We start from the raw sequence: 55,295 nt of genomic DNA, 5'->3' as shown, positions 1-55,295 counted from the left end.
CAGCCCACCCAGTGCGTTGCGGATGGACCGCGGCAGCTCACCGGCATGGGCTTGCGCCAGCGCATCGAGCGACTGGCTGGGCTGCAGGGCCAGCACCTCGACCGGGCGGTAGGGCAGCACGCCCGCGATTTCGCGGGGCAGCTGGTGCAGGGTGCGGGTCACGCGCTGGGCCTGTTCCACATCGGCCTGCAGGGTGTCGTGGAACACGCTGGCCATGGCATGGCCCGCAATGCCGCCCATGGTCGGGGCGTGCTGCGCCGGCCCGCCGGTGCCGGCGAACCCGGATCGCTGGGGCTGGCCCACCCCCACCACCAGGACCTTGTGCGCGCCCAGGTGCATGGCCGGCGACAGCGGCGACACCTGGCGCATCGAGCCATCGCCAAAGTACTCGCGCCGCCCGTCCACCCACAGCGGCGTCGCGGGAAACAGGAAGGGGATGGCGCTGGAGGCCATCAGGTGCTCGATGGTCAGGGGCTGGAATTCGGCGCGCCGGCCGGGCCGGTCCCAGGGCTGGGCGCGGGCATCGCCCGAGGTGTGGCAGAAGGTCCAGTGCACGCCGCTGCTGTAGCTGGAGGCCGTGACCGCCACCGCATCCAGCGCCTTGCTGCGCAGCGCCTCCTCGATCCCGGGCAGCGACACGGCATGGTGCAGTGTGTCCACCAGCGGCATGGTGTTGAGGATGGCGCCCATGCCGCGCATGTTGCGCCACAGGTTGAGCGCCGCGAGGAACTTGCTCGCGCGAACCCAGGGCGACACCTGCAGCGAATACACGTCGGCCGAGCGCAGGCGGCCCCAGAACTGGGACAACTGGTCAAAGGCCGCGAGGCCCGAGGTGGCGGTGCCTGCCAGGTAGGCGGCATTGAGCGCGCCGGCCGAGGTGCCCACCAGCACCTGGAACGGGAAGGTCTGGTTCACCGTCGGCTTGAGCCGCAGCATGGCGGCCAGGGCCTGCAGCACGCCCACCTGGTAGGCCGTGCGGGCGCCACCGCCCATCAGCACCAGCGCGTGGGAGGGCCGATCCGGGCGGACCAGGCCTGCGTGAACGATGGTGGCAAGGCTCATGGGGGTGGCGAACTGTACCAAGGCCCCTGACCCGGCCGCAACTGCCGGCGTGTCTTTTTGACCCCGCGCCGCGCTGCGGCAATCGTCGGCCCGTCGCAAGGGCGCGGGAAAACCTGAGCCTTTTCAATCACTTGCGCAAGTGCGTCACGGGCCGTTGCGATTGGAAGCGTGATGGGCCGGAAATCCCGTTGCTTTTCGGGGGCATCGGGCGCATAGTGGATTGACCTTCCATGAATCCAAGTCCGCAGGCCGTTCGACCGTCAGGACGGCCCGTATCAACCCAGAGCGCACAGGAGGCTACTCATGAATTTGACGATCAGCGGTCATCATCTCGAAATCACCCCTGCATTGAACAGTTACGTCAAGACCAAGCTCGATCGGATTACCCGGCACTTTGACCAGGTTGTGGACATCAAGGTGCTGCTGACAGTGGAGAAACAGAAGGAAAAAGAACGACGACAACGCGCCGAATGCAACATACACGTCAAGGGCAGCGACCTGTTCGCCGAAAGCTCGCATGCCGACCTGTATGCCGCCGTCGATGAACTCGTCGACAAGCTCGACCGGCAGGTCGTGCGCCACAAGGACCGGTTGCAGGACCACCACCACAGCGCCGCCAAGCGTTTGATGTAGGCGCCACACTCAACCCTTTCTTCCAGGCCGCCGGTCGCCGGCGGCTTTTTCATGTCCATGGCTCGCCGGTCCCCGCTGTTACACAATTTGTTGCACTGCACCCCCGGGGGTGCATAATCGTGACCCGACCATGAACCGTCTCGCGTCCATCCTGCCTGCCGCTCAAGTTTTGGTGAGCGTTGATGCCACCAGCAAAAAGCGTGCTTTCGAAGAAGCCGGCCTGCTGTTTGAAAACCTGTATGGGCTGAGCCGCGCGTTGATCACCGACAGCCTGTTTGCCCGCGAGCGCCTCGGTTCCACCGGTCTGGGCCACGGCGTGGCCATTCCCCATGGCCGCATCAAGGGCCTGAAGGCGCCCATGGCCGCGGTGTTCCGGCTGGCGCAGCCGATTGGTTTTGATGCGCCCGACGAGCAGCCCGTGGGCCTGCTGATCTTCCTGCTGGTTCCTGAAGCCGCCACGCAAAAGCACCTGGAAATCCTCTCGGAAATCGCAGAGTTGCTCAGCGACGCGCCGCTGCGCGAAAAGATCAAGGCGACGACGGATGCGGCCCTGCTGCACAACACCATCGCCACATGGCAGTCAGCGCAGCCCGCCTGAGCCGCGCCTGCGCGGGGCGACCGCGCCGCTTCCCTGATGCCCGCCGCCGGCCCCGCATGGGCTGGGGCCCCGCCGCATGAAACCCACCGTTGTCAGTGCTGATGTCCTGTTCGAGGACCACCGCGCCCAGTTGCGCTGGGAGTGGATCGCCGGTCTGGGCGCCTCGGAACGCCGTTTTGACGAGGTGGCCATCCGCGCCGCGCGATCGGGCGCCGACCTGGTGGGCTACCTCAACTACATCCACCCCTACCGGGTGCAGATCCTTGGCGAGCGCGAGGTGGCCTACCTGACCAATGCCACGCCGGACGACTGTGCCCGGCGCATTGCGCGCATCGTCACGCTGGAGCCGCCCGTGCTGATCCTGGCCGACAGCCAGGCCGCGCCTGATGCGCTGATGTCGATGTGCGAGCGGGCGCAAATCCCGATGTTCGCCACGCACGAATCGTCGGCCTTCGTGATCGACGTGCTGCGCGCCTACCTGTCCAAGCATTTCGCCGACCGCACGTCGATGCATGGCGTGTTCATGGACATCCTGGGCCTGGGCGTGATGATCACCGGCGAGTCGGGGCTGGGCAAGAGCGAGCTGGGCCTGGAGCTGATCTCCCGCGGCAACGGCCTCGTGGCCGACGATGCGGTGGACCTGTACCGCATCAACCAGACCACCATCGAGGGCCGTTGCCCCGAACTGCTGCAGAACCTGCTCGAGGTGCGCGGCATCGGCCTGCTGGACATCCGCGCCATCTTTGGCGAGACGGCGGTGCGCCGCAAGATGCGCCTGAAGCTGATCGTGCACCTGGTGCGCCGCGAAACGCTGGAGCGCGAGTACGAGCGGCTGCCCTACGAGCCGCTGACGCAGGACGTGCTGGGCATTCCGGTGCGCAAGGCGGTGATCCAGGTGGTGGCGGGCCGCAACATCGCCGTGCTGGTGGAGGCGGCGGTGCGCAACACCATCCTGCAGCTGCGCGGCGTGGACACCTACCAGGATTTCGTGGAGCGCCACCGCAAGGCGATGGAGCAGAACCCCGACGGCCTCTGAGGCGCCAGGCTGGGAGGCCGGGCTACTTGGCCGGCGCGCAGTTGCCGCACAGGCCGTACAGCGACATCGCGTGGTCCTGCAGGATCCAGCCCTTGGCCTTGGCGACCACCTGCTGCCGCTTCTCGATCTCGGCGTCGTAGAACTCCTCGACCCGGCCGCACGAGGTGCAGACCAGATGGTCATGGTGCTGGCCCTCGTTGAGCTCGTAGACGGCCTTGCCGCTTTCAAAATGGCTGCGGCTGAGGATGCCGGCCTGCTCGAACTGCGTGAGCACGCGGTAGACCGTGGCCAGGCCCACATCGGAGCGCTCCTCGAGCAGCACGCGGAACACGTCCTCGGCGGTCATGTGGCGCTGGCCGCCCTTCTGGAACACGTCCAGGATCTTCAGGCGCGGCAGCGTGGCCTTGAGCCCGGTGCTCTTGAGTTCATCGATGTTCGACATGCGGGTCTTTCCTGCGGAGGGGCGGGGCTGCCGGCCGGAACCAAGCCGCTACAATGGTTCGATCATATCGCTACACCCTGACCCATGTCCGCATCTCCCCTCCGCCGTGCCTGCCTGGGCGTGACCGTGGCCGCCTGCGCGGCGCTGGCGGCCTGCGGCAGCTTTGACAGCGCCACGCGCGGTTTTGCCGGTCGCCTGACCCCTTACAAGGTCGAGGTGGTGCAGGGTAATTTTGTCTCCAGCGAACAGGTCGAGGCGCTCAAGCCCGGCATGACGCGGCTGCAGGTGCGCGACATCCTGGGCACCCCGCTGCTGACCAGCCTGTTCCACGCCGACCGCTGGGACTACGTGTTCACCTTGCGGCGCCAGGGCGTCGACAGGCAGGAGCGCAAGCTGGCGCTGTTCTTCAAGGGGGACGTGCTGGAGCGCTTCGAGGGCGACACCATGCCCAGCGAGGCCGAGTTCGTGGCCACGCTGGACCGCCGCAAGGCCGGCAACAAGGTGCCGGTGCTGGAAGCGTCCGAGGAAAGCCTGAAGGCGTTCGCGGCCAAGTCCCCCGCGCCGGCGGCCGGCACCGACGCCTTCGCCAACGCGCCGCTGCCCGCCAGCTACCCGCCGCTCGAATCTCCCGCCCGCTGAGGCCCGGCCATGGACAAGCACAGAGTGGCAGTTGCCGGCGCATCGGGGCGCATGGGCCAGATGCTGATCGAGGCCATCCGCGCCTCGGATGACTGCGAACTCGCGGGGGCGCTCGATTTGCCCACCAGCCCCGCCATCGGCAAGGATGCCTGCGCCTTTCTCGGCCAGACCAGCGGCGTGGCCATCACGGCCGACCTGAAGGCAGGGCTGCAGGAGGCCCAGGTCCTGATCGACTTCACCCGTCCCGAAGGCACGCTGGCGCACCTGGCCCTGTGCCGCGAGCTGGGGGTCAATCTCGTGATTGGCACCACGGGGTTCAGCGACGACCAGAAGGCCAGGATTTCCGACGCGGCCCGGGACATCGCGGTGATGTTCGCGCCCAACATGAGCGTGGGCGTCAACGTCACGCTCAAGCTGCTCGAGATGGCCGCCAGGGCCCTGTCCACGGGCTACGACATTGAAATTATCGAGGCCCATCACCGCCACAAGGTCGATGCGCCCTCGGGCACGGCGATCAAGATGGGCGAGGTCATCGCCGGCGCCCTGGGCCGCGACCTGAAGGACTGCGCGGTCTATGCGCGCGAGGGCGTGACGGGCGAGCGCGACCCCTCGTCCATCGGCTTTGCCGCCATCCGTGGCGGCGACATCGTGGGCGACCACACCGTTCTGTTCGCCGGCACCGGTGAGCGCATTGAAATCTCCCACAAGTCGTCAAGCCGCAGCAACTATGCCCAGGGCAGCCTGCGCGCGGTGCGCTTCCTTTCGGGGCGCCGCACCGGCCTGTTCGACATGTTCGACGTTTTGAACCTGCGTTGAGCCTGGCTCCATGAACGCGCTGGACCTGCTGACGCAAGGCGACGCCATCACCCGGGCCGTGGCGTTTCTGCTGCTGGCCATGTCGGTGTCAAGCTGGGTCGTCATTCTCTGGAAAGCCTGGCTGCTGCGCCGGGCTGGTCAGGACGTGGCCCGTTCGACCGCGGCGTTCTGGCAGTCGCCCGCGCTCGATCAGGCCCGCCAGAATGTGCTGGCCTTCGACCGCGAGGCGCTGGTGCTGCCCCTGATCGACGCCACGCGCGTGGACACCGGCGGCACCCTGGCCGGCGCGGGTGACCGGCCGCAGCAACTCACGCGGCTGCTGCGCGATGCGCTGCACCGCGTGCTGGACAAGCTGCAATTCGGCCAGGTGCTGCTGGCCACCGTGGGCTCCACGGCGCCCTTTGTGGGCTTGCTGGGCACGGTCTGGGGTATCTACCACGCGCTCACCGGCATCGCGAGCGCCGGCCTGATCACCATCGACAAGGTGTCGGGGCCGGTTGGCGAGGCGCTGATCATGACCGCCGCGGGCCTCGCGGTGGCCATCCCGGCGGTGCTGGCCTACAACGTCTATGGCCGGCTGATCGGCCGCATCGAGGCCGACCTCGAGGGCTTCGCGCGCGACCTGCGGGAGCTGCTGGCCCCCCCGGGGGGGCGCCACCCGCTGCCCGGCGAAGCCGGTTCCACAATGGTTGCTGGCGAAGCCGGAAACTGAGATGGCTTTCGGGCGGCTTGAGCGGACCCCCGGGCACCAGCCCATGAGCGAGATCAACGTCACGCCGCTGGTCGACGTGATGCTGGTGCTGGTGGTGATCTTCATCATCACGGCGCCGCTGCTGGCCAGCTCGATCCGGCTGGACCTGCCGCGCAGCGACGCGGCCACGGCCAGCGAGGCGCCGCGTTTCGTGACCCTTGTGGTGGACAAGTCGGGCCGGGCGTTCCTGAATGACCAGCCCGCCACCCTGGCCGAGCTGGCCCGCCGCCTGGGCGAGGTGGCCGCCCGCAACCCCGACACCGAGGTCCAGCTGCGCGCCGACGAGGGCGTGCCTTACGGCAAGGTGGTTGAAGTCATGGGCGTGGCGCAAAAGGCCGGCCTGAACCGCATCGGTTTTGTGGCCGAGCCGGGCGCCGCGGGCGGCCCGGCGCGCTGAACCGGACCAGCGCCTAAAATCCGTGCAGCGCGGCCCCCGGGGCCGCCAACCCTTTGCGACAAGCCCTATCCATGCAAGAGAAGTACAACCACACCGAGGTGGAGCGCGCCGCGCACGCCGACTGGAACGCGCGCGATGTCTATCGCGTGACCGAGCACGCGCTGGATGCCGCCGGCCAGCCGAAGAAGAAGTTCTACGCCTGCTCCATGCTGCCCTACCCCAGCGGCAAGCTGCACATGGGCCATGTGCGCAACTACACCATCAACGACATGCTCACGCGCTACCTGCGCATGAGCGGCTACAACGTGCTCATGCCCATGGGCTGGGACGCCTTTGGCCTGCCGGCCGAGAACGCCGCCATCAAGAACGGGGTGCCGCCCGCGAAGTGGACCTACGACAACATCGCCTACATGAAAAAGCAGATGCAGGCGATGGGGCTGGCCATCGACTGGTCGCGCGAGGTGGCCACCTGTGACCCGGGCTACTACAAGTGGAACCAGTGGCTGTTCCTCAAGATGCTGGAAAAGGGCATCGCCTACCGCAAGACCCAGCTGGTCAACTGGGACCCGGTGGACCAGACCGTGCTGGCCAATGAACAGGTGATCGACGGCAAGGGCTGGCGCACCGGCGCCGAGGTCGAGAAGCGCGAAATTCCCGGCTACTACCTCAAGATCACCGACTACGCCGGGGAACTGCTCGACAGCGTCAGCAACAAGCTGCCCGGCTGGCCCGAGCGCGTCAAGCTGATGCAGGAAAACTGGATCGGCAAGAGCGAGGGCGTGCGCTTCGCGTTCACCCACGGCATCAAGGATGCATCGGGCGCGCTGATTGGCGACGGGCGGATGTACGTCTTCACCACGCGGGCCGACACCATCATGGGCGTGACCTTCTGCGCCGTGGCGCCCGAGCATCCGCTGGCCACGCATGCCGCGGCCGGCAACCCGCAGCTTGCGGCCTTCATCGAGGACTGCAGGAAGGGCGGCACTACCGAGGCCGAGCTGGCGTTGCGCGAAAAAGAGGGCATGCCCACCGGCCTGCAGGTCACGCACCCGCTCACCGGCGAGCCCGTGGACCTGTGGGTCGGCAACTACGTGCTCATGAGCTATGGCGACGGTGCCGTCATGGGCGTGCCCGCGCACGACGAGCGCGACTTTGCCTTTGCCAAAAAATACGACCTGTCCATCATGCAGGTGGTGCATGTGGACGGCGAGCATTACGACTACGACCGCTGGCAGGACTGGTATGGCGACAAGCAGCGCGGCGTCACCATCAACTCCGACATCTACAGCGGCTTTGGCTACCAGGAAGCGGTGAACGCCGTGGCCCATGCCCTGCAGCAAAAGGGCCTGGGCGAGAAGAAGACCACCTGGCGCCTGCGCGACTGGGGCGTGAGCCGCCAGCGCTACTGGGGCACGCCCATTCCCATCATCCATTGCGACGAACATGGCGCGGTGCCGGTGCCCGAGAAGGACCTGCCCGTGGTGCTGCCGCAGGACTGCGTGCCCGACGGCTCGGGCAACCCGCTGAACAAGCGCGAGGATTTCCTGGCCTGCCAGTGCCCGGTGTGCGGCAAGCCCGCGCGGCGCGAGACGGACACCATGGACACCTTTGTCGATTCGTCCTGGTACTTCATGCGCTATTGCGATCCGGCCAATGACCAGGCCATGGTCGCCGGTGGCGCCGATTACTGGATGCCGATGGACCAGTACATCGGCGGCATCGAGCACGCCATCCTGCACCTGCTGTACGCGCGCTTCTGGACCAAGGTGATGCGCGACCTGGGGCTGGTCAAGGTCGACGAGCCGTTCACCAGGTTGCTCACCCAGGGCATGGTGCTCAATGAGGCCTTTGTGCGCATGGGCGAGAAGGCCGGCAAGCAGTATTACTGGGCCCACGACCTTGACATCGTGCGCGACGAGCACGCCAAGGTGATTTCCGCCACGGCCCGCGCCGACGGCCAGCCGGTGCACTACGAAGGCTGGACCACCATGTCCAAGTCCAAGAACAACGGGGTCGATCCGCAGGAGCTGATCGAGAAATACGGCGCCGACACCGCGCGGCTGTACACCATGTTCACGGCGCCGCCCGAGGCCACGCTGGAGTGGAACGACGCGGCGCTCGAAGGCAGCTACCGCTTCCTGCGCCGGGTCTGGAATTTCGGCGTCCGCGTTGCTACGGAAAACATAGCTGAAAGTAGCCGCCAGGCAAGGACTCCAGCCTCATTTGGCAAGGAAGCGCAGGCTTTGCGCTTTGAAATCCACACGCTGCTGCGCCAGGTGGACTATGACTACCAGCGCATGCAGTACAACACCGTGGTGTCGGGCGCGATGAAGCTGCTCAATGCGCTGGAGGCGTTCAAGGGCGGCACGGCGGCGGGCGACGCGGCGGCCGTGCACGAGGGCTTTGGCATCCTGCTGCGCGTGCTCTACCCGGCCACGCCGCACCTTGCGCACGAGCTGTGGCGCACCCTGGGCTATGCGGCGCAGCACGGCGACCTGCTCGACGCGCCCTGGCCGAAGGTCGATGAGGCCGCGCTGGTGCAGGACGAGGTCGAGCTGATGCTGCAGGTCAATGGCAAGCTGCGCGGGTCCATCCTGGTCCCGGCCCAGGCCGACAAGGCCCGGATCGAGCAGATTGCGCTGGCCAGCGAGGCCTTCCTCAAGCAGGCCGATGGCGCGCGCGCCAAGAAGGTGATCGTGGTGCCCGGTCGTCTCGTCAACGTGGTGGTCTAGGCATGCGGCGGCGCCTGCTCCTGACCCTGGTGGCCCCCGCGGCGCTGGCGGCCTGCGGCTTCCAGCTGCGCCAGGCGCCGGACTTTGCTTTCGACTCGATCTACATCGGCGCGGCCGAGAGCTCGACGCTGGGCAACGAGCTGCGGCGCAGCATGGCCTCGGGCGGCAAGGTGAAGGTGGTCCCCGCGGCGCAGCTCCACAGCGCCGAGGTGCTGCTGGACGTGCTGCAGGAACAGCGCGAGAAGGTGGTGGTGGGCCTCAACGCCTCGGGGGAAGTGCGTGAATTCCAGCTGCGGCTGCGCTTTCGCTTCAAGCTGCGCGGGCGCGACGGCAAGGAACTGATCGCACCGACCGAGATCCTGCAACAACGCGACATCAGCTTCAGCGAATCCGCCGTGCTGGCCAAGGAGGCCGAGGAAGCGCTGCTGTACCGCGACATGCAGACCGACATCGTGCAGCAGCTCATGCGGCGCCTGGCCGCCGTGCGCAGCGTTTAGGTCGGGCGGGCCCGCATCAGCGTGGTCTTGCCGAACAGGGTCTCGACCAGGTCCACGGCCAGCTCGGCTGTCTTGTTGCGCACGTCAAAGGCGGGGTTGAGCTCCACGATGTCCAGCGACGCCATGCGGCCCGTGTCGGCAATCATTTCCATGCACAGCTGCGCTTCCCGGTAGGTGGGTCCGCCGGCCACCGTGGTGCCGACCCCCGGTGCGATCTCGGGGTCCAGAAAATCCACATCCAGGCTCACATGCAGGTGGGTGTTGGCGTCAACCAGCGCCAGCGCCAGTTCCATGGCGTGGCGCATGCCCATCTCGTCGATGTAGCGCATGTCGAACACATCGATGCCCATCTCGTGCACGAGGCGCTTTTCGCCCGCGTCCACGCTGCGGATGCCGACGTGGCGCAACTGGCGGGCCTGCAGCGCGGGGCTGTGGCCGGCCAGCGAGGTGAGCGCCGGCGGCCCGTGGCCGCACAGGCAGGCCACGGGCATGCCGTGCAGGTTGCCGCTGGGCGTGAGCGTGGCGGTGTTGAAGTCGGCATGGGCATCGAGCCAGATCACCCGCAGCTTTTTGCCTTGTGCCCGGCAATGGCGCGCCACGGCGCTGATGGAGCCCACGGCCAGGCAATGGTCGCCGCCCAGCAGCACCGGCAGCCGCCCGTCCTGCAGTGCCTGGTGCACGGCGTCGTGGACCAGCGCGTTCCAGGCGACCACTTCCGGCAGGTGGCGAAAGCCGCCCTGCGGGCTTTGCCAGGGATTGGCCGGCCCCGCCAGGTTGCCCAGGTCTTCGACGGACGGGCCGTACCGTGCAATGGCCTGTGCAATGCCCGCCACGCGCAGCGCCTCTGGGCCCATGCTGGCGCCGCGGGTGCCGGCCCCGATGTCGGTAGGCGCGCCGATCAGGCGCACGGTGGGAGTGGAGGCTGAAGTGTTCATGAGGCTGCCGCCTGCAAAACGCTCATGGTACGTGGCCGGCGCACCAGCCGGTACAGGTCCTTGGGGTCGTCGAGCAAGGGGATCAGGGGCAGCGCGGTGCCCAGGCCCAGCGCCCGGGCCGCTTTGTGCAGGTAGCGCAGCGCGGAGAAGTCCTCGAGCGCAAAGCCCACGGAATCGAACATCGTGATCTGCCCTGCGTGGTCGCGCCCGGCCGCTTGCCCGGTCAGCACGCGCCAGAACTCGGTCACCGCAAAGTCGGCAGGCATCTGCTGCAGGTCGCCCTCCACGCGGGTCTGCGGTTCAAACTCCACAAACACCTTGGCGACGCGCAGCACATCGGGATGGATCTCGGTCTTGCCCGGGCAGTCGCCGCCGATGGCGTTCAGGTGCATGCCGGGCGCCAGCAGGTCGGGGGTGATGATCGCCGCGTGGGCCTTGTCGGCCGTGGCGGTGGTCACGATGTCGGCGCCGCGCACGGCCTCGGCGGCACTGCGGCACACCGTGATGAGCAGCCCGGCGGCGTCCGCCTGGCCGCGCAGGTTGCGCAGCAGCCTGGCGCTGGCCTGCGCGTCCACGTCAAAAACGCGGATCTCGGTGATGCCCAGCAGGTGGTGAAACGCCAGCGCCTGGAACTCGCTTTGCGCGCCGTTGCCAATCAGGGCCATCACGCGGCTGTCCGGGCGCGCGAGATGGCGCGCGACCATGGCGGACGTGGCGGCGGTGCGCATCGCCGTGGTCAGTGTCAGCTCGCTGACCAGCAGCGGCAGCCCCGTGGCCACCTCGGCCAGCACGCCAAACGCCATCACGGTGGACAGGCCCCGCGCCGTGTTGCGGGGGTGCCCGTTGACGTACTTGAAGGTGTAGGTGGTGGCGTCGGCGATGGGCATGAGTTCGATCACGCCGTGCTCGGAGTGGCAAGCCAGGCGGGCCGATTTGTCAAAGTCGGGCCAGCGCAGGAAGTCCTGCTCGATCAGCCGCGCCATCCCTTCAAGGCAGCCCGCGATGCCGCGGGCCGCCACGATGTCGGCCACGGCCGCAGGGTCCAGAAACACAGGGGCACGGGCGGGTTCGCGGCGGGCGGCGACCGAGAAGGTCGCCGAGGGGGTGGCCAAGGGGCTGGCGGCGAGGACGCTGAGGTGCTTGTTCATGAGATGGGCCGGTTGAGTGGGTTCTCATCAAGTCTGGTGGCCTGGGCGCACAATTCATAGTCACAGTTTTGTTCAAAATAAGCCAGAAAATTATCATTTCGCCACTCTAAAATGGCGAAATGGATGAGACGGACCATCAGTTGCTGTCCTTGTTGCGCCGCGACGCGCGCCTGAGCGTGGCGGCGCTGGCGGGCAAGCTGGGGGTGTCGCGCGGCACCGTGACCAACCGCATTCACCGCCTGGAGAACGCCGGCGTGATCGTGGGCTACACAGTGCGCTTGCGCCCCGATGCCCAGCCCCAAGAGATCAAGGCCTGGATGTCGGTGGCCGTGGAGGGCAACCAGAGCCGGGCCGTCATTGCCAGCCTGCTGGGCGAGCCCGGCGTGGCCACGCTGCATGACACCAATGGCCGCTGGGACCTGCTGGCCGAGCTGCGCGCCGAGAACCTGCAGGCCCTGTCCAAGGTCATGGAGCGTGTCCGGCTGATCAAGGGCATCAGCAGCACCGAAACCTCGATTCACCTGGAGACCTACCGGGTTTCGTAAACTCGCCCCATGCAGCTTGCCGCCGCCCAACTCAGCCAGCACCTGCAAAGGGGCCTCAAGTCCCTGTACACCCTGCATGGCGACGAGCCCCTGCTGATCCAGGAGGCGGCCGATGCGATCCGCGCCGAGGCGCGCGTGCAGGGCTTCACGGAGCGCACCGTCCATACCGTGGCGGGCGCGCATTTTGACTGGAGCGAGGTGCTCGCGGCCGGAGGCTCGCTGAGCCTGTTCGCCGACAAGCAGATCGTCGAAATCCGCATTCCTTCAGGCAAGCCGGGCAAGGAGGGCAGCCCCGCGCTGCAGCAACTGGCCCAGGCGGCGCAGGGCAATGACAGCACGCTCACGCTGGTGATCCTGCCGCGCCTGGACAAGATGACCAAGGGCGGCGCCTGGTTTGGCGCGCTCGACAGCTTTGGCGTGACGCTGCAGGTGGAGCCGGTGGAGCGCAACGCCCTGCCGCAGTGGATTGCCCAGCGCCTGTCCCGGCAGGACCAGCGCGTGGCCGCGGGCGACGAGGGTCAGCGCACCCTGCAGTTCTTTGCCGACCGGGTCGAGGGCAACCTGCTGGCCGCGCACCAGGAGATCCAGAAACTCGCGCTGCTCTACCCCGCGGGCGAACTGAGCTGGGCCCAGGTGGAGAGCGCCGTGCTCAATGTGGCGCGCTATGACGTGTTCAAGCTGTCCGAGGCCGTGCTGGGCGGGCAGGCGGCGCGGGTGCTGCGCATGCTCGATGGCCTGCAGGCCGAGGGCGAGGCCGAGGTGCTGGTCCACTACACGCTGGCCGAGGACATCCGGGCGCTCAAGCGCGTCAAGGACAGCCTGGCCGCGGGCCGGCCCCTGCCCATGGCGCTGCGCGAGCAGCGCATCTGGGGCATCCGCGAGCGGCTGTTCGAGCGCGTGCTGCCGCGCCTCACGCCCGTGGCCATCGACAACCTGCTGCATTCCGCGCACCTGGTGGACGGCATCGTCAAGGGCCTGAAGGCACCGGACTGGCCCACCGAAGGCTGGCAGGCGCTGCAGCGGCTGGCCATGCAGCTGTGCCGTGAATGCACGGTGCAGCAGGGGCCGTCGCCGCGCCGCTCATGACGGGTTTTCGCAGCTGAAGCTGGCCGCCTCATCCGTGCTCCCCGCGCCCTTGTATTTGGCGACCTTGGGGTAGGGGCACAGCGGGCGGGTGCGCACCGCCTTGCCGGCTTCCAGCCGGGTGGCCACGATGTCATTGGGCGCAACGCCTTTTTCCGACCAGGTCATGAGTGCGCGGAATGCATCGGTCCTGGGTTCCATGGGTACAGCGCCGCTGGCACCCTGTCCGAAGTCGGTCACGCCGGTACCCCCGCCGCAATGACCCATGCCCGGCACCATGTACAGGCGCGAGAATGCGTCGGCGTCGGGCACGGTCTGGCGCACCCGGTTGTAGTAGTTCACCGTCCCCTGCGGCATGATCAGGTTGTCAGACCAGCCGTGGTACATGATGAGCTTGCCGCCGCGGGCCTTGAAGGCCGAGAGGTCGGGGTTGTCGGTGGCCATGACCGGGCCGACTTTCTGGATGTTGTCGTTGAAGAAGGTCTCGTAGTTGAGGTAGTTCAGCGTTGTCCAGTCCCAGGCGGGGTCAAAGTAGACCCAGTAGCGCGCCTGCTCGATCGGGATCGGGAACGGCTGGGCACCGGCAAAAGCGCCCATGTCCGCGCCGCGCTCGATGCCTGGCCATAGCTGCACGCCACTGGCATTGCGCGCGCCGCCCCAGATCTTCTTCACGCCGGCGGCTTCGCCCGGTGTCAGGCAGGTGTTGTCGGTGCCGGTGCAACTGGCGCGGGTCAACAACACGTCATTGGCGGGGTCGTAGTCGCATTTTCGGGGGTCGTCGATCACGCCGTCCTTCACGCCGTCCTGCGCATCGCAGGCCACGATGGCATGCTGCGTCACCAGGGCCTGCTTGGCGGCTGACATCGGGCCGCCGGCCTCCTGGCGCATCGCAACCTGGGGCCAGATCTGGTACGCCTGGAAGCGGTCCCAGTGAATGGCCGGTGCGCCGGCAAGGATGGCATCGAAGTCTTCCGGATAGCGCTGGGCCATCATCAGCCCCTGGCGCCCGCCGGTCGAACAGCCGTACCAGTAGGAGCGCACCGGGTCCTGGCTGTAGAAGGCCTTGGTCAGCTGCTTACCGACCACGGCCATGAGGTGCATGGAGCGGTGGGCGAAGTCGTTCTGCAACTGGGTGTTGGCAACGCCCGGTGAGAGCATGCCAAAAGCACCGGAGAGGAAGTCGGGCAGCGGACTGCCCGCCGGGCCGGTGTGTCCGGTGTCGGTCTTGGTGCCGACAAAGCCCTGCTTGACCGAGTCCGTTGCCACGCCGAGCTGGCTGGGGCCCGCATACACGCCGTTGCCCTCGGCGCGGAAGCGGCCGTTCCAGTTGCTGCTGGGCAGCGTGACCCAGATGTTGACCTGCGGGTCCACCTTGACTTTGACCAGGCAGTACGCGCGGTCCGTGCTCGCGTCGCCGGTTTTGCCGCTGGAGACATCCAGGATCGTCACTGCGGCGTCCGCCGTCAGCCGCGCCGCGCCGATGCCCTGCATCGTGCAGGCCGCCGTGGGGTTGAAGGACAGAGCGTCAAAGTTCGGGGTTTCGGGAGCGGCGGTGCCACCGCCTCCGCCGCAGGCAGCAAGCAGGGTGGTGGCGAGGGCGCTGATCGCGGTGGCGCGGGAGCGCAGGGGGTGTGGGCGGGCGGGCAAGATGGTCTCCTTCATCATGTTTGTGATCAAGTGCAGGATTCCAGCGCCTGGGCGCGTTCGAGTCTTTCAACATCGGTTCAGGATTTCATCAACGCGCCATTTCGCGAGGGTTACTCCCGACGGCGGCCGCCACTATCAGCTATAGCAACTTGGCATGGCGCCGGGAGCCATCGGGTGGGACACTCGGGCTTGTGTTCCGGTAACCTTTGCGGCCCCTGATTTGGAGAACATAGGATGGTCAAGGCGCGGGATCGGCATGACGCGGTCAACCCCCTGGAGGAGCGCAGCCTGCTTGATGGTGAATCGATGGCGAAGTGGGTGGGCCTTCCCATAGGCTGGGTCGAGGCGGTGCCCGAGTTGACGGGCAGTTGTGGGGTGGGAGGCCACGCTTTGCTCGCGATGCTGGATTGCGGCCAGGCCCAGGCCGAGTTTCACTACGGGGCGCGGTCCTACACCTACGCGCTGGGCGCGGGCGCCATGGGCCTGTTTGCGCCGGGGGGTCATGCCGACACTTCGCGCTGGCGTTGCGACGGTGTGCGCCGCATCATGCTGGAGTTCGATCCCGGGTGGCACAACGACCCCGTGCTGGCCGAACAAATGGTCCGGATGCCCTTGCGCTCCGAGATCGAATTCCATGATGAAGATCTGGCCGCGGTGTTGCGCATCATGGTTCGCGAGGTGGCCGACGGTTGCGTGAACGGCCCGCTGTTCGCCGAGTCCCTGTCACTGGGCGTGGCCATGCGCCTGCAGCGGCGCGCGGGGGGCCGCTATGGAACCCGGCGCGAGCGGGGCAAGCTGTCCATGGCGCAGGCCAGGCATGTCGAGGACCTGGTGCGCAGCCGGCTCGCACAGAACCTGTCGATCGCCGAGCTGGCCCAGGCGGCCGGATTCAGCCCGACCCAGTTCGTGCGCCTGTTCAAGAATACTTTTGCCTGCACGCCGTACCGCTACATCCTGGATGCCCGGCTCCGGCGGGCGAGGACTCTCGTGCTGGACGGGGCCCAGCCTCTGGCGGCGATTGCCGAGGAGGCCGGCTTTTCGAGCCAGAGTCATCTCACGACGGCGTTCGTGCGGGCCTTCCACATCACGCCCGGTGACCTGCGGCGCACGGGGTTGCGCTGAGGGTACTGTGCCGAGCGGGCGCTTGCATGCGAAAATCCCGTCATGAACGCGCTGAACATCGCCGAATACACGCAGACCCTGGGGGTGCAGGCCAAACAGGCCTCAGCCCGCATGGCGTCAGCGTCAGCCGCTACAAAAAATGCAGCACTGCGGGCGCTGGCCGGGCTGTTGCGCGCCAATGTGCAGGCCCTGCAGGCCGACAACGCGCGCGACCTGGAACGCGCCACATCCGCTGGCCTGCCGGCCCCCATGGTCGACCGGCTGCGGCTCACGCCCAAGGTGATCGAGACCGTGGCCCAGGGCTGCGAGCAGCTGGCCGCCATGCCCGACATCATTGGCGAGATCATGGGCATGAAGCAGCAGCCCAGCGGCATCCGCGTGGGCCAGATGCGCGTGCCCATTGGCGTGTTCGGCATGATCTTCGAGAGCCGCCCGAACGTGACGATCGAGGCCGCCAGCCTGAGCATCAAGAGCGGCAATGCCTGCATCCTGCGCGGCGGCTCCGAGGCCATCGACTCCAACAAGGCACTGGCGAAGCTGGTGCAGCAGGCGCTGACCGACAGTGGCCTGCCCGCCGAGGCAGTGCAGCTGGTGCAGACCACCGACCGCGAGGCCGTGGGCCAGCTCATCGCCATGCCGCAATACGTGGACGTCATCATCCCGCGCGGCGGCAAGGGCCTGATCGAGCGCATCAGCCGCGAGGCCAAGGTGCCGGTCATCAAGCACCTGGACGGCAATTGCCATGTTTACGTGGACGACCCCTGCGACATCGCCATGGCGGTCAAGGTGGCCGACAACGCCAAGACCCAGAAATACAGCCCTTGCAATGCCAGCGAGGGCCTGCTGGTGGCCCGTGGTGTGGCGGCCGGATTTCTGCCGCTGATCGGCGCCATCTACGCCGCCAAGGGGGTGGAGATGCGCTGCGACGCTGAAGCGAAGGCCATCCTGCAAGAAGCCTTCGACAAGCTCAGGCTGAGCGGTCAAACACCCGTTCGGGCTGGGCCCTTCGACGGGGCTCAGGACAGGCCTGCCGAAGCTCTGCTGCAAGACGCCACCGAGCAGGACTGGTCCGAGGAATACCTCGCGCCCATCATCAGCATCAAGGTGGTGGCCGGCGTGGACGAGGCCATCGCCCACATCAACCACTACAGCAGCCACCACACCGACGCCATCCTGACCACCGACCACGTGCATGCCCAGCGGTTTTTGCGCGAGGTCGATTCGGCCAGCGTCATGGTCAATGCGAGTACCCGCTTCGCTGATGGTTTCGAGTTCGGCCTGGGCGCTGAAATCGGCATCAGCACCGACAAGTTCCACGCCCGCGGGCCGGTGGGGCTGGAAGGGCTCACTTCGCTCAAGTATGTGGTGCTGGGTCAGGGCGAAGTCCGCACCTGAGGCCGGGCGGGCCCGCGCGGGACGGCCTTGCAAGTTGGGCAAGCGCCCCTAAATCCCTACAATCCCAGTCAAATATTCCCCACCGCCACGAAGAAGGCCGCATGGTTCCGCACCTCATCACCGCCCTGACCGGCCCGATCAACGAGCTCGAGCAACGCGTGCTCGACTCCATGCCCGCGATCGAGCGCTGGTTCCGCCTCGAATGGATGGAACACACCCCGCCGTTCTACAGCTCGGTCGACATACGTAACGCGGGCTTCAAGCTCGCGCCCGTGGACACCAACCTGTACCCGGGTGGCTGGAACCACCTCACGCCCGAGATGCTGCCGCTGGCCGTGCAGTCGGCCATGGCCGCCATCGAGAAGATCTGCCCCGAGGCCAAGAACCTGCTGGTGATTCCGGAGAACCACCACACCCGCAACACCTTCTACCTGAGCAACCTGGCCCAGCTCAAGCGCATCTTCCACATGGCCGGGCTCAATGTGCGGATCGGCTCGATCAATCCCGACATCAAGGTGCCCACCGTGGTGGACCTGCCCACGGGCGAGCAGATCACGCTGGAGCCGGTGATCCGCAGCAAGCGGCGGCTGGGGCTCAAGGACTTCGACCCCTGCACCATCCTGCTGAACAACGACCTCACGGCCGGCGCGCCCGGCATTCTGGAAGAGCTGCACGAGCAGTACCTGCTGCCGCCGCTGCACGCGGGCTGGAGCGTGCGGCGCAAGAGCAACCACTTCCAGAGCTATGAAGAAGTGTCCAAGCGCTTTGGCAAGCTGCTGGGCATCGACCCCTGGCTGATCAACCCGATGTTCAACAAGTGCGGCGAGGTCAACTTTGACCAGGGCACGGGCATGGACTGCCTGACCAGCAATGTCGACGCCCTGCTGACCCGCGTGCGCAAGAAGTACAAGGAATACGGCATCAACGAGAAGCCGTTTGTGGTGGTCAAGGCCGACAACGGCAGCGACGGCATGGGCATCATGACGGTGCGCGAGGTCAAGGACCTCGAGGCGCTGAGCCTCAAGGCCAGGGGCAAGGTGCCCGCCGGCAAGGCGGGTTCGGGCACGCACGACGTCATCATCCAGGAAGGCGTGCTGACCAACGAGCGCATGAACGACGCCGTGGCCGAGCCCGTGGTCTACATGATGGACCGCTACGTTGTGGGCGGCTTCTACCGCATCCATGCCGAGCGCGGCGTGGACGAGAACCTCAACGCACCCGGGGCCAGCTTCGTGCCGCTGGCCTTTGCCGACAGCACCCACCTGCCGCAGCCCGGCGTCAAGCCCGGCGCCAGCGCGCCCAACCGCTTCTACATGTATGGCGTGATCGCCCGGCTGGCCATGCTGGCGGCGAGCTACGAGATGGAAGCCACCGATCCGGACGCCGAGATCTACGACTGAGGTCGCATTTCAGTTGCTGCGCTGCAACAAAACGCCATGATTGGCCTGTTTTAGACCTTTTACCCGGGTTTACAGGGGCATCCGGGGGCGCAAAATAGCAGTCCCCCAGCTCAGGAACCCCGCCAGCCCACGGACTGGCCAAAAAGGGGTGGTTTTGTGTCAGCATCCAAATCGTCACTCGCGGCGCTCACATTGGGCGCCATCGGTGTTGTCTACGGCGACATCGGCACCAGTGTCCTGTACGCCGTCAAGGAAGTCTTTGGCTCCGGCCATGTTCCCTTCACCCACGGCAACGTCTACGGCATCCTCTCCATCTTCTTCTGGACGCTGACGGTCATCGTCTCGCTCAAGTACGTGGTGCTGGTGCTGCGGGCCGACAACAACGGCGAGGGCGGGCTGATCGCCATGCTGGCGCTGGCCTCGCAGGCGGTGCTGGACAAGCCCCGGCTGCGCCAGTGGCTGCTGGCGGTGGGCATCTTCGGCACCTCGCTGTTCTACGGTGACGGCGTCATCACCCCGGCCATCTCGGTGCTGTCGGCGGTGGAGGGCCTGGAGGTGGTCTCGCCCGCGTTCACGCGCTACGTGATCCCGCTCACGCTGGTGGTGCTGTTCTGCCTGTTCGCGCTGCAAAAGCGCGGCACCGGCGGCATTGGCAAATTCTTCGGCCCGATCACCTTGCTCTGGTTCTTCACGCTGGCGGTGCTCGGTGTCTCGAACATCAGGCTGCACCCCGAAATCCTGGGCGCGCTGAGCCCGCACCATGCGGTGGGCTTCATCTTCCGCCACCCGGGCATCACCTTCATCATCCTGGGCGCCGTGGTGCTGTGCGTCACCGGTGCCGAGGCGCTGTACGCTGACCTGGGCCATTTCGGCAAGAAGCCGATCCGGCTGGCCTGGTTCAGCGTGGTCATGCCCGCGCTCACGCTCAACTACTTCGGCCAGGGGGCGTTGCTGCTGGAGAACCCCGACGCCATCAAGAACCCGTTCTTCCTGATGGCGCCCGAATGGGCGCTGCTGCCGCTGGTGGGCCTGGCCACCATGGCCACGGTGATCGCGTCGCAGGCCCTGATCACGGGCGCCTTCAGCGTGACCAAGCAGGTCATCCAGCTCGGTTACCTGCCCCGCCTGAACATCCAGCACACCAGCGTGCGCGAAACCGGGCAGATCTACATCCCCTTCGTGAACTGGGGCCTGTTCGTGGCCATCGTGCTGGCGGTGGTGCTGTTCCGCTCGTCAAGCAACCTGGCCTCGGCCTACGGCATCGCGGTCACGCTGGACATGCTGATCACCACGGTGCTGACCTTCTTTGTGATCCGCTTCGGCTGGAAGTACCCGCTGGCGCTGTGCGTGGCGGCCACGGGCTGGTTCTTCATCGTGGACCTGACCTTCTTTGCCTCGAACATGCTCAAGCTGTTCGCGGGCGGCTGGTTCCCGTTGATGATCGGCGGCGGCGTCTTCACGCTGATGATGACCTGGAAGCAGGGCCGCCACCTGCTCAACGACAAGCTGCGCGCCGATGCGATCGACCTGCGCAGCTTCCTCGAGGCCGTGTTCGTGAGCCCGCCCGCGCGCGTGGAGGGCTCGGCCGTGTTCCTCACCGCCGAACCCGGCACCGTGCCCAATGCGCTGCTGCACAACCTCAAGCACAACAAGGTGCTGCATGAGCACAACCTGTTCGTCACGGTGCGCAGCCACGAGGTGCCGTGGATCGGGCTGGACAAGCGCGTGGAGATCGAGTCGCTGGGCCACCACTGCTGGCAGGTCATCGTCAACTACGGTTTCAAGAACGACCCCGACCTGCCGCGCGCCCTCGAGCAGATCCGCGGGCGCGGCTGCGAGATGGAGCCCATGAGCACCAGCTACTTCCTGTCGCGCGACACCGTCATCCCCACCATTGGCAGCGGCATGGCGCCCTGGCGCGAGAAGCTGTTCGCCCAGATGCACCACAACGCGAGCGCCGCGGCCGACTTCCTCAACCTGCCCAACAATTCCGTGGTGGAACTGGGCAGCAAGATCGAGATCTGAGCCCGGCGCCCCTCAGCCCCACGCGGCGGGCTGTTCGGCTGCCAGGCGGTCCATGTGGTCGCAGATCGCGCCCGGGGTGGTGAACCAGACCTCGCCGCCGCCGCGCGCGCCGGCCAGGTGCGTCAGCGCCCGGCGCAGGTGCCGCAAACGGTAGGGCTGGCCCACGATGTACGGGTGCAGCGCAATGCCCATCACCAGCGGCTGCTCGCGCGACTGCGCCAGCATCTCGTCGAAGTGGTCGATCACCATGTCGGCAAAGTCGCGCGCGTCCATCTGCCGGGCCATGATCATGGGGATGTCGTTGATCTCCTGCGGGTAGGGGATGGACCAGAGCGCCGGCCCGCCGCGCGTGCGCATGGGCACGGGCTGGTCGTCGTGGCACCAGTTGAGCGTGTAGCGGTAGCCGGTCTCGGCCAGCAGGTCGGGGGTGAGCAGGCTTTCCGAGATCCACGGCGACAGCCAGCCGGCGGGTGCGCGGCCGCTGTGGGTGGCGATGCGCTGCGCGCATTCCTGCAGCAGCTGGCGCTCGGCGGCCTCGCTGTAGCCGCCCTGGCGTTCGGCGTTGCTGTGGCCATGGCCCACCAGCTCATGGCCGCGCGCCACGCAGGCCGCCACCAGTTCGGGGCAGTGGTCGTACAGCGCGGTGTTGATCAGGGCCGCGACCGGCAGCTGCAGGCTGTCGAACAGGTCCAGGCAGCGCCAGGCACCGACCCGGTTGCCGTACTCGCGCCAGCTGTAGTTGAGCACGTCGGGCTGCGGTGAGGCGGGGCCCAGGCAGGCCCCCAGGCCGTCGCCAAACGCAAAATGTTCGAGGTTGAAGCCCAGGTACACGGCCAGCCGGGCACCGCCGGGCCAGTGGTAGTCGGGCCGGCGCGTGATGGGCTGGTAGTCGAACCGGCCATGGCCGGGCAGGGCGTGGCGCCAGCGGGCCTCGCTGCTCATGACGTGGCCAGTCCGGCGCGCACCAGCAGCCACTCGGCGCTGTCGTTCCAGACATCCATTTGCGTGATCAGGCCGTGGCTCACCACGTAGCGGTCCACATAGCGGTTGCCTTCAAAGGGCGTGCCATCGGGCCAGGCGCCGTACAGCGTGCCCAGGCTGTAGACCACGGTTTCCTCGGGCGTGCCGCCGCTGACCACCTCGGTGCGCTCGATGCGCTTCCTGACCCAGGCGTAGCGCTGGGCGTTGAAGGCCGAGGTGTCGCCGGGCGCCGTCATGCGGCGCCCGCCCGTGAAGCGGATCTGCAGCCCGGGCGAGACAAAATGCCGCACGCCATCCGGGTCCGGGATCATGAGGATGCGCAGGTATTCGTCGATCAGCGGCCCCGGTTCGAGGGCCGGGGGCGGCGGCAGGGCGGAGGAATCAGGTGGGTTCGTCATGGCAGGCCTGTGTCGTTCGGGTGCGGTGGGGCGCTGGAGCAGGAGTCGTGCCGGGCACAATTGCGCCATGCAATTTTTCAAGGACCTCAGCCTGTCGGCTTTTGTCGCAGGCTTCGTCGCCGTGCTCGTGGGCTTCACCAGCTCCGTGGCCATTGTCTTCCAGGCCGCCCAGGCCTTCAACGCCAGCCCCGAGCTCATCACCTCCTGGATGTGGGCCCTGGGTCTGGGCATGGGCTTGTGCACCGCCGTCCCCTCGCTGATCCTGCGCCAGCCGGTCATGGTCGCCTGGTCCACGCCGGGCGCCGCGGTGCTGGCCACGGCCGGCCTGGCGGGCGGGTTTTCCATGGCCGAGGCGGTGGGGGCGTTCCTGGTCTGCGGCGCGCTGATCACGCTGTTCGGCGTGACCGGCTGGTTCGAGAAGGTCATGAGCCGCATTCCCATGGCCATTGCCTCGGCGCTGCTGGCCGGGGTGCTGGCCCGCTTCGGGCTGCAGGCCTTTGCGGCCGCCCAGACCGCCTTGCCGCTGGTGTTGCTGATGCTGGGCAGCTACCTGCTGGCGCGGCGCGTGGCGCCGCGTTACGCGGTGGTGGTCACGCTGCTCGTTGCTATCTGTTTTGTAGCAATGAATGGCCAGCTGGTCTGGACCCGCATCACTTTTGACTTCGCGGTGCCGGTGTTCACGGCCCCGGCCTTCAGTCTGGGCGCCATCACCAGCCTGGCACTGCCCCTGTTTGTGGTGACCATGGCCTCGCAGAACCTGCCGGGCGTGGCGGCGATCCGCGCGGCGGGCTATGACATGCCGATCTCCCGGCTCATCACCGTGACGGGGCTGGCCATGCTGGTGCTGGCACCCTTCGGCGCCTTTGCGCTGTGCCTGTCGGCCATCACCGCGGCCATCTGCATGGGCCGCGAAGCCCACGAGGACCCCGCGCGGCGCTACACCGCGGCCGTGTGCTGTGGCGCGCTGTATGTGCTGATCGGCATTTTCGGCGCCGCGGTCACGGGCCTGCTCACGGCCTTCCCCAAGGAACTGGTGGTGGCGATCGCCGGGCTGGCCCTGCTGGGCACCATCGGCAGCGGCCTGGCCGCCGCGCTGCGCGACGAATCGCACCGCGAGGCCGCGCTCATCACCTTCCTGGTCACGCTCAGCGGCGTGGCAATAGCCGGGATCGGCTCGGCGTTTTGGGGAGTGGTCGCGGGCGCGATCACGCTGTTTGTGCAACAGTACGGGCGACGCAACCCCTCCACGCCATGAACATCCTCTTTGTCGCCGACCCCCTCGAAGCCTTCAAGACCTACAAGGACACCACGTTCTCGATGATGCGCGAGGCCTTTCGCCGCGGCCATGGCATCGCGGCCTGCGAGCCGCGCGACCTGGTCTGGCGCTCCGGCGACGTGGTGCGCGCCGACGTGCGCCGCATCTCGCTGACCGGCACGCTGGACGACTGGTTCCGTGAAACGCCGCAGCCCGGGGCCGCGCTGCGGGACTTTGACGCCATCGTGATGCGCAAGGACCCGCCGTTTGACAGCGAGTACTTCTACGCCACCCACCTGCTGGAGCAGGCCGAGCGCGACGGGGCCCGCGTCTTCAACAAGCCCCGCACCCTGCGCGACCACCCCGAGAAGCTCGCCATCATGGAGTTCCCGCAGCATGTGAGCCCCACGATCGTGACGCGCAGCGCCGACGAAGTGCGGCGCTTCCACGCCGAGCACCAGGACATCATCCTCAAGCCGCTGGATGGCATGGGCGGCATGGGGATTTTCCGCGTCAAGGCGGACGCGCTGAACCTGGGCTCCATCATCGAGACGCTGAACAAGGACGGCGCCGAAACCATCATGGTCCAGCGCTTCGTGCCCGAGATCACGCAGGGCGACAAGCGCATCCTCATCATCGGCGGCGACCCCGTGCCCTTCAGCCTGGCGCGGATCCCGCAAGGCACCGAGGTGCGCGGCAACCTGGCCGCCGGCGGCCTGGGCGTGGCGCAGCCGCTGTCGGCCACCGACCTGGAGATGGCGCGCGCCATCGGCCCCGTGCTCAACCGCCGCGGCCTGCTGCTGGTGGGCATGGACGTGATCGGCGACCGGCTGACCGAAATCAACGTGACCAGCCCGACCTGCTTCCAGGAAATCCAGCAGCAGGCCGGCTTTGACGTGCCGGCCATGTTCACCAACGCGCTCGAAGCTGCGGTGCAGCAATCCGCGGCGGCCTGACGCCGGCGCGCGGTGCCTGCGCGTATCCGGTCTTTACCTAGCTTGTGTCGCGCGCGGAAACTGCCGCAGAATGATCGCGGGCACTCAATCAGGCGCTGGATGTGGATGCAAGGGTGCCCTCGAACAATTCAAACGAGGGGACCCTCATGGCCGATGCCTTGCCTGATATCACGAAAACAGTGTTTGCCAAGACCGAAACGGGGCAGCTGGAGATCAAGACCCGCGCGCTCGGGCTGACCCCCAAGCTGCGCAGCGTGCTGATCATGGTGGACGGCCACCGCACCGGTGCCGATCTGGCGGCCCTCACCGGCCCGGACCTGCCGGCCGTCATGGCCCAATTGATCGCGCAGGGCTGTGTCGAGGCCGTGTCGGTCGCGGCGGCCAGTGCCGGTCCGGCGGCCGCCGCGACCGAACCGGCGCCGCTTGCCGCGAGCGGCAGTGGCGCCGACGCCCACCCGGAAATGGCGAGCCTGCCGCCCGCCGAGGCCCGCAGCGCCAAGGAAATTGAAATGGCGCGTAACTTCATGATCAACACCATCAACACCATGTTCGGGCAGAACATGCGCCTGTCGCTCATCGAGTCGATCTTCGCGTGCAAGGGCGCGGCCGACCTGCGCAGTGTCTATCCGGCCTGGGTCGAAGCCATGGCCGACAGCCGCGCCGGGGCCAAGCGCCTGCCCGAGCTGCGCCAGAAGCTGTTCGAGGTGCTCTGAGACGCCACCGCCTCCGCGTCAGCCGCGCGGCGGCGCGAGCCAGCGCGCGGTCACCAGCCCGCACAGCAGTCCGCACACGGCCCCCGTGAGGTGCGAGGCATAAACCACATTGAAGCCCCAGTCCGGATCAAAGCCCAGTGGCAGGGCCCAGCCGCGCTCCAGCCCGAGCTTCAGGGCCAGGCCCAGTGCCAGCACCACCGCGCCCGCGGGTGGGCGGCGGCCACCGCGCAGGCCGTGGTGCAGCGCCATGGCGGCGGCCAGCCCGTGCAGCGGGCCGGACAGCCCCTGGTAACTCTGCACCGCGGGCCAGAAAGCCAGGGCCGCGATCGACATGGGCCAGGCCGCCAGCGCGGCGGCCGCGGTGGGCCAGCCCAGGGCCCAGGTGCGGGCCAGCCAGACCAGGCCGATCAGGGCCAGGGCATTGGCCAGCGCGTGCGCCGCGCCCAGGTGGACCAGCGCGGCGGTCCAGAGCGTCCAGGGGTGTTGCGGCCATTCGTGTGCATGCCAGATCCATAAGCTCATGCCGCATTCTGGCCCCGGCTTCACGGGCCAGGTACAAGCGTGTGCTACAAAAGCAGGCATGAATCCCTTATCCCGCTTCCTGGTGTCCACCGGCCTGACGGTCTGCAGCCTGCTGTGCCTGGCCGGCCAGGCCTGGGGGCAGACCGCGCCGCTGGCGCGTGGCCTGATCGTCCAGCTCAAGGCCGTGCCGGCGGCCGCGGGCCGCGAGGCGCCGCAGTCGGCGCGTGAACGCATCAGCGCGGTGGCCCAGTCGTCGGGCGTGGCCATGCGCGCGTCACGCCAGATCAGCGGGGCCTACCACGTGATCCAGTTCAACCAGCCGCTGCAGGGCGCGGCGCTGGACACCCTGGCGCAGCGCATGCGCTACAACCCGGACGTCGAGTCGGTCGAGCCCGATGTGCTGATCAAGCGGCAGGCCGTGCCCAACGACCCGCTGTTCGCCTCGCGCCAATGGCACCTGCAGGCGCCAGCCGTCAACAAGTCGCCCCTGAACATGCCGGCGGCCTGGGACCGCAGCACCGGCACCAACGTGACCGTGGCCGTGCTCGACACCGGCATCCGGCCCTCGCACCCCGATCTCGCGGGCAAGCTGGTGCCGGGCTATGACTTTGTCAGCGAGGTGGAGTTCGCCAACGACGGCGACGGCCGCGACGCCGACCCGAGCGACCCCGGCGACTGGGTCACCACCGCGGAATCCAGCAGCGGCCTGTTCGCCGGCTGCACGGCCGAGAACAGCTCCTGGCATGGCACCTTCATTGCGGGGCAGATCGGCGCGCTCACCAACAACGCCACCGGGGTGGCGGGCGTGAGCTGGGGCGCGCGTGTGCTGCCGGTGCGCGTGTCGGGCAAATGCGGCGCGTTTCTCAGCGACATCCTCGACGGCATGCGCTGGGCCGCCGGCCTGCCGGTGGCGGGCGTGCCGGCCAACGCCAATCCGGCGCGCATCATCAACCTGAGTTTCGGGGGCGACAGCCCCTGCACGGCCAGCTACCAGAACGTGATCGACGAGATCACGGCGGCCGGCTCGCTGCTGGTGGTGGCGGCGGGCAACGAGGGCAGCGTGCTGCGCCGCCCGGCCGACTGCCGCAACGTGCTGGCCGTGGGCGCCGTGCGGGCCGACGGGCTCAAGGTGAATTACTCCAATGTGGGCGCCAACATGGCACTGATGGCACCGGGCGGCGATGGCACGCTGGGTCTGCATTCGCTGGACAACACCGGCGTGCGTGGCCCGGTCATCGACACCTATGGCGACAAGATCGGCACCAGTTTCTCGGCCCCGCTGGCCGCGGGCGTCGCGGCGCTGATGCTGTCGGTCAACCCCGCGCTGAGCCCGGCCCAGATCGTGAGCCGGATGAAGCAGGGCGCGCGGCCCCATGTGTCCAGCCCGTTCTTTGCCCAGTGCAGCAGCACCGGGACCTCCGCCACCTGTAACTGCACGACCTCCGCCTGCGGCGCCGGTTTGCTCGACGGGCCGGGCGCGCTGGATGCCGCCGTCAGCCCCATGGTCAACATCGCCGTGACCGGCACCCAGCAACCCGGCGCCACGCTGGTGCTGAGCGGGGCGGCGAGCGCGGCGGCGCCGGGCGCGACGATCCAGTCCTATCTCTGGACGCAGGTGAGCGGGGCTGCCGTGACGCTGCAGGGCAGCAATGCCGTCACGGCCACCCTGGTCCTGCCCGCGGTGGCCGGAAGCTTCAGCTTTCAACTGCGCGTCACCGACAACCTCGGGCGCGCCAGCCAGGACACGGTGCTGGTCAACAGCAGCGGCGCCGTGACCCCGCCCCCCGCGTCATCGGCCTCCGGGGGCGGCGGCGCGGTCGGCTGGCCCGGGCTGCTGGGCCTGGGCCTGTTGCTGCTGGCGGCGGGCCTGGCGCGGCGGGCGCCGGGCGTCAGGGCCCGATGGACGCGCCGTCCACGAACACCCTGAGTTCGCCGGGACGGAAGGTGGTCCAGTTCTCGTTGGTGGTCAGCGGGGTGGTCACCACCACGGCCACCCTGTCCTGCGGCGTGGTGGCCAGCGCGAAGTCGATGCTCAGGTCCTCGTCGGCCAGCTGGGCATGGGTGAAGGGGTGCCGGCGCTCCACATAGTGCAGGTGGGTGGAGGCATGGGCCCACAGCGCCTCGCCGTTGGACAGCATGAAATTGAAGGTGCCGTGGCGGGCCACCTGCGGTGCCAGTTCGCGCAGCGTGAGCGTGAGTTCGGCCACGCTGGGCACGCTGGCATGGGACTTGGCCAGTTCCTGCATCAACCAGCAGAACGCGCGCTCGCTGTCGGTGTTGCCCACGGGGCGGAACCCCCCGTGCAGCCGTGGCTGGAAGCCGGGCACGTCGCCGTTGTGCGCGAACACCCAGTAGCGGCCCCACAGCTCGCGCACGAACGGGTGGCAGTTCTGCAGGTTCACCGCGCCCTGCGTGGCCTTGCGGATGTGGGCAATGACGTTGCGGCTGCGGATCGGGTAGCGGCGGATCAGCTCCGCCACCGGCGAATCACAGGCCGGCAGGTGGTCCACAAAATGGCGCAGCCCCTTGTCCTCGAAGAAGGCGATGCCCCAGCCGTCGGCATGGTGGTCAGTGCGGCCGCCGCGCTGCGCGAACCCGGCAAAGCTGAACATCACGTCGGTGGGCGTGTTGCAGTTCATTCCAAGGAGCTGGCACATGGGCTATGCGTCCGCGGGTCCGGTGGCGCGCGGCGCGTCGCGCAGCTGCGAGGCCGCCACCATGGCCAGCGCGCACAGCGCGGCCAGGAACATGAACGACTCGTTGAACGCGGCGAGCCGCGCCAGGCTGGTGTCCGGATTGGCCAGCGAGTCGCCATGCGCGGCAATGCGCCACTCCAGCACGATGGCGCACAGGTTGACGCCCGCGGCGCCGCCCAGCATGCGCAGGAAATTGATGGCACTGGCGCCATGCGGAATCAGCGCATTGTCCAGCGGCCGCATGGAGCCCAGGTTGAGCGACGGCAGTATGAAGCCCAGCCCGATGCGTCCCAGCACGGCCCAGGCCACCAGCACCCACAGCGCCGTGCCCAGGCCCACGGTGGGCATCAGCGCGAACGAGGCGGTGAGCAGCGCCAGCCCGGTGCTCACCAGCACCCAGGTGGGCAGGCGGTTGGTCAGCCGGCCCACGATGGCAATGGTGGCGGCCAGCACCAGCCCCGCCGGCAACAGGATGGTGCCCACATGCGAGGCCGACAGCTTGAGCCCCAGCTGCATGTACACCGGCAGCAGGTAGGTGGAGCCAAACAGCGCCGTGCCATAGATGAAGGCCACGATGCTGCCCATGGCGAAGGTGCGGTAGCGAAACAGCGCCAGGTTCATCAGGGGTTCGCGGCCCGAGGCGGCCGCGCGCTTTTGCCACCAGACAAAGGCCACCAGCGCGACGAGCGCGGCCACCAGCAGCGCCGCGGCCACCGCCCGTGAGTTGCCGTGCAGCTGCACCAGGCCGTTGAGCAGGCACAGCGTGCCCACCCCGCCCAGCAGCAGGCCGCGCCAGTCCAGTGACGGCCCGCCCTCGGCGGCCAGCCCGCCGGGCGCGCTCACCGGCACGAACTTGCGCGCCAGCCAGATCGACAGCAGGCAGAACGGCACCACCATGAAGAAGATCGAGCGCCAGCCAAACCAGTCCACCAGCACCCCGCCAATGCTGGGGCCAATGGCCGGCGCCAGCACCACGCCCATGCCGAACAGCCCGCTTGCGCGGCCCTGCTCGCGCGGCTCGAAGGCGCGCAGCATGATGATGGCGGGGATCGGCTGCACCACGCCGGCCGCCAGGCCTTCGGCCACGCGCGCCGCCAGCACCAGCGGGTACACGCTGGCCAGCCCGCCCACGATGCCGCCGCCCATCAGCAGCAGCATGGTGCCCACGTAGGTGCGGCGGTAGCCGTAGCGCGCCAGCAGCCAGGGCGTGGTCAGCATCGACACGGTCATGGCCACCATGAAGCCCGAGCTGACCCACTGGGCCCGCGACTGGTCCAGCACGAAGTGGTGGCTCATGTCGGGAATCGCCACATTGACGATGGTGGACGACATGATCGAGGCCATGGTGCCGACCATCACCGACATCAGCAGCAGCCAGCGGTAGCGCTCGCCGTAGCGGGCGCGCAGCGCGCCGATCGTCGCCTCGGGGTTCATGGGGTGTCGGGTGCGGCGGTGGCGCAGCGCCGGCAGATGCAGGCTTGCCGCCGGGCGGCTTCGGGCACGCGGGCCAGCAGGGCCGGCGCAAAGTCCACCTGGGTGCACCAGCAGGGGCCCTGCGCCACGCCGGTGCTGCGTTCCAGCTCCATGGCGCACTGGTTGGGCTCGCCGCACAGCGGGCAGCGGGACGGGTCGGGAGCGGCCTCGGGGGACATTCAGCGAGTCTACCCGCCCACCTGCTTCAGGGCAGGCGGATGGTGGCCGCCAGGTGCTGGTAGACCGTGGCAATGCGGCGCAGGTGCCGCGACTCGGGGTGCGCCAGCAGCCACAGCTGCGATTCGCAGTCGGCCAGCGGCTCGCTCAGGGCCACCAGCGACGGCACCTGCGCCAGCATGAACAGCGGCAGCACGCCCACGCCCAGGCCGCATTGCAGCGCGTCGGCCACGCCCACGATGCCGTCCACCAGGTGGCGCGGCGTGACGCGCGGCAGCGCCTTGCGGCGCCAGCGCACCGAGGGGTGCTCGGGCATGGCTTCGTCGGGCGCCACCCAGTCCTGCTGCTCCAGCGGCAGGCGCCGCTGCCTGGGCGGCAGGGCCCGCGCGGCGCAGGCCACGAAGCGCAGCGTGCCCAGGGGCCGCCCGATCAGGTGGTCCGGCGGCTTTTGCGTGGGGCTGACCGCGCGCAGCGCCAGGTCGGCGTCGCGCCGGGTCAGGCTCAGCACCTCGTTGGTGCTGCGCAGTTCCAGCTGCAGCAGCGGGTGCTCGCGCGCCAGCGCGGGCAGCACCGGCAGCACCACGCCACGCAGCACCGAGTCGGTGGTGGTCAGCCGCACCCGGCCCGACACCGGGTCCGCCGGGCCGCGGGCGGCGGCGCGCGCGGCTTCCAGTTCGGCCTCGATGCGCTCGGCGTGGCTCGCCATGGCCAGCATGGCGTCTGACGGCAGGTAGCCCCGGCGCGACCGCTCGAACAGGCGCTGGCCCAGGTGCTTCTCGATCCGCTGCACCGCGCGGAACACGGTGGAGGCGTCCGCGCCCAGCCGCGCGCCGGCTTCCGCCAGGGTCTTGCCACGCACCAGCGCCAGCAGGATTTCAAGGTCGGAAGCGGCCAGCTGGTATTGCGGATTTGCAATGACAGTTTTCATGCTTGCCTATTTTCATTGCGACGCTGCAATCCTACATTCCAGTCCTCCGCAACTCAAAGGACTTTTCAGATGAAGCTTTATTACGCACCCGGCGCCTGCTCGCTCGCCGTCCATATCGCGGCCCGCGAGGCCGGCCTGTCCCCCGACCTGGTCAAGGTGGACCTGGCCACGCACCAGCTGGACGGCGGCGCCGACTACCTGGCCATCAACCCGCGCGGCTATGTGCCGCTGCTCGAGCTGCAGGACGGCTCGCGCCACACCGAGGTGGCGGCCCTGCTGCAGTACCTGGGCGACCTGGACCCGCGCGGCGCGCTGCTGCCGGCGGCCGGCAGCATGGCGCGCTTCGAGGTGGTGCAGTGGCTGACCTTTGTGTCCAGCGAGCTGCACAAGGTGTTCAGCCCCTGGCTGTGGCACAAGGAGACCGCCGAGTCCACGCGCCAGGCCTGCAAGGACAAGATCGCGCTGCGCCTGGGCGAACTCGACGCGCGGCTGGCCCGCACGGCCCATGTGGCCGGCGAGGCCTTCACCGTGGCCGACGCCTATGCCTTTGCCATCGTCAACTGGGCGCCCATGCTGGGCATGAGCCTGAAAGCCTGGCCGGCCCTGACGGCCTGGATACAGCGCGTCGCGGCCCGTCCGGCGGTGCATGCCGCGCTGGTGGCCGAAGGCCTGGCGAAGGGCTGAGCCATGGGCCTGCCGCCATTGACCCTGGTCAGCCACGCGCTGTGCCCCTATGTGCAGCGCGCGGCCATCGTGCTCGCCGAAAAAGGGGTGGCCCATGAACGGCGCGACGTGGACCTGAGCCACAAGCCGGGCTGGTTCACCGCCGTCTCGCCCCTGGGCAAGACGCCGGTGCTGCTGGTGGGGGACGAGCCGGTTTTTGAATCGGCCGTGATCTGCGAGTACCTGGACGAGATGTTTGAGCCGCGCCTGCACCCCGAGGCGGCCCTGCCGCGCGCGCAGCACCGCGGCTGGGTCGAGTTTGCCTCGGCCGTGCTCAGCACCATCGCCGCCTTCTACAACGCGCCCGATGCCCAGGCGCTGGCCGCCAGGCGCGCCGCGCTGCGCGCGCAGTTCGAGCGGCTGGAGCCCGCGCTGTCGGCAGAAGGACCGCTGTTCGCAGGGGCGGCCTTCAGCCTGGTCGATGCCGCGTGGGCCCCGGTGTTCCGCTACCTCGACGCGTTCGAGGCCGCGGGCGAGGGCGGCTGGCTGGACGCGCTGCCCCGGCTGCAGGCCTGGCGCGCCACGCTGGCGCAACGCCGCTCGGTGCGCGGGGCCGTGGCGCCGGACTACCCCGCGCAGCTGCAGCGGTTCCTCGCCGCGCGGCCCTCGGCGCTGGGGCGGCGTATCAGGGTCTGAACGGGTTGCCGCCGGGGGCGGCGCTGCCATCATGGGTGCGAAACGAGGAGCACGACGATGGGCATCAACGCACGCGGCATGGGCCGCTTCCTGGCGGGGCTGGTGGCCCTTGTGCTGTCGGGTTCGCTGCTGGCGCAGACCGAATCCAGGGACTGCGTGGTCCTGCTGCTGCACGACGCGGGCAGCAGCCCCCAGGCCATGGCCGGGCTCGGGCGCAAGCTGCAGCCCGCCTGCGCTCCTCGCGCGCCCGAGATGCCCTGGTCCAGGGCGCGCCACAACGACAAGGACGCGGCCGCCGCGTTGCAGGAACTGGGCCGGCTGGTCAGGAACCTGCGCCGCGATGGCGTGCGCCGCATCGTGGTGCTGGGCCAGGGCCATGGCGCCAATGCCGCGCTGGCCTACGCCGGCGCCACCGGCGAGCCCGACGCCGTGGTGGCCATCGCGCCGCTGGCCAAGTCGCCGGGCCTGCCCGAGTTGCCGGCCATTGCCGCGAAGATGCGCCAGCACATTCCCGCGATCTGGGTGATTGGCGAGCAAGACCCGCTGTTTGCCCAAGGCGAGGCCTTTGCCTATGCCAAGGCACCGCCCCACCCGGGCAGCGCCTACGTGGGGGTCAGCGCCGACCACAAGGGCACGCCCGAAGCCGCGGTCAAACCGGTGCTGGACTGGCTCAAAACCCTCGAATAAGTGCCCAATCAGGCTGTAGTCCAGGCTGGGCGGCCACGGGACGCTATTGATTGCATAGCAAAAAGGCGTCGCCCGGGGGCGCGCCAGGAGCCCCCGGGCGGGTATACGCTCTGCTTCAAAATTGGTGAAACCCCTGCCTTGGTGGCGAAATAAAGTACAGGTTCTGCCGCGGCGAGTATCAATGCGGCCGCCACGAACGCCTATCGTTCAGCCTGTCGACGCGGTGCTGTTGAAGCGTTGCACACCGTTCCCAACCACAGGTATTCAGGAGACAACCCATGAAATTCAGAGCGATCCTGGCGCTGGCCGCCGCGCTGGGCCTGGCGGGTGCCAGCCATGCCGCCACCGAGCTGGTCATTGCCACCGTGAACAACGGCCACATGATCGAGATGCAGAAACTCAGCCCCGAGTTCGAGAAGGCCCACCCCGACATCAAGCTCAAGTGGGTCACGCTGGAGGAAGGCGTGCTGCGCCAGCGCGTGACGACCGACATCGCCACCAAGGGCGGCCAGTTCGACATCATGACCATCGGCATGTACGAAACGCCCATCTGGGGCAAGAAGGGCTGGCTGCAGGCCCTGCAGCCCGGCGCCGCGTACGACGTGGACGACCTGCTGCCGGCCATGCGCAATGGCCTGTCGGTGGACGGCAAGCTCTATGCGGCCCCGTTCTACGGCGAAAGCTCCATGCTGATGTACCGCAAGGACCTGGCCGACAAGGCCGGCGTGCAGCTGGGCGACCACCCGACCTGGGCGCAGGTCAAGGACTTCGCGGCCAAGATTCACAACCCCAAGGCCGGCATCTATGGCATCTGCCTGCGCGGCAAGCCGGGCTGGGGCGACAACATGGCCTTCATCACGACGCTGGTCAACACCTACGGCGGCCAGTGGTTTGACATGGCCTGGAAGCCGCAGCTCGAGTCCCAGCCCTGGAAGGACGCCATCCATTTCTACGTGGACCTGCTCGGCAAGTACGGCCCGCCCGGCTCCTCGGCCAACAGCTTCAATGAAATCCTGGCCCTGTTCAACGCCGGCAAGTGCGGCATGTGGGTGGACGCCACCATCGCGGCCAGTTTCATCAGCGACCCCAAGCAGTCCAAGGTGGCCGACAAGGTGGCCTTTGCGCAGGCCCCGGTGGCCGTGACCCCCAAGGGCGCCAACTGGCTCTGGGCCTGGGCCCTGGCCATCCCCTCGGGCTCCAAGAAAGCCGCCGAGGCGCAGAAGTTCATCAGCTGGGCCACCTCCAGGGAATACATTGAACTGGTGGGCAAGACCAATGGCTGGGGCACGGTGCCCACCGGCACCCGCAAGAGCACTTACGCCAACCCCGAGTTCCTCAAGGCCGCGAAGTTTGCCGCCGCCGAGAAGGCCGCCATCGACAGCGCCAACCCCAACGACAGCACGCTGCCCAAGAGCCCGTACGTGGGCGTGCAGTTTGCGGCCATCCCCGAGTTCCAGGCCATCGGCATTGCCGTGGGCCAGCAGATGAGCGCGGCGCTGGCGGGCAAGACCTCGGTGGAGGCCGCCCTCAAGGCGTCGCAGAACGCGGCGGAACGCCAGATGACGAAGGCCGGCTACTACAAGTGAACAAGTGGCGCGACGCCAGTGAAGCGTCGCGCCGCAACGTCCTGACACCATGAACCGCCTGCTGCCCCGCGCGCTGCTCGCGCCGGCCGTGGTCACGCTCTTCCTCTGGATGATCGTGCCGCTGCTGATGACGATCTATTTCTCGCTGATCCGCTACAACCTGCTGCAGCCGGAGATCAGCGGGTTCGCGGGGCTGGAGAACTACCAGTTCTTCCTGACCGACCCGTCGTTCACGGCGGCGGTGCTCAACACCCTGATGCTGCTGGGCAGCGTGATCGTCATCACCGTCGTCGGCGGGGTGGCGCTGGCGCTGCTGATCGACGAGCCGTTTCCGGGCCGCAGCCTGGTGCGCATCCTGCTGATCTCGCCTTTCTTTGTCATGCCCACGGTCAACGCGCTGCTGTGGAAGCACATGATGATGAACCCGATCTACGGCGTGCTGGCCCAGGTCTGGCGCTTCTTTGGCGCGCAGCCGGTGGACTGGCTCACCGACGTGCCGCTGTTCAGCGTGATCATCATGATCGCCTGGCAGTGGCTGCCGTTTGCCACGCTGATCTTCATGACGGCGCTGCAGTCCATGAACCGCGAGCAGCTGGAGGCCGCGCGCATGGACGGCGCCAGCTACCTGCAGCAGCTGCGCTACATGGTGCTGCCGCACCTGGGCCGCTCGATCGCGGTGGTGGTGATGATCGAGATGATCTTCCTCATGAGCGTGTTTGCCGAGATCTTCACCACCACCGGCGGCGGGCCGGGCGATGCAAGCACCAACGTGGCGTTCCTGATCTTCAAGCAGGCGCTGCTCAACTTCGACGCGGGCGTGGCCTCGGCCGGCGCGCTGTTCGCGGTGGTGCTGGCCAACATCGCGGCCGTGTTCCTGATCCGCATGATCGGCAAGAACCTGGACTGACATGACGCGCCGCCCGTACTCACTTGCCCTCTGGGCCCGCACTGTGGCCGCCTGGGGCGTCACGCTGCTGCTGTTCTTCCCGCTGGGCTGGATGGCGCTGACCGCCTTCAAGACCGAGCTGCAGGCCATCCATGTGCCGCCGCTGCTGCTGTTCGAGCCCACGCTGGGCAACTTCCATGAAGTGCAGGAGCGCAGCGACTACCTGCTGTACGCGAAAAACTCCATCGTCACCAGCGTGCTGTCCACGCTGATCGGCCTGCTGATCGCGGCGCCCGCGGCCTACTCCATGGCCTTCTTCAGGAGCCGCCAGACCCGCAACCTGCTGATGTGGATGCTGTCCACCAAGATGATGCCGGCCGTCGGCGCGCTGGTGCCCATCTATGTGCTGGCGCAAAAGACCGCGCTGCTGGACACGCAGGCGGGGCTGATCATCGTCTTCACGCTGAGCAACCTGCCCATCATGGTCTGGATGCTGTATTCGTACTTCAAGGACATCCCCAACGAAATCCTCGAGGCCGCGCGCATGGACGGCGCCACGCTGTGGCAGGAACTGCGGCTGGTGCTGCTGCCCCTGGGCATGGGCGGCATTGCCTCCACCGGCCTGCTGTGCCTGGTGCTGGCCTGGAACGAGGCCTTCTGGGCGCTGAACCTGAGCTCGGCCAAGGCCGGCACGCTGGCCACGCTGATCGCCTCGTACTCCAGCCCCGAGGGGCTGTTCTGGGCCAAGCTCTCGGCCGCCTCGCTCATGGCCATCGCGCCCATCGTGGTCTTCGGCTGGTTCAGCCAGAAGCAGCTGGTGCAGGGCCTGACCTTTGGCGCCGTGAAGTAGCGCGCCGCAACCGGAAAACCAACATGCCATTCCTGCAACTCAAGGGCATCGAGAAAACCTTTGGCGAAGCCCGCATCATCCGTGGCATTGACCTGGCCATCGAGCGCGGCGAGTTCGTGGTGTTTGTCGGCCCGTCGGGCTGCGGCAAGTCCACGCTGCTGCGGCTGATCGCCGGGCTGGAAGACATCAGCGCGGGCGGCCTGGAGCTGGACGGGCGCGACATCACCCAGCTGCCCTCGTCAAAGCGCGACCTGGCCATGGTGTTCCAGAGCTATGCGCTGTACCCGCACATGAGCGTGTACGAGAACATGAGCTTCGCCCTCAAGCTGGCCAAGGCCGACCCGGCGGTGATCCGCGAGAAGGTCGAGCGCGCGGCGGGCATCCTCAACCTGGGGCCCTACCTGCAGCGCACGCCGCGGGAGCTCTCGGGCGGCCAGCGCCAGCGCGTGGCCATTGGCCGCGCCATCGTGCGCGCGCCCAAGGTGTTCCTGTTTGACGAGCCGCTGTCCAACCTGGACGCCGCGCTGCGCGGCCAGACCCGCGTGGAGATCGCCCGGCTGCACCGCGAGCTGGGCGCCACCACCATTTACGTGACCCACGACCAGGTCGAGGCCATGACCCTGGCCGACCGCGTGGTCGTGCTGCGCGATGGCCAGGTGGAGCAGGTGGGCACGCCGCTGGAGCTGTACGACCGGCCGGCCAACCAGTTCGTGGCGCAGTTCATTGGCACGCCGCCCATGAACATCGTCACCGCCGCCAGCGTGCCGCAGCTCGCCACCGTGTTCGGCGCCAGTTTGCCGGCCGACGGCGCCGTGGGCCTGCGCCCTGAAAACGTGGTGCTCACGCAGCCCGGCCAGGGCAGCTTCGATGGCCGGGTGGAGCTGGTGGAGGCGCTGGGCGCCGAAACCCTGGTGTATGTGAGCCTGGGCGAAGGCGTGCAATTCACCGCGCGCCAGAGCGCGCGCACCGCGCTGCGCGCCGGCGACCCTGTGGGCTTCACGCTGGACACCGGGGCCGCCCACCTGTTTGACGCCCAGGGCCGCGTGCTGCGCCATGCAGCCGCCACGCATTGATCCGTCCACCCAGGGCAAGACCGACAAGACACCGACACAGACCATGGCCCCACCTGATTCCGGACCGTTCGTGATGCTTCATCTCGGGCTGGGTTCCTTCCACCGCGCGCACCAGGCGGTGTACCTGCAGCGCCTGATCGACGCAGGCGACGCGCGCTGGACCCTGGCGGGTGGCAACATCCGGCCCGACATGGCCATCACCCTCGCGGCCCTGCAGGCGCAGGGCGGCGCCTATACGCTGGAGACGGTCACGCCCGCCGGCGCGCGCAGCTACCAGCGCATCGAGGCCCTGCGCAGCGTCGTGCCCTGGGATGCGGCGCTGTCGGGGCTGGTGGCGCGGGGCGCCGATGCGGCCACGCGCATCATCTCCTTCACGGTGACCGAGGCCGGCTACTACCTGGACGCCGCCAACCAGCTTGATGCGGCCGCGCCCGACATCGTGGCCGACCTCGACGCGGCGTGTGCCGGCCGCGCGGGCAGCACGCTGTACGGCGCGCTTACCGCCATCCTGCGCGCCCGCATGCGGGCCGGCGCGGGGGCCGTCACGCTGCTGAACTGCGACAACCTGCGCCACAACGGCGAGCGCTCGCGCGCCGGGCTGCTGCAGTTCATTGAGCTGTCCCGCGACGCCTGCCTGCTGGACTGGGTGCAGGCCCACACCAGCAGCCCCAACGCCATGGTGGACCGCATCACCCCGCGCCCCACGCCCGAGGTGGTCGCGCGCGTGAAGGCGGCCACCGGCGTTGACGATCCCACGGCGCTGATGGCCGAGAGCTTCATCCAGTGGGTGATTGAAGACCGTTTCGTCGCGGGCCGGCCGGCCTGGGAGTCCGTGGGGGTGGAGATGGTGCCCTCGGTGGCGCCGTATGAAGAGGCCAAGATCCGGCTGCTCAACGCCACCCACAGCTGCATCGCCTGGGCCGGCACGCTTGCGGGCATGAGCTACATCCACGAGGGCACGCACGACGCGCAGATCCGCGGCTTTGCGCATGACTACGCCACGCTCGACGCAATCCCCGCGCTGCAGCCCAGCCCCATCGACCTCGCGGCCTACCGCGACGTGGTGCTCGAGCGCTTTGGCAACCCCGCCATCCAGGACACCAACCAGCGCGTGGCCATGGATGGCTTCTCCAAGATCCCGGGTTTCATCGCGCCCACGGTGGGCGAGCGCCTGGCGCGGGGGGAGGGCATTGACGCGGTCGCGATGCTGCCCGCGCTGTTCCTGGCCTGCCTGCAACGCTGGCACCGGGGCCGGTTGCCCTACGCGTACCAGGACCAGGCCATGGACCCGGCCGCGGCCCATGCGATCTGCGCGGCCCCCGAGCCCGCCGTGGCGCTGGCCAGCGATGCCGCCTTGTGGGGCCCGCTCGCGGGCCATGACGTGCTGACGGCCGCGCTGCGCCGGGCCAGCGCCAGAGTCACCCGGTTTGAACAGGAGCGGTCATGAGCGGCAGCTTGCAGGACCAACATGCCTTGCTCACCGGGGCTGGTGGCGGGATCGGGCTGGCCGTGGCGCAAGCCTATCTGGCCCAGGGTGCGCTTTGCACCGTGGTGGACCTGGCAGCCACGCCGCCCGAGCCCGTGGCGCGGCTGCAGGCAGAGCACCCGGACCGCATCCACTACCTGAGCGCCGACATCACGCAACTGGCCGCGATCGACACCCTGCTGGGCGCCGCCGTGCGGCGCTTTGGCGCGCCGCGCGTGTTGTTCAACAACGCGGCGGTGTTCGACCTTGCGCCCTTGCTGGAGAGCGACGAGGCGATGTACGACAGGCTTTTTGCGGTCAACGTCAAGGGCGCCTTCTTCGTGATGCAGAAGGTGCTGGCCGCCATGGTGGCGCATGGCGTGCGCGGCGCGGTGATCAACATGGCCTCGCAGGCCGGCCGCCGCGGCGAGGCCCTGGTGTCGCACTACTGTGCGACCAAGGCCGCGGTGATCAGCTACACCCAGTCCGCCGCGCTGGCCATGGCGCCGCACGGCATCCGGGTCAACGCGATTGCCCCGGGCGTGATCGACACGCCGATGTGGCAGCAGGTGGATTCGCTGTTTGCCAGGTACGAGCACCTGCCGCCGGGCGAAAAGAAGCGCCAGGTGGGCCTGGCCGTGCCGCTGGGCTACATGGGCGTGCCGGCCGACATTGCCGGCGCGGCGGTCTTCCTGGCCAGTGAACACGCGTCCTACATCACGGCCCAGACGCTGAATGTGGACGGCGGCAGCGTGATGAGCTAGCCTTTCAGTGGTCGCCACCCCGGTCTGCACGATGTCCCTTCGCCGCAATCTGCCCCGCCAGCGCCAGCCCGAACTGGAGCACGACTATTCGCGCAGCCCCGCGCTGGGCTATGAGCCGCCGGACACCGGCGTCATCCGCTGCCTGGCCCATGGCTTTCCCACGCCGCTGGCGCGCTGGCACTACCACGACGAATACGAACTGCACCTGATCGTGGCGTCGTCGGGCAAGGCCTTCGTGGGGGACTACATCGGCTACTTCCAGCCCGGCCACCTGGTGCTGACCGGCCCGCGCCTGCCGCACAACTGGATTTCGCTGGACTTGCCCGAAGGGGGCATTCCCGAACGCGACCTGGTGATCCAGTTCCCGCGCGCCCCCATCGAGCAGGCCGCCGCCCACATCCCGGAGCTGGCCGAAGTCCTGCCCATGCTGGAGCGGGCCCGCCATGGCATCGAGTTCTTTGGGCTGTCTGATCGCGCCAGCGACTGCTGGCACCGGATCAAGGGCAGCCACGGCCTGGCGCGGCTGGGCGTTTTCTGCGAATTCCTCAGCGAGCTGGCGCGCTGCACCGACTACCGCCTGCTGTCGCACGCCCAGCTGCAAAGCGTGGACGATGACAAGCAGCTCGACCAGATCGACGCCATCGTGAGCCGCATCACCGATGATCTTGCGCAGCCGCTGTCAGCGGCGGGCCTGGCCAGCGAACTGGGCATGAGCGAGAGCCGGTTTTCGCGCTTCTTTCGCCGCGCCACGGGCAACACCTTCACCGACTTCGTGAACCAGGTGCGCATCAACCGGGCCTGCCAGCTGCTCATGGAGTCAGACCGCTACATCACCCACATCTGCTACGAGGTGGGCTTCAACAACATTGCCAATTTCAACCGCCGCTTTCTCGATATCAAGGGCATGACGCCCAGCGAGTTCCGCCGGCAGGTGGACAGCCGCTTCGGCCTGCGGCACTAGGGCGGCGCGCGCGGCATGACGTCGGTGGCCGTCTTTGGCGAAATGCTGGTGGACCTGTTTGACAGCGGGCCCGTGGTGGGCGGTGCGCCCTTCAACGTGGCGCGCCACCTGGCGGCCTTGGGCCATTCGCCACTCATGCTCAGCGCCGTGGGGCAGGATGCCCAGGCCAATCAGGTGCTGGCCGAGCTGGCCCGTTACGGCATGGCGCGCGAGGGCGTGCAGGTCCTGCCAGACCAGGCCACGGGCGTGGTGGACGTGACCACACGGCCCGACCGCAGCCACGCCTTCCACATCCGCGAGGCCTGTGCCTGGGACGTGGTGGCCATGGAACCGGCCCGCGCCGCGCTGCGCGCGCTGGCGGCCGGTGGCTGGCTGTACAGCGGCACGCTGGCCCTGCGCAGCCCCGTCTCGCGGGCCACGGGGCTGGCGCTGATGCGGCAGCACGCGGGCCCCCGCTTTCTGGACCTCAACTGGCGCGAGGGCCATGTACCCCGGGACGTGGCGCTGCAGGCCCTGCAGCGGGCCCAGGTGCTCAAGGTCAACGATGAAGAGCTGGCCATGCTCAGCGGCTGGCTGGGCCACGCCGTGCCGGCCACCACCGACGCGGCGGCGGTGCAGCGCAGCGCGCGCCACGTGCTCGGCCAGTTGCCGCTGCAGACGCTGCTGGTGACCTGCGGGCCCGAAGGCGCGCTGGCCTTTGACGCCAGTGGCGAGTGCGCGGCCCGGGGCGCCCCCGCGCGCGCTGTGCAGCTGGTGGACACCGTGGGCGCCGGTGACGCGTTTTCGGCCGTGGTGCTGGCCGGCCTGCTGCGCGGCTGGCCGCTGGCCGACACCCTGGACCGCGCCACGGCGTTTGCCGGCCATGTCTGCGAAGTGCGCGGCGCAGTGCCGGCCGACCTGGCCGCCTATGCGCGGTGGACGGCCGACTGGCCCAAGCCCGCGATGGTTTGACATTTGCAAGCCAAACAGGGCTGGAGTCCAGTACTGGTGGCCACTGTTCGCTATGAAAAAAGGAGCAAAAAGCGCCAGACTCAATATACAAAATATTGTATCATTGACGAATGAAGGATGTTGAGTTTGTTGGCACTTCGCTGGATGACTTGCGGCAATTTCCCCTGTCCGCGCGTCGAGCCATGGGGCACCAGATAGATCGCATCCAGAACGGCCTGGATCCTGCGGACTGGAAGCCCATGTCCGGCATCGGCGTGGGGGTGCGGGAAATCAGGGTGCGTGACCAAACGGGCGCCTGGCGGGTGATCTACATCACCAGGCTTCCAGAGGCGGTGTATGTCCTGCATTGTTTCCAGAAGAAGACTCAAAAGACGCCCAAATTTGAAATTGAATTGGCCGTCGCCAGGCTTGGCGAATTGATGACCCGCAGAGCAAGGAGATCGAAATGAACAAACCAGCAGCCAAGGCACCGCGGTTCCCCAGTGTGTGGGACGCCATCGAAGACACTCCAAGCGAAGCTGCGCACATGAAGGCGCGCAGCGAACTGATGATGGCCATCGCCGAACACATTCGCAAAAATGACCTGACCCAGGCCGAGGCCGCCAAGCTGTTTGGCGTCACCCAGCCCCGGGTGTCTGATCTGGTGCGCGGCAAGATGGACCTGTTCTCCATCGACACGCTGGTGCAAATGCTCGCTTCAGCGGGAATGCGGGTGGAGATGAAGTTGAAGAAGGTGGCTTGAATGACCTGCCCCGTTTGTGACTACCGGGATGCCGTGGTGACCCCCGGGGCTGAGAATGATTACGAGGTGGGCTGCGAGCAATGCGGGTCATTTCGCATGACGCACGAAGCCAGGGTCAATGCTCGAGCCGTCGCGGATGACTTGCGGTGGAAGGTGTCCGCGTGGATCTGTCAGTACCTGGGCGACGGTCTCCTCACGGCGGAACTGCTGGACCAGGCGGCCGCTTCCACCCCACCCGGGGTGGTCCAGCGTGCCCACCGGATGCTTTCATGGATTGCAATTCGCTATTCACCTGGAAAGAGTTTTGGGGTTGAGGAACTGGGGAGAGGGCAGCGCGAGAACCGGCCGGCCTTCGAGGGGAGTGGCGTATCGCCCAGCGCGTTGGTATTGATTGCCAGCAATTTGATGCCAACCGGGTGGAATCGGGACCTGGACGAAATGCGATACATGGTGACCGAGGTCCTGTGCAACGAGCTGGGTTGGCTGGCAAGCCAGAACAATTGGGACTATCAGGTGGCGCCCAAGGGGTTGATGCGCCTTGAGACAGCCCCTTCAATAGAGTCCAGCATTGCTTTCTGTGCCATGTGGTTTGACAAGCGCGTCGAGTCACTGTGGTTTGAGGTGATCGACCCTGCGATTCGTTTGTCGGGTTATGAGCCCCTGAAAATTGATATCGCTCCGCACAACGAAAAAATTGACGACAAGATCATCGCGTCCATTCGCTCCGCGCGGTTTGTCGTGGCCGACTTTACTGGCAATCGAGGCGGCGTGTACTACGAGGCTGGTTTTGCTCACGGATTGGGGCTGCCGGTCATTTTCATGTGCCAAGAAGGCGAGACCCTCCATTTCGACGTGCGCCAGTACAACTGCATTTTCTGGACTGCAGACAAGTTGGAGGAGGCAAGGGACCGGCTGGTGAATCGGATTCGCGCCACCCTTGGGCAGGGGCCTTTGAAAGTTCCGTCGAAATAGTCCGAATGCGCCGTTTCTCCGGAGCTTTCAAGCCAAACAGGCCTGGAGTCCAGAGCTGGTGGCCACTTCTTGCTATCAAAACACGAGCGACTCCACGATCTGATGCCTCAAGCACCCGCGCCCGGCGCCGCCACGGGGGCGCGGTGCGTACTTGTCGCCCACTTCCTCGCGCAGCGGGTGGGTGTCGTAGACGGTGTGCATGGACCCGATCAGGTCGCTGCCGCCGCCTCCGCGCGTCCGCATAGTCCCGAGAAAGGGTGAGTTGACCTCGCCATCGGGTTCAAAGGCGGCTGGCTGAGCTGCAGGACGCGTCATGGGCCGTGGTCGCGTCGGCGCTCAGCGGCCCGGTCAATGCGCTGCATGAAGCCTTTGCGGTGCGCCAGATGCGGCCGCCGTGCGTGGAGGTGGCCTGCCCCGACTATGCGACCCTGCTGTGGCTGGTGGCGCGCACCGACCTGCTTTGCGTGTTGCCGCCCCCGTCCCGCTGGAAACGACCGGCCGCGTGGCCAAGGGGTCGGCGAGGCAAGATTGTTTTGCCCGGGTATATTGCAATTCTAATTTAACCCGGGCAAAATATGGACATGACTTCTTCCACACCCCGGATGGGCCCTGCGCCTTCCCCGTCAGCCCGCCGCGCCCTGACCCGGCACTACAAGGAGACGCGCCGGCCCGCCGGCGTGTTCACGATCACCAACCGGGTGAACGGCCGCGTCTATGTGGACGGCAGCCTCAACCTGGACGGCACGATGAACCGCCACCGCTTCGAGCTGAACTTGCGCTCGCACCGCAACCGGCGCCTGCAGCAGGACTGGCTCGCGCACGGCGCCGACAACTTCGTCTTTGCCGTGGTCGACCGGATCAAGGAGCGGGACGATCCGCTGTTTGACTACCGGGCCGAGCTCGAGAGCCTGCTGGCCCTGTGGCGCGAGGAGATTCCCTGCCAGGGTGAGCGTGGCTACAACGGGGCCGCGCCATGACGCCTGACGTGCCTGACGCACTCGACGCGTGCCTGTCACTGAGCCAGGCCTGCGCGCGCCTGCAATTGCGGCTGGAGGATGATCTGGGCGGGTTCCATGGCCTGGACTTTCCCGATTTCATCCTGCTGTACCGGCTCGGGCACGCGCCCGATGGCCGCCTGCCCCTGACCGAGCTGGCACCGGCGCTGGGCCTGAAGCTTTCGGCGCTGACACGAAAGCTGGTCCAGCTTGAGAAGGTGGGCCTGGCCGTGCGCGAAGGCGGCGTGGGCGGTGATGGCCGCCGCCAGGCCTGCATCAGGCCCGCCGGCAAAAGGCTGATGCAGGAGGCCGAGGTCACCGCCCGGGCCGTGTGCACGGTGGCCCTCGGGCGGGGCCCGGAAGCCGATCTCACCTCACAGGCACTCCAGCAGCTTCAAGGGTGCCTGCGCGGGTGAGTTGCAAGCCAAAAAGCCCTGGAGTCCAGAGCTGGCGGCCACTGTGCGCTATCAAAACCGGAGCAAAACGCTCCGCTTGATCAGGCCGCCCCCGCCTTCACCTTCAGCCGCCAGGCGTGCAGCAGCGGCTCGGTGTAGCCGCTGGGCTGGCTCAGGCCCTTGAACACCAGGTCGCAGGCGGCCTTGTAAGCCGCCGAGCTGCCGAAGTGGCCGGCCATGGGCTGGTACAGCGGGTCGCCGGCGTTCTGGCCGTCCACCACGGCGGCCATGCGTTCAAAGGTTTCCTTCACCTGGGCCTCGGTCACCACACCGTGGTGCAGCCAGTTGGCCATGTGCTGGCTGCTGATGCGCAGCGTGGCGCGGTCTTCCATCAGGCCCACGTTGTGGATGTCGGGCACCTTGGAGCAGCCCACGCCCTGGTCGATCCAGCGCACCACATAGCCCAGGATGCCCTGGGCGTTGTTGTCCAGCTCCTGCTGGCGTTCGGCCGGGGTCCACCTGGCCTCGGTCACCACGGGGATCTGCAGCAGGTCCTGCAGGATGGCGTCGCGCGTGGCCTGCGGGTCGGCCGCGGCGTCGGCCTTTTCCATCTCGGCCTGAAGCTGCGCCACATTGACCTGGTGGTAGTGCAGCGCGTGCAGCGTGGCGCCGGTGGGGCTGGGCACCCAGGCGGTGTTGGCGCCGGCCCGGGGGTGGGCAATCTTCTGCTCGAGCATGGCGGCCATGAGGTCGGGCATGGCCCACATGCCCTTGCCGATCTGGGCCTTGCCGCGCAGGCCGCAGCCCAGGCCCACCAGCACGTTGTTCTTTTCGTAGGCGGCAATCCAGGCGCTGGCCTTCATGTCGCCCTTGCGGAACATCGGGCCGGCCTGCATGGCGGTGTGCATCTCGTCGCCGGTGCGGTCCAGGAAGCCGGTATTGATGAAGGCCACGCGGCTGCTCGCGGCGGCAATGCAGGCCTTGAGGTTGACGCTGGTGCGGCGCTCTTCGTCCATGATGCCGAGCTTGACGGTGCTGTCGGGCAGGCCCAGCAGCTTCTCGACGCGGCTGAACAGCTCGGCGGCAAAGGCCACCTCGGCCGGGCCGTGCATCTTGGGCTTGACGATGTAGACGCTGCCCTTGCGGCTGTTGCGGATGCCGTTCTGGCCATGGCCCTGCAGGTCGTGCAGCGCGATGGTGGTGGTGATGACGGCATCCATGATGCCCTCGGGGATTTCCTTGCCGTCGCCGTAGAGGATGGCCGGATTGGTCATCAGGTGGCCCACGTTGCGCAGGAACATGAGCGAGCGGCCATGCAGCTTGACGGGCTGGCCGTCCTTGCCGGTGTAGACGCGGTCGGCGTTCAGGCCGCGCGTGAAGGTCTTGCCGCCCTTGGCCACTTGCTCGGTCAGCGTGCCCTTGAGGATGCCCAGCCAGTTGCCATAGGCCAGCACCTTGTCCTGCGCATCCACCACGGCCACCGAGTCTTCGAGGTCCAGGATGGTGGACAGCGCGGCTTCCATCACCACGTCGCTCACGCCCGCCGCGTCGGTCTGGCCGATGGGCGTGCTGCGGTCGATCTGGATGTCCATGTGGATGCCGTTGTGGCGCAGCAGCACCGACGAAGGCGCGGCCGCATCGCCCTGGTAGCCGATGAAGGCGGCCGGGTCCTTCAGGCCGGTGCTGCCCGACTTGAGCGCCACCACCAGCTGGCCGTTGGCCACGCTGTAGCCGGTGGCGTCGGCGTGCGAACCGCTGGCCAGTGGGGCGGCCTGGTCCAGCGCCTTGCGGGCGTAGGCAATGACCCTGGCGCCGCGCACCGGGTTGTAGCCCTTGCCCTTTTCGGCGCCATCGGTCTCGGCAATGGCGTCGGTGCCGTACAGCGCGTCATACAGCGAACCCCAGCGCGCGTTGGCCGCGTTCAGCGCGTAGCGGGCGTTGAGAATGGGCACCACCAGCTGCGGCCCGGCCTGGACCGCCAGCTCGTCGTCCACGTTGGCGGTGGTCACTTTCACGTCGGCCGGCACGGGCACGAGGTAGCCAATGGTCTCAAGGAACTTGCGGTAGGCCGCCATGTCCTTGATCGGGCCGGGGTTGGCCTTGTGCCAGGTGTCCAGCTCGGCCTGCAGGCGGTCGCGCTCGGCCAGCAGGGCGATGTTCTTGGGTGCCAGGTCGGCCACGATGGCGTCAAAGCCGGCCCAGAAGGCGGCGCTGTCCACGCCGGTGCCGGGCAGGACCTTCTGCTCGATGAACTGGTGCAGTTCGGTGGCCACTTGCAGGCGATGGACGGGGGTGCGGGCGGTCATGGGGTCACTCCTTCAATTCAAGATTCAAAAAATCCGAGCACGTCGCGCAGGTTGCTGCCGGTGCGGGTGGGCTGGGTGCCGAGCTCTTCAAACGGCAGCTGGTAGCGGTTGACCCACAGCGTGCGATATCCGTACCAGGTGGCGGCCAGCGCGTCCCAGGCGTTGCAGCTCACAAAGGCCATCTGCTTCACGTCCAGGCCGGTGGCCTGGGGGCCCAGCGCGTAGCAGTCAGGGTGGGTCTTGTACTTGCGCAGGCTGTCCACGCTCAGCACATGGTCCAGCAGGTCTTCCAGGCCCGCGCTTTTCACGGCCACGGCCAGCATGTCGGGGTCGCCGTTGCTCAGGATGCCGGTGACCACGCCGCGGCTCTTGAGCGCCTGCAGCACCTCGCGGTTCTCGGGAAAGGCCGAGAGGTGGCGGTACTGGTTCATGAGCTGCTCCTCGCGCGCGGGCGTGAGGTCCAGCGCGAGCTTCTTGCAGGCGTAGCGCAGGCCGGCGCGGGTCAGCGCCCAGAACGGCTGGTAGTGCGCGCCATGGTCGCTGGTGGTGACCAGCCGCGTGTATTCAATCTGCTTGTCGCGCCAGAGCACGCCCAGGGCCTGGCCCTGGCCCGGAAACAGCTGCTCGGCCAGCAGGCCGACGCTGTAGACGTCAAACAGCGTGCCATAGGCGTCAAAAAGGACGGCGCGTGGTTTTTCCATCGCCCGACTTTATTTGATACTTCGCCAGCTATTAAGGCCAAAAAAAGTGATTTATCAGTGACTGAATTGACGCTAATGGCGATTCGCCACGGGGCGGCGCGGGTGGGGTTCAGGGCGTGGAGCCGGGCCCGCTGGCGCGGCTGAGGCGGTCATCCATCTCGGCGATGGCCGCGGACAGGGCGTTGGTGTTGTCGCGCATCTCGGCCTTCAGGGCTTCCTGGGTCTGGTTGAGCTGGCCGGTCAGGCGCTCGAACTCGGCCAGCAGCGTGGTGCGCAGCTCGGTGAAGCGCGAGGCTTCGGCCTGGTCGGCCAGGCTGCGCTGCTGCTGCAGTTCCTTGCCCAGGCGGCGCGACTCCAGCAGCATGCCGGCCTGCCAGAACGCCATGTACAGCGCAAAGGCCAGCGTGAGCAGCATCAGCACGCCCAGCATCAGCAGGCCCAGGGGCGCCTCGAACACGGTGTAGCCCAGGCTCAGGGTGGTGGGCGCGACGAAGGCGCTCCAGTTCAGCGCCGCAAAGGCGGCGAGCAGTGCAATGGCAACAACAACAAGGACGGTACGTAGGCGCATGGTTTTCTCCTGGTTCCCGGGGGAGGGGTGTAGGTCCATGATGCCACCTCGCGGGCCGCGCCGGTTTGTGTTTCAGCGTGAATCCGGGTAGGGTCAGTCCACGCATCATGAAAGACAGTGCGATGGAGCCTTTGCGCCTGATCTCCCGTGCCATTGACGCCCTCAACCGCCGCATCGGGCGGTTCACCGTCTGGTTCATTCTGGCTTCCGTGCTGATCAGCGCGGGCAATGCCAGCATGCGCAAGGCGTTCGGCCTGGCTTCCAATGCCTGGCTGGAGGGCCAGTGGTACCTCTTCGCAGCGGCCTTTCTGCTGGCTTCCGGCTACGTGCTCATGGTGGACGAGCATGTTCGCGTTGACGCCCTGGCGCAGCGCTTTTCACCACGGCTGCGCGCCTGGATCGATGTGCTGGCGCTGGTGCTGGCGGTGCTGCCCCTGTGCGTGCTGATGGTCGGCCTGGGCGCAGAGTACTTCTGGCGCGCCTGGACGGAGGGCGAGCGCTCGTTCAACTCCGACGGCCTGGTGCGCTGGCCGGTGCGCCTGTGCATTCCGCTGGGCTTTGCCTTGCTGGGGCTGCAATCGCTGTCCGAAATCATCAAGCGCATGGAGTTCCTGCAGGGCCGGCGCACCCGGGCCACGACCTGCGAGGCCGATCTGCCCGAATTCATGGGCCCGGCGCCAGTGGGCAGCCCGCGGCCATGAGCGGGCTCTCCGCCATCTTGCCGCCGCTGATGTTCGCGGCCCTGGCGCTGTTCCTGCTGTCGGGCATCCCGGTGGCGTTTGGCCTGGCGGCCTGTGGCCTGAGCTTCGGCCTGTTGGGCATTGAACTGGGCGTGCTGCCACCGGCCCTGTTGCAGGCGTTGCCGCTGAGGGTGTTCGGCATCATGGTGAATGAAAACCTGCTGGCCATCCCGTTTTTCACCTTCATGGGGCTGATCCTGCAGCGCTCGGGCATGGCCGAGGACCTGCTCGAAACCGCAGGCCAGGTGTTTGGACCGGTGCGTGGCGGGCTGGCGCTGGCCGTGGTGTTTGTCGGCGCTTTGCTGGGAGCCACCACCGGTGTGGTGGCGGCGTCGGTCATCTCCATGGGCCTGATCTCGCTGCCCATCATGCTGCGCAACGGCTACAACCCGCGAATGGCCGCTGGCGTGATCACGGCCAGCGGCAGCCTCGCGCAGGTGGTGCCGCCCTCGCTGGTGCTGATCGTGATGGCCGACCAGCTCGGGCGCAGTGTGGGCGACATGTATGCCGCCGTGCTGGTGCCGGCGGCCCTGCTGATCGGCCTGTACGCGCTGCTGGTGGCCGTGTTGGCGTGGACGCGCCCGGGCTGGATGCCCGCCTTGCCCCTGGCCGCGCGTTCATTCCGCGAGGCGTCCGGGCGCAGCGGCCACCGGTCGCTGGGCGTGTTGTGTGCGGTGTCCGCGGCGGCGGGCTGGTGCCTGTTGCAGGCCTACCCGGCGCTGCTGCGCTGGAACGGGCGCGACCTGGCGCCTCCCGCCGATGAGGTGGTGATGGTGGGGCTGGCCGGCGCGGTGCTGTCGGCCTTTGTGCTGGCCCTGCTGGATTCCTGGCTGCGCCTGCACTGGCTGTCGGCCCTGGCGCGCCGGGTGGCCTTTGTGCTGGTGCCGCCGCTGATCCTGATCTTCCTGGTGCTGGGCACGATCTTTCTGGGCGTGGCCTCCCCCACCGAGGGCGGTGCCATGGGCGCGGTGGGTGCGCTGGCCCTGGCCGCGGTGCGGCGCCGCATCACGGTGCGCGAAACCGCGCAGGCACTGTTGTCCACCACCAAGCTGTCCTGCTTTGTGATGTTCATCCTCATCGGTTCCACGGTGTTCAGCCTGACGTTCAATGCGCTGGACGGCACGCTGTGGGTGCAGGGGCTGTTCGAGCATCTGCCCGGTGGCGCGACGGGCTTTCTGGTGGTGGTGACGGCGCTGGTTTTTGTGCTGGGCTTCTTCCTTGATTTTTTCGAGATCGCTTTTGTCCTGTTGCCCCTGCTGGCGCCCATTGCCGAGCGGCTGGGCATTGACCTGGTCTGGTTCGGCGTGCTGGTGGGCATCAATCTGCAGACTTCCTTCATGACGCCGCCATTCGGCTATGCCCTGTTCTACCTGCGCAGCGTGGCGCCCGCCGTGGACACCCTGGACCCGGCGAGCGGGCAACGGCTTGCGCGCGTGTCCACCGGCGACATCTACCTGGGTGCGATGCCCTTCGTGCTGGTTCAACTGGTGGTGATGGCCCTGATCATTGCCTTCCCCGCATTGCTGTTGCGGTATGACGCGGGCCCGCCGCCGCCGAACGCTGCGGTTTTGCAGCAGCAGGTGCGCGACATGGGTGACCTGGCGGAACAGTCCGCCCCCGGTGCGCCTGCAGATCCGTTGCAGCGGTTGCTGGACAGCCTGGCGGCGCCTCAGGAGTGATCCTGGGGCGGACCCGGGTCGTCACTCTCGTGGTCCGGCTCGGCTTCCAGGTCCACATCCTGCGCGGCCAGCACCAACGCGGTGATGGGCAGCTGGGGCAGCGCGTCGTTGATCTCCCAGCCAAAGGGTGAGTAAAAGCGCCCGCCGTGAATGCGAAACGGCATGAATACCATGGCGCTGGCGCGCGAGGTGGCAATGACGGTGGCCTCGTTGTGGTCGGCCGCGAGCACGATCTCGGCCGGGATGCGCACCTTGTCGATCTGCGCTTCCAGCGCGGCGCGCCAGGGCTCGGCCGGTTCGCCGTTCTCGGGCGCGGCAATCAGGCGGATGGTGGCGTGCCGCCATTCGCGGCTGCGCGTCATGAGGTAGGCCAGCATCAGCATCAGCTCGCCCGTGAGGCTGTCGCGCCACCACACGTCAATCACCCGGTCGGCCGCGGGCACGGCCTGCAGCGTGTCCCATTCGGCGGCGTCGGAATCCAGCAGGATCAGGTTGGTGCCCAGGCGGAAGGCCAGCGCCACATGGCGGCCAAAGCCGCCAATGCCCAGCGGCTCGTAGAACGCCGCGTTGGCCTGGGGCCAGTTGGCAATGGCCGTGTTCACGCGCAGTGGCCCCACGCCCGCCGTCTGCACCACCGAGGCCACCATCTGGCTGGTGTCCTCGCCCATCAGCACCAGCGGGAAGGCACTGGAGCCGGCGGCCTTGAGCTCCTCGGTGAGCTGCTCCGACGCCTCCCTGCGCTGGGCCAGGGCGCGCGCGGAGTCGCCCACGATCATGCGCACCACGGTGGTCATGCCGGCGCCGCCTTCCACCCAGTGGGCAAAGCGCAGCACCCGCGCGCGGCGCAGCGGCGAGTCCGAGAACACCAGCAGCTGCGGGCGCCAGGCGCGGGCGTGTTCGGGCTCGGCAGCGGCGGCCAGCAGATGCTCGCGCGCCGCCTGCAGGTGAAAGGCCCGGCGGCCATCGGCCCAGCGCGCGGGCGTCTTGCGGCGCAGCACATAGCGGTAAATGCCGTAGACCACGGCCGTGGCAAAGAACCCGGCCATGGCGTCAATGGCCAGCATGGCCACCAGGCAGGCCCCCGCGCCGGCCAGCGCCAGGCGCCGGTCATACCAGCGGAAGGTGGGGCGAAACGACGGGCTGCCCGAGCGGGCTTCGTAGTAGGTGGCGTAGTTCAGCAGGCCGTACGACACCAGGAAGAACATCGACACCACGCCGGCAATCAGGTCCAGCTCGCCCAGCATCACCACCAGCACCGCCACCACAAAGGTGGGCAGCACGGCGCGACGCGGGTTGCCCGAGGCCTCGTGCACCACCGAGAAGCTGTTGAGCCAGGGAAAGATCTGGTCGCGCGCCAGCGACTGCAGGATGCGCGGCGCGCCCATGAACGAGGCCAGCGCCGATGACAGCGTGGCCGCCATCACGCCCAGGTCCACCAGCGGGCGCAAGGCGGCCAGCTGCTTCATGGCGCCGGTGTCGCGGCGCAGGTCGTCCAGCGGCATGGCCGCGGCAAACAGCACCGCGGCGCCAAAGTACACCACCACCGACAGCGCCACCGCCGCGAACACCCCGCGCGGAATGCTCTGGCTGGGGCGGGCCAGGTCGCCCGACATGCTCACGCCCTGCGTGAAGCCGGTGACGGCGGGGAAAAAGATGGCAAATGCCGCCCAGAACGGCAGGCTGTTGGCCGGCGCGTGCCAGTTGGCCGACAGCAGCCCGGGCGTCCAGCCCCCCAGCGCGCCCCAGACAAACGACGCAATGCCGGCCACCAGCAGCACCATCACCACGTACTGGAAGCGCGTGGCCAGGTCGGCGCCCACCCAGGCCAGCACGCCCAGCAGCACGATGGCGGCCAGCGCCACGGCCCGCAGCGCAAACGGATGCGTCAGGCCGGCCAGCGGGGCCACTGCTTCGGCAAAGCCAATGCAGTAAAAGCCGATCGACACCGCCTGGGCCAGGAACAGCACCAGCCCGATCGCGCCGCCAAAGCCCGGCCCCAGCGTGCGCGAGATCAGGTAGTAGTCTCCCCCGGCCTTGACCCGCAGGTTGGTGGCCACCGCCGCCACCGACAGCGCGGTCAGCACCGAAATGGCATTGGCCGCCGCGATCACCAGCAAAGCGTAGGCCAACCCGGTGCTGCCCACCACAAAGCCCACCCGCAGGAACAGGACGATGCCCAGAATGGTGAGGATGCTCGGCGTGAACACGCCGGCAAAGGTGCCCAGGCCGCCCGGCGGGGCACCGGCACTGGCGTTGGCGGGAGGTACTGGAGGGCTCATGGGGCTCCGGTCAAGGGCAACGCAGGCACATCACTGCGCCGCCCACTGTGCCACAACCGGGGCGTCAGACCTTGCCGCTGAGTTGCCGTGCGGCCGCCAGCACCGGCTGGACATGGCGTTCGTCGTAGCGGTGGGTGGGCATGGTGAGGGTGACGGCGGCGGCAATCCGTGCATCCGCATCGAACACCGGGGCGGAGATGCCCGTGACGCCCGCCAGGCGGTCCCCGCTGGCGGTGAAGAAGCCCCGCTCCCGGATGCCGGCCAGCAGCCGGCGGTCGCGCGCGCCCAGGCCGCTGCGGGGCTTGCCAAAGGCCTGCAGCACGCGGGCGCCGGTGCCGCGTGATGCCGACAACACGTCACCAGCCTTGATGAAGTCACGGATGGGCTGGGGCGAGTCCACGCGGTACAGGCACAGCCGCACCTGTTCGTCGCCTTCCCCGCGCAGCACGTGGTAGGCCGCGCTCTCGCCCGTGGCCTTCATCAGCGCCTGCAGCACCGGCATGACCACCTGGTCCAGCGAGAACGCGGCCGCATGGATGCTGTGCAGCCGCGCCACCTCGGGGCCCAGTGCCCAGCTGCCGCGGTCGGTGCCCGCCTCCAGCCGCTGCACCAGGCCCGCATGGGCGAGCGAAGCCAGCAGCCGCAGCGCCGTGCTCTTGTACAGCCGGGTGCGTTCGGCCAGCTCGGCCAGTGTCAGTGCGGCGTCGCCGGCCCTGAAGGCGCCCAGCAGCGTCAGCGCGCGGTCCACGGCCGCGGTGCCGCCAGGGGCGGCATGGGCCTCGGCCAGGGATGCGGTCTGCGCTTTGCGGGGCATGGGCGGTGGATTTGACAGCGCGGCGGTGTCGCGCCATGATTTCAATAGAAAGAATATCGTTCTATCTTATAGAACACTGTTTGAAATGCAAGACACCCCTGCACCCGCCGTGCTGATCAGTGAGGTCGGTCCCCGTGACGGCCTGCAGTCGGTCCAGGCCACCATGCCCACGGCCCACAAGCTGCGCTGGCTCGACGCCCTGCATGCCGCGGGCCTGCGCGAAATCGAGGTGGCCTCGTTCGTGCCCGCGAAGCTGCTGCCGCAGATGGCCGATGCGGCGCAGGTGGTGCGCCATGCGCTGGGCTTGCCGGGCCTCACGGTGATGGCGCTGGTGCCCAACCTGCGCGGCGCGCAGGCGGCCCTGGCGGCCGGGGTGCACAAGCTCACCATCCCGGTCTCGGCCAGCGCGGCGCACTCGCTGGCCAATGTGCGCAAGACGCGCGAGCAGATGCTGGCCGAGGTGCGCAGCATCGTGGCCCTGCGCAATGAGCTGGCGCCCGGCGTCATGATCGAGGCCGGCATCTCCACGGCCTTCGGCTGCACCCTGCAGGGCGAGGTGGCGGAAGATGACGTGGTCCGGCTCGCGGCGGCGGTGATCCAGGCCGGGGCTGATGAATCGGGCCTGTCCGACACCACCGGCATGGCCAACCCGGCCCAGGTACGGCGCCTGTTCAAGCGCGTGCGCGCCGACATCGGCGAGCACACGGGCGCCGCCCACATGCACAACACCCGGGGCCTGGGCCTGGCCAACTGCCTGGCGGCCTGGGATGTGGGCGTGCGCACCTTCGACAGCTCGCTGGGCGGGCTGGGCGGCTGCCCGTATGCGCCCGGGGCCTCGGGCAATGTGGTGACCGAGGACCTGGTGTTCATGTTCGAGGCCATGGGCGTTCGCACGGGTGTCGACCTGCACAAACTCATGGCCGCGCGGGAGGCCCTGCGGGCCGGGTTGCCGGGCGAGCCGCTGTACGGCATGACGCCCGAGGCCGGGTTGCCCCAGGGCTTTGCGCAGGGGGCCGGCCATGGCTGAGCAGCCACTGCCTTACGCGGGCATCCGCGTCGTCGAGTTCACCCACATGGTCATGGGACCGACCTGCGGCATGGTGCTGGCCGACCTGGGCGCCGAGGTCATCAAGATCGAACCTCCCGGCGGCGACAGCACCCGCCAGCTGCTCGGCTCGGGCGCGGGCTTCTTTGCGCTGTTCAACCGCAACAAGAAAAGCGTGGTGCTCGACCTGCAGACCCCGCAGGGGCGGGAGGCGGCGCTGCGGCTCATTGCCACGGCCGACATCGTGAGCGAGAACTTCAGGCCCGGCACCATGAAAAAGCTGGGGCTGGACTACGCCAGCCTGCGCCAGCTCAATCCGCGCCTGATCTACGTGCGCCACAAGGGCTTCCTGCCCGGGCCCTACGACCACCGCACGGCGCTGGACGAGGTGGTGCAGATGATGGGCGGCCTGGCCTACATGACGGGCCGCCCCGGCGACCCGCTGCGGGCCGGCAGCAGCGTGAACGACATCATG

56 protein-coding genes and 1 pseudogene (2 of these 57 only partly in view) are annotated in these 55,295 nt (G+C 68.0%); 39 read left to right on the top strand and 18 right to left on the bottom strand.

The window, feature by feature from the left end; all coding sequences use genetic code 11:
* Positions 1–1,062: the 5' portion of a patatin-like phospholipase family protein gene (locus tag KF796_00840; protein ID MBX3585159.1), read on the bottom strand. Its footprint begins 138 nt before the window's first position; only the first 1,062 of its 1,200 coding nucleotides appear in the window; its start codon is at positions 1,060–1,062; its stop codon lies off the left edge, out of view.
* Positions 1,063–1,365: 303 nt separating this feature from the next.
* Between KF796_00840 and raiA the strand changes: the two genes are divergently transcribed.
* The 3 genes from raiA to KF796_00825 all read left to right on the top strand — a co-directional run bounded on the left by raiA (position 1,366) and on the right by KF796_00825 (position 3,329).
* Positions 1,366–1,695, top strand: a complete 330-nt coding sequence (raiA, locus tag KF796_00835) for a ribosome-associated translation inhibitor RaiA (GenBank protein ID MBX3585158.1) — start codon at positions 1,366–1,368, stop codon at positions 1,693–1,695.
* A 130-nt stretch (positions 1,696–1,825) separates the two neighbouring features.
* Positions 1,826–2,293 carry a PTS sugar transporter subunit IIA gene (locus KF796_00830; GenBank protein MBX3585157.1) on the top strand — a complete coding sequence of 156 codons (468 nt, stop codon included), beginning with the start codon at positions 1,826–1,828 and terminating at the stop codon, positions 2,291–2,293.
* Between the two features lie 76 nt (positions 2,294–2,369).
* Positions 2,370–3,329 carry an HPr kinase/phosphorylase gene (locus KF796_00825; protein ID MBX3585156.1) on the top strand — a complete coding sequence of 320 codons (960 nt, stop codon included), beginning with the start codon at positions 2,370–2,372 and terminating at the stop codon, positions 3,327–3,329.
* 22 nt (positions 3,330–3,351) lie between these two features.
* Here the strand turns inward: KF796_00825 and fur are convergent, their stop codons facing one another.
* Positions 3,352–3,771, bottom strand: a complete 420-nt coding sequence (gene fur, locus KF796_00820) for a ferric iron uptake transcriptional regulator (protein MBX3585155.1) — start codon at positions 3,769–3,771, stop codon at positions 3,352–3,354.
* 84 nt (positions 3,772–3,855) lie between these two features.
* Between fur and KF796_00815 the strand changes: the two genes are divergently transcribed.
* The 6 genes from KF796_00815 to KF796_00790 all read left to right on the top strand — a co-directional run bounded on the left by KF796_00815 (position 3,856) and on the right by KF796_00790 (position 9,603).
* Positions 3,856–4,410 carry an outer membrane protein assembly factor BamE gene (locus KF796_00815; GenBank protein ID MBX3585154.1) on the top strand — a complete coding sequence of 185 codons (555 nt, stop codon included), beginning with the start codon at positions 3,856–3,858 and terminating at the stop codon, positions 4,408–4,410.
* Between the two features lie 9 nt (positions 4,411–4,419).
* The gene (gene dapB / locus KF796_00810) at positions 4,420–5,226 is read left to right on the top strand and encodes a 4-hydroxy-tetrahydrodipicolinate reductase (protein MBX3585153.1); all 807 of its coding nucleotides are present in this window, start codon (positions 4,420–4,422) and stop codon (positions 5,224–5,226) included.
* Positions 5,227–5,236: 10 nt separating this feature from the next.
* Positions 5,237–5,938: a MotA/TolQ/ExbB proton channel family protein gene (locus KF796_00805; GenBank protein MBX3585152.1), complete on the top strand. Its 702-nt coding sequence runs from the start codon at positions 5,237–5,239 to the stop codon at positions 5,936–5,938.
* A gap of 1 nt (position 5,939) precedes the next feature.
* Complete coding sequence (locus tag KF796_00800; protein MBX3585151.1) at positions 5,940–6,374, top strand: biopolymer transporter ExbD; 435 nt, start codon at positions 5,940–5,942, stop codon at positions 6,372–6,374.
* 71 nt (positions 6,375–6,445) lie between these two features.
* Positions 6,446–9,106, top strand: a complete 2,661-nt coding sequence (gene leuS / locus KF796_00795; protein MBX3585150.1) for a leucine--tRNA ligase — start codon at positions 6,446–6,448, stop codon at positions 9,104–9,106.
* Between the two features lie 2 nt (positions 9,107–9,108).
* The gene (locus KF796_00790) at positions 9,109–9,603 is read left to right on the top strand and encodes a hypothetical protein (protein MBX3585149.1); all 495 of its coding nucleotides are present in this window, start codon (positions 9,109–9,111) and stop codon (positions 9,601–9,603) included.
* On the opposite strand, the gene rocF is transcribed toward KF796_00790, so the two are convergent.
* Entirely contained in the window at positions 9,600–10,538 is a 939-nt protein-coding gene (rocF, locus tag KF796_00785; protein ID MBX3585148.1) for an arginase, read from the bottom strand. The genes KF796_00790 and rocF overlap by 4 nt on opposite strands.
* Positions 10,535–11,686 (bottom strand): ornithine cyclodeaminase, encoded by a 1,152-nt coding sequence (locus KF796_00780; protein MBX3585147.1) that lies wholly within the window; start codon positions 11,684–11,686, stop codon positions 10,535–10,537. Before KF796_00780 ends, rocF begins: the two co-directional genes overlap by 4 nt.
* Positions 11,687–11,805: 119 nt before the next feature.
* Between KF796_00780 and KF796_00775 the strand changes: the two genes are divergently transcribed.
* Entirely contained in the window at positions 11,806–12,231 is a 426-nt protein-coding gene (locus tag KF796_00775) for an Lrp/AsnC family transcriptional regulator (GenBank protein MBX3585146.1), read from the top strand.
* 9 nt (positions 12,232–12,240) lie between these two features.
* A complete protein-coding gene (locus KF796_00770; protein ID MBX3585145.1) occupies positions 12,241–13,317 on the top strand; it encodes a DNA polymerase III subunit delta in 1,077 nt (358 codons plus the stop codon).
* On the opposite strand, the gene KF796_00765 is transcribed toward KF796_00770, so the two are convergent.
* Positions 13,312–14,961, bottom strand: coding sequence for a tannase/feruloyl esterase family alpha/beta hydrolase (locus tag KF796_00765; protein ID MBX3585144.1), 1,650 nt, complete (start codon positions 14,959–14,961; stop codon positions 13,312–13,314). The genes KF796_00770 and KF796_00765 overlap by 6 nt on opposite strands.
* Before the next feature lie 234 nt (positions 14,962–15,195).
* Here KF796_00765 and KF796_00760 point away from each other — a divergent pair, with 234 nt between their 5' ends.
* From KF796_00760 to KF796_00745, 4 genes are all read left to right on the top strand, one after another.
* Positions 15,196–16,083, top strand: coding sequence for a helix-turn-helix transcriptional regulator (locus tag KF796_00760; protein MBX3585143.1), 888 nt, complete (start codon positions 15,196–15,198; stop codon positions 16,081–16,083).
* A gap of 42 nt (positions 16,084–16,125) precedes the next feature.
* Positions 16,126–17,478 (top strand): glutamate-5-semialdehyde dehydrogenase, encoded by a 1,353-nt coding sequence (locus KF796_00755; GenBank protein ID MBX3585142.1) that lies wholly within the window; start codon positions 16,126–16,128, stop codon positions 17,476–17,478.
* 101 nt (positions 17,479–17,579) lie between these two features.
* Entirely contained in the window at positions 17,580–18,878 is a 1,299-nt protein-coding gene (gene gshA / locus KF796_00750) for a glutamate--cysteine ligase (GenBank protein ID MBX3585141.1), read from the top strand.
* Between the two features lie 156 nt (positions 18,879–19,034).
* A complete protein-coding gene (locus tag KF796_00745; GenBank protein ID MBX3585140.1) occupies positions 19,035–20,903 on the top strand; it encodes a potassium transporter Kup in 1,869 nt (622 codons plus the stop codon).
* A 12-nt stretch (positions 20,904–20,915) separates the two neighbouring features.
* Here KF796_00745 and KF796_00740 read toward each other — a convergent pair whose 3' ends face one another.
* Positions 20,916–21,845 (bottom strand): polysaccharide deacetylase family protein, encoded by a 930-nt coding sequence (locus KF796_00740; GenBank protein ID MBX3585139.1) that lies wholly within the window; start codon positions 21,843–21,845, stop codon positions 20,916–20,918.
* Positions 21,842–22,282: a nuclear transport factor 2 family protein gene (locus KF796_00735; protein ID MBX3585138.1), complete on the bottom strand. Its 441-nt coding sequence runs from the start codon at positions 22,280–22,282 to the stop codon at positions 21,842–21,844. The genes KF796_00740 and KF796_00735 overlap by 4 nt, the downstream gene beginning before the upstream one ends.
* 67 nt (positions 22,283–22,349) lie before the next feature.
* Here KF796_00735 and KF796_00730 point away from each other — a divergent pair, with 67 nt between their 5' ends.
* The 3 genes from KF796_00730 (at position 22,350) to KF796_00720 (ending at position 25,206) form a co-directional block, all read left to right on the top strand.
* Positions 22,350–23,537 (top strand): benzoate/H(+) symporter BenE family transporter, encoded by a 1,188-nt coding sequence (locus tag KF796_00730; GenBank protein ID MBX3585137.1) that lies wholly within the window; start codon positions 22,350–22,352, stop codon positions 23,535–23,537.
* Positions 23,534–24,493: a glutathione synthase gene (gene gshB / locus KF796_00725; GenBank protein ID MBX3585136.1), complete on the top strand. Its 960-nt coding sequence runs from the start codon at positions 23,534–23,536 to the stop codon at positions 24,491–24,493. The genes KF796_00730 and gshB overlap by 4 nt, the downstream gene beginning before the upstream one ends.
* Before the next feature lie 146 nt (positions 24,494–24,639).
* A complete protein-coding gene (locus KF796_00720) occupies positions 24,640–25,206 on the top strand; it encodes a hypothetical protein (protein MBX3585135.1) in 567 nt (188 codons plus the stop codon).
* An 18-nt stretch (positions 25,207–25,224) separates the two neighbouring features.
* Here the strand turns inward: KF796_00720 and KF796_00715 are convergent, their stop codons facing one another.
* Positions 25,225–25,728: a rhomboid family intramembrane serine protease gene (locus tag KF796_00715; protein ID MBX3585134.1), complete on the bottom strand. Its 504-nt coding sequence runs from the start codon at positions 25,726–25,728 to the stop codon at positions 25,225–25,227.
* Between the two features lie 58 nt (positions 25,729–25,786).
* On the opposite strand from KF796_00715, the gene KF796_00710 reads away from it, so the two are divergent.
* Positions 25,787–27,655, top strand: coding sequence for a S8 family peptidase (locus tag KF796_00710; protein MBX3585133.1), 1,869 nt, complete (start codon positions 25,787–25,789; stop codon positions 27,653–27,655).
* Here KF796_00710 and KF796_00705 read toward each other — a convergent pair.
* The 4 genes from KF796_00705 to KF796_00690 are packed head-to-tail and all read right to left on the bottom strand — an operon-like array spanning position 27,618 to position 31,002.
* Entirely contained in the window at positions 27,618–28,385 is a 768-nt protein-coding gene (locus KF796_00705) for a class II glutamine amidotransferase (protein ID MBX3585132.1), read from the bottom strand. The genes KF796_00710 and KF796_00705 overlap by 38 nt on opposite strands.
* A 3-nt stretch (positions 28,386–28,388) precedes the next feature.
* Complete coding sequence (locus tag KF796_00700; protein ID MBX3585131.1) at positions 28,389–29,858, bottom strand: MFS transporter; 1,470 nt, start codon at positions 29,856–29,858, stop codon at positions 28,389–28,391.
* Positions 29,855–30,076 carry a cysteine-rich CWC family protein gene (locus KF796_00695; GenBank protein MBX3585130.1) on the bottom strand — a complete coding sequence of 74 codons (222 nt, stop codon included), beginning with the start codon at positions 30,074–30,076 and terminating at the stop codon, positions 29,855–29,857. Before KF796_00695 ends, KF796_00700 begins: the two co-directional genes overlap by 4 nt.
* 26 nt (positions 30,077–30,102) lie before the next feature.
* Positions 30,103–31,002 carry a LysR family transcriptional regulator gene (locus tag KF796_00690; GenBank protein ID MBX3585129.1) on the bottom strand — a complete coding sequence of 300 codons (900 nt, stop codon included), beginning with the start codon at positions 31,000–31,002 and terminating at the stop codon, positions 30,103–30,105.
* A 69-nt stretch (positions 31,003–31,071) separates the two neighbouring features.
* Here KF796_00690 and gstA point away from each other — a divergent pair, with 69 nt between their 5' ends.
* From gstA to KF796_00620, 14 genes are all read left to right on the top strand, one after another.
* A complete protein-coding gene (gene gstA, locus KF796_00685) occupies positions 31,072–31,686 on the top strand; it encodes a glutathione transferase GstA (protein MBX3585128.1) in 615 nt (204 codons plus the stop codon).
* A 3-nt stretch (positions 31,687–31,689) separates the two neighbouring features.
* On the top strand, positions 31,690–32,361 hold the full coding sequence (locus KF796_00680; protein MBX3585127.1) for a glutathione S-transferase family protein: 672 nt from the start codon (positions 31,690–31,692) through the stop codon (positions 32,359–32,361).
* 57 nt (positions 32,362–32,418) lie between these two features.
* The gene (locus KF796_00675; GenBank protein MBX3585126.1) at positions 32,419–33,048 is read left to right on the top strand and encodes a hypothetical protein; all 630 of its coding nucleotides are present in this window, start codon (positions 32,419–32,421) and stop codon (positions 33,046–33,048) included.
* Positions 33,049–33,326: 278 nt separating this feature from the next.
* Positions 33,327–34,634, top strand: a complete 1,308-nt coding sequence (locus KF796_00670) for a sugar ABC transporter substrate-binding protein (GenBank protein MBX3585125.1) — start codon at positions 33,327–33,329, stop codon at positions 34,632–34,634.
* A gap of 49 nt (positions 34,635–34,683) precedes the next feature.
* Positions 34,684–35,541 (top strand): sugar ABC transporter permease, encoded by an 858-nt coding sequence (locus KF796_00665; GenBank protein MBX3585124.1) that lies wholly within the window; start codon positions 34,684–34,686, stop codon positions 35,539–35,541.
* Position 35,542: 1 nt separating this feature from the next.
* Positions 35,543–36,370 (top strand): carbohydrate ABC transporter permease, encoded by an 828-nt coding sequence (locus KF796_00660; protein MBX3585123.1) that lies wholly within the window; start codon positions 35,543–35,545, stop codon positions 36,368–36,370.
* Positions 36,371–36,393: 23 nt separating this feature from the next.
* Complete coding sequence (gene ugpC, locus KF796_00655; GenBank protein MBX3585122.1) at positions 36,394–37,443, top strand: sn-glycerol-3-phosphate ABC transporter ATP-binding protein UgpC; 1,050 nt, start codon at positions 36,394–36,396, stop codon at positions 37,441–37,443.
* Positions 37,444–37,516: 73 nt separating this feature from the next.
* Positions 37,517–38,890 carry a mannitol dehydrogenase family protein gene (locus KF796_00650; protein ID MBX3585121.1) on the top strand — a complete coding sequence of 458 codons (1,374 nt, stop codon included), beginning with the start codon at positions 37,517–37,519 and terminating at the stop codon, positions 38,888–38,890.
* Positions 38,887–39,672, top strand: a complete 786-nt coding sequence (locus KF796_00645; protein MBX3585120.1) for an L-iditol 2-dehydrogenase — start codon at positions 38,887–38,889, stop codon at positions 39,670–39,672. Before KF796_00650 ends, KF796_00645 begins: the two co-directional genes overlap by 4 nt.
* Before the next feature lie 31 nt (positions 39,673–39,703).
* On the top strand, positions 39,704–40,633 hold the full coding sequence (locus tag KF796_00640; protein MBX3585119.1) for an AraC family transcriptional regulator: 930 nt from the start codon (positions 39,704–39,706) through the stop codon (positions 40,631–40,633).
* A gap of 15 nt (positions 40,634–40,648) precedes the next feature.
* On the top strand, positions 40,649–41,584 hold the full coding sequence (locus KF796_00635; GenBank protein ID MBX3585118.1) for a fructokinase: 936 nt from the start codon (positions 40,649–40,651) through the stop codon (positions 41,582–41,584).
* 110 nt (positions 41,585–41,694) lie between these two features.
* Entirely contained in the window at positions 41,695–42,033 is a 339-nt protein-coding gene (locus KF796_00630; protein MBX3585117.1) for a type II toxin-antitoxin system RelE/ParE family toxin, read from the top strand.
* A complete protein-coding gene (locus KF796_00625; protein MBX3585116.1) occupies positions 42,030–42,326 on the top strand; it encodes an XRE family transcriptional regulator in 297 nt (98 codons plus the stop codon). Before KF796_00630 ends, KF796_00625 begins: the two co-directional genes overlap by 4 nt.
* Positions 42,327–43,298, top strand: a complete 972-nt coding sequence (locus KF796_00620) for a hypothetical protein (GenBank protein ID MBX3585115.1) — start codon at positions 42,327–42,329, stop codon at positions 43,296–43,298. It abuts the gene before it with no gap.
* Positions 43,299–43,373: 75 nt separating this feature from the next.
* Here KF796_00620 and KF796_00615 read toward each other — a convergent pair.
* Positions 43,374–43,589: pseudogene (locus tag KF796_00615) on the bottom strand (hypothetical protein).
* A 311-nt stretch (positions 43,590–43,900) separates the two neighbouring features.
* Between KF796_00615 and KF796_00610 the strand changes: the two are divergent.
* Both KF796_00610 and KF796_00605 read left to right on the top strand, forming a co-directional pair.
* Positions 43,901–44,275, top strand: coding sequence for a GIY-YIG nuclease family protein (locus tag KF796_00610; protein MBX3585114.1), 375 nt, complete (start codon positions 43,901–43,903; stop codon positions 44,273–44,275).
* Positions 44,272–44,709 carry a MarR family transcriptional regulator gene (locus KF796_00605; GenBank protein MBX3585113.1) on the top strand — a complete coding sequence of 146 codons (438 nt, stop codon included), beginning with the start codon at positions 44,272–44,274 and terminating at the stop codon, positions 44,707–44,709. The genes KF796_00610 and KF796_00605 overlap by 4 nt, the downstream gene beginning before the upstream one ends.
* 80 nt (positions 44,710–44,789) lie before the next feature.
* Here KF796_00605 and KF796_00600 read toward each other — a convergent pair whose 3' ends face one another.
* From KF796_00600 to KF796_00590, 3 genes are all read right to left on the bottom strand, one after another.
* Entirely contained in the window at positions 44,790–46,994 is a 2,205-nt protein-coding gene (locus KF796_00600; GenBank protein ID MBX3585112.1) for a malate synthase G, read from the bottom strand.
* Between the two features lie 17 nt (positions 46,995–47,011).
* On the bottom strand, positions 47,012–47,695 hold the full coding sequence (locus KF796_00595) for a haloacid dehalogenase type II (protein ID MBX3585111.1): 684 nt from the start codon (positions 47,693–47,695) through the stop codon (positions 47,012–47,014).
* 109 nt (positions 47,696–47,804) lie between these two features.
* A complete protein-coding gene (locus tag KF796_00590) occupies positions 47,805–48,263 on the bottom strand; it encodes a LapA family protein (GenBank protein MBX3585110.1) in 459 nt (152 codons plus the stop codon).
* Between the two features lie 107 nt (positions 48,264–48,370).
* Between KF796_00590 and KF796_00585 the strand changes: the two genes are divergently transcribed.
* Together KF796_00585 and KF796_00580 are read left to right on the top strand one after the other, a co-directional pair.
* Positions 48,371–48,964 (top strand): TRAP transporter small permease subunit, encoded by a 594-nt coding sequence (locus tag KF796_00585; protein MBX3585109.1) that lies wholly within the window; start codon positions 48,371–48,373, stop codon positions 48,962–48,964.
* On the top strand, positions 48,961–50,682 hold the full coding sequence (locus KF796_00580; GenBank protein MBX3585108.1) for a TRAP transporter large permease subunit: 1,722 nt from the start codon (positions 48,961–48,963) through the stop codon (positions 50,680–50,682). Before KF796_00585 ends, KF796_00580 begins: the two co-directional genes overlap by 4 nt.
* On the opposite strand, the gene KF796_00575 is transcribed toward KF796_00580, so the two are convergent.
* Entirely contained in the window at positions 50,673–52,961 is a 2,289-nt protein-coding gene (locus KF796_00575; GenBank protein ID MBX3585107.1) for a hypothetical protein, read from the bottom strand. The two genes, KF796_00580 and KF796_00575, sit on opposite strands and share 10 nt — an antisense overlap.
* Before the next feature lie 64 nt (positions 52,962–53,025).
* The gene (locus KF796_00570; GenBank protein ID MBX3585106.1) at positions 53,026–53,775 is read right to left on the bottom strand and encodes a helix-turn-helix domain-containing protein; all 750 of its coding nucleotides are present in this window, start codon (positions 53,773–53,775) and stop codon (positions 53,026–53,028) included.
* Positions 53,776–53,860: 85 nt separating this feature from the next.
* Here KF796_00570 and KF796_00565 point away from each other — a divergent pair, with 85 nt between their 5' ends.
* Together KF796_00565 and KF796_00560 are read left to right on the top strand one after the other, a co-directional pair.
* On the top strand, positions 53,861–54,802 hold the full coding sequence (locus KF796_00565; GenBank protein MBX3585105.1) for a hydroxymethylglutaryl-CoA lyase: 942 nt from the start codon (positions 53,861–53,863) through the stop codon (positions 54,800–54,802).
* Positions 54,795–55,295: the 5' portion of a CoA transferase gene (locus KF796_00560; protein ID MBX3585104.1), read on the top strand. Its footprint extends 690 nt past the window's final position; the window shows 501 of its 1,191 coding nt (coding positions 1–501); its start codon is at positions 54,795–54,797; its stop codon lies beyond the right edge, outside the window. Before KF796_00565 ends, KF796_00560 begins: the two co-directional genes overlap by 8 nt.

This window comes from Ramlibacter sp., assembly GCA_019635435.1.
Taxonomy (GTDB): domain Bacteria; phylum Pseudomonadota; class Gammaproteobacteria; order Burkholderiales; family Burkholderiaceae_C; genus JAHBZM01.
The sequence above is the reverse complement of the archived record's forward strand: the minus strand, read 5'-3'. Positions and strand labels throughout refer to the sequence as shown.

Coding starts and splice junctions, on each gene's coding strand:
- raiA (MBX3585158.1), top strand. CDS start 1,366: ATGAATTTGACGATCAGCGGTCATCATCTCGAAATCACCCCTGCATTG.
- KF796_00830 (MBX3585157.1), top strand. CDS start 1,826: ATGAACCGTCTCGCGTCCATCCTGCCTGCCGCTCAAGTTTTGGTGAGC.
- KF796_00825 (MBX3585156.1), top strand. CDS start 2,370: ATGAAACCCACCGTTGTCAGTGCTGATGTCCTGTTCGAGGACCACCGC.
- fur (MBX3585155.1), bottom strand. CDS start 3,771: ATGTCGAACATCGATGAACTCAAGAGCACCGGGCTCAAGGCCACGCTG.
- KF796_00815 (MBX3585154.1), top strand. CDS start 3,856: ATGTCCGCATCTCCCCTCCGCCGTGCCTGCCTGGGCGTGACCGTGGCC.
- dapB (MBX3585153.1), top strand. CDS start 4,420: ATGGACAAGCACAGAGTGGCAGTTGCCGGCGCATCGGGGCGCATGGGC.
- KF796_00805 (MBX3585152.1), top strand. CDS start 5,237: ATGAACGCGCTGGACCTGCTGACGCAAGGCGACGCCATCACCCGGGCC.
- KF796_00800 (MBX3585151.1), top strand. CDS start 5,940: ATGGCTTTCGGGCGGCTTGAGCGGACCCCCGGGCACCAGCCCATGAGC.
- leuS (MBX3585150.1), top strand. CDS start 6,446: ATGCAAGAGAAGTACAACCACACCGAGGTGGAGCGCGCCGCGCACGCC.
- KF796_00790 (MBX3585149.1), top strand. CDS start 9,109: ATGCGGCGGCGCCTGCTCCTGACCCTGGTGGCCCCCGCGGCGCTGGCG.
- rocF (MBX3585148.1), bottom strand. CDS start 10,538: ATGAACACTTCAGCCTCCACTCCCACCGTGCGCCTGATCGGCGCGCCT.
- KF796_00780 (MBX3585147.1), bottom strand. CDS start 11,686: ATGAACAAGCACCTCAGCGTCCTCGCCGCCAGCCCCTTGGCCACCCCC.
- KF796_00775 (MBX3585146.1), top strand. CDS start 11,806: ATGGATGAGACGGACCATCAGTTGCTGTCCTTGTTGCGCCGCGACGCG.
- KF796_00770 (MBX3585145.1), top strand. CDS start 12,241: ATGCAGCTTGCCGCCGCCCAACTCAGCCAGCACCTGCAAAGGGGCCTC.
- KF796_00760 (MBX3585143.1), top strand. CDS start 15,196: ATGGTCAAGGCGCGGGATCGGCATGACGCGGTCAACCCCCTGGAGGAG.
- KF796_00755 (MBX3585142.1), top strand. CDS start 16,126: ATGAACGCGCTGAACATCGCCGAATACACGCAGACCCTGGGGGTGCAG.
- gshA (MBX3585141.1), top strand. CDS start 17,580: ATGGTTCCGCACCTCATCACCGCCCTGACCGGCCCGATCAACGAGCTC.
- KF796_00740 (MBX3585139.1), bottom strand. CDS start 21,845: ATGAGCAGCGAGGCCCGCTGGCGCCACGCCCTGCCCGGCCATGGCCGG.
- KF796_00735 (MBX3585138.1), bottom strand. CDS start 22,282: ATGACGAACCCACCTGATTCCTCCGCCCTGCCGCCGCCCCCGGCCCTC.
- KF796_00730 (MBX3585137.1), top strand. CDS start 22,350: ATGCAATTTTTCAAGGACCTCAGCCTGTCGGCTTTTGTCGCAGGCTTC.
- gshB (MBX3585136.1), top strand. CDS start 23,534: ATGAACATCCTCTTTGTCGCCGACCCCCTCGAAGCCTTCAAGACCTAC.
- KF796_00720 (MBX3585135.1), top strand. CDS start 24,640: ATGGCCGATGCCTTGCCTGATATCACGAAAACAGTGTTTGCCAAGACC.
- KF796_00715 (MBX3585134.1), bottom strand. CDS start 25,728: ATGAGCTTATGGATCTGGCATGCACACGAATGGCCGCAACACCCCTGG.
- KF796_00710 (MBX3585133.1), top strand. CDS start 25,787: ATGAATCCCTTATCCCGCTTCCTGGTGTCCACCGGCCTGACGGTCTGC.
- KF796_00705 (MBX3585132.1), bottom strand. CDS start 28,385: ATGTGCCAGCTCCTTGGAATGAACTGCAACACGCCCACCGACGTGATG.
- KF796_00700 (MBX3585131.1), bottom strand. CDS start 29,858: ATGAACCCCGAGGCGACGATCGGCGCGCTGCGCGCCCGCTACGGCGAG.
- KF796_00695 (MBX3585130.1), bottom strand. CDS start 30,076: ATGTCCCCCGAGGCCGCTCCCGACCCGTCCCGCTGCCCGCTGTGCGGC.
- KF796_00690 (MBX3585129.1), bottom strand. CDS start 31,002: ATGAAAACTGTCATTGCAAATCCGCAATACCAGCTGGCCGCTTCCGAC.
- gstA (MBX3585128.1), top strand. CDS start 31,072: ATGAAGCTTTATTACGCACCCGGCGCCTGCTCGCTCGCCGTCCATATC.
- KF796_00680 (MBX3585127.1), top strand. CDS start 31,690: ATGGGCCTGCCGCCATTGACCCTGGTCAGCCACGCGCTGTGCCCCTAT.
- KF796_00675 (MBX3585126.1), top strand. CDS start 32,419: ATGGGCATCAACGCACGCGGCATGGGCCGCTTCCTGGCGGGGCTGGTG.
- KF796_00670 (MBX3585125.1), top strand. CDS start 33,327: ATGAAATTCAGAGCGATCCTGGCGCTGGCCGCCGCGCTGGGCCTGGCG.
- KF796_00665 (MBX3585124.1), top strand. CDS start 34,684: ATGAACCGCCTGCTGCCCCGCGCGCTGCTCGCGCCGGCCGTGGTCACG.
- KF796_00660 (MBX3585123.1), top strand. CDS start 35,543: ATGACGCGCCGCCCGTACTCACTTGCCCTCTGGGCCCGCACTGTGGCC.
- ugpC (MBX3585122.1), top strand. CDS start 36,394: ATGCCATTCCTGCAACTCAAGGGCATCGAGAAAACCTTTGGCGAAGCC.
- KF796_00650 (MBX3585121.1), top strand. CDS start 37,517: ATGCTTCATCTCGGGCTGGGTTCCTTCCACCGCGCGCACCAGGCGGTG.
- KF796_00645 (MBX3585120.1), top strand. CDS start 38,887: ATGAGCGGCAGCTTGCAGGACCAACATGCCTTGCTCACCGGGGCTGGT.
- KF796_00640 (MBX3585119.1), top strand. CDS start 39,704: ATGTCCCTTCGCCGCAATCTGCCCCGCCAGCGCCAGCCCGAACTGGAG.
- KF796_00635 (MBX3585118.1), top strand. CDS start 40,649: ATGACGTCGGTGGCCGTCTTTGGCGAAATGCTGGTGGACCTGTTTGAC.
- KF796_00630 (MBX3585117.1), top strand. CDS start 41,695: ATGAAGGATGTTGAGTTTGTTGGCACTTCGCTGGATGACTTGCGGCAA.
- KF796_00625 (MBX3585116.1), top strand. CDS start 42,030: ATGAACAAACCAGCAGCCAAGGCACCGCGGTTCCCCAGTGTGTGGGAC.
- KF796_00620 (MBX3585115.1), top strand. CDS start 42,327: ATGACCTGCCCCGTTTGTGACTACCGGGATGCCGTGGTGACCCCCGGG.
- KF796_00610 (MBX3585114.1), top strand. CDS start 43,901: ATGGGCCCTGCGCCTTCCCCGTCAGCCCGCCGCGCCCTGACCCGGCAC.
- KF796_00605 (MBX3585113.1), top strand. CDS start 44,272: ATGACGCCTGACGTGCCTGACGCACTCGACGCGTGCCTGTCACTGAGC.
- KF796_00600 (MBX3585112.1), bottom strand. CDS start 46,994: ATGACCGCCCGCACCCCCGTCCATCGCCTGCAAGTGGCCACCGAACTG.
- KF796_00595 (MBX3585111.1), bottom strand. CDS start 47,695: ATGGAAAAACCACGCGCCGTCCTTTTTGACGCCTATGGCACGCTGTTT.
- KF796_00590 (MBX3585110.1), bottom strand. CDS start 48,263: ATGCGCCTACGTACCGTCCTTGTTGTTGTTGCCATTGCACTGCTCGCC.
- KF796_00585 (MBX3585109.1), top strand. CDS start 48,371: ATGAAAGACAGTGCGATGGAGCCTTTGCGCCTGATCTCCCGTGCCATT.
- KF796_00580 (MBX3585108.1), top strand. CDS start 48,961: ATGAGCGGGCTCTCCGCCATCTTGCCGCCGCTGATGTTCGCGGCCCTG.
- KF796_00575 (MBX3585107.1), bottom strand. CDS start 52,961: ATGAGCCCTCCAGTACCTCCCGCCAACGCCAGTGCCGGTGCCCCGCCG.
- KF796_00570 (MBX3585106.1), bottom strand. CDS start 53,775: ATGCCCCGCAAAGCGCAGACCGCATCCCTGGCCGAGGCCCATGCCGCC.
- KF796_00565 (MBX3585105.1), top strand. CDS start 53,861: ATGCAAGACACCCCTGCACCCGCCGTGCTGATCAGTGAGGTCGGTCCC.